Here is a 57,671-nt window from a genome sequence, read left to right on the forward strand (position 1 = left end):
TGCCTACTTCACTTCTAAAATCCCCTTTAGAGTTGCTCCTTGGAAATTTCATGGGCTTCCGGGCGCGATGTTAGCCATAGCAACGGATGATGAAAATATAAAAATAGAAGCGCAAAGCATTAAATTTGAACGCTTTAGTGGTACAATCGGGAATCCTTATTTCAAAGTTGAAAACACCATCACTTGGCAAATTTTTGTAGATTTGGCTATTAAGAATTGGCAAGATTTTAAAAACCGAGTAACTAGCCAAGCACAATCTTTGAGTAACAGTCAAAGATTGTCTATGGGTATGCCAAAGATTAGCCCAAGTCTAAGAATGGAAATAATTATTGAACAAAATGGCAATAATTGAATCATTTTAAACCATACTTACAAAAAGTATGCATAAATCACGTAATCTCTATTTTTTAGTATTCTTTTTCCTATTCAGTACCATTGCCATAGCCCAGAAGGAAATTATGGTTACTGGTACGATTACAAATGAACAGAATCACCCGGTGCCTTATATTGATGTAGTTCTAAAATCTATTGACAGTTTAAATTTAGTGATAGGTTTCTCTGTTACCGATAATTTTGGAAGATTTAAAATAATAGTTCAAACCAAAAGTGACAGGCTTCTATTAGAAACTTCATCTTTAGTTCATGAAACTGCTATTAAACCTATTATTATAAATAAAAACAACCTGTTTTTAAATGAAAACTTTCAACTAAAAAATCGGGTTGAGGAACTTCAGGAGTATGAGATTACAGCGACCCCTAGAGTAATAATAAGAAACGATACCACAATATTCAATCTTGAAAAATTAACGAATGGAACAGAGCGAGTTGTAGAAGAAATTCTAAAAAAACTACCAGGAGTTGTAATAGATGAAAGCGGAAGATTGAAGTTTAAAGGAAAAGATGTGGAAAGGGTTCTTATAGACGGTGACAACCTATTTGATGGAAACTACACAATAGGTACAAAAAGGATAAATGCCAGCTTTATAAAAGGTATTGAGGCCATCGAAAATTTTGAAGAGAATTCTTTATTGCAAGGGCTAAGTGAAAATGACCAAGTTGCATTAAACCTTAAATTTGGTGAAGGGGTATCACTTTCGGGAGATGCCGAATTGTCTTATGCCAACGGTAATCGACTTTCCTCAAATACAACTGCTATTATGGTCTCCAAACCACTTAAAGGATTTGGAATTGCATCTTTTAACTCAATAGGTAATGACCTAGAAAATACGAATTTTGATGCTACGGAATTTATTGATAGGTTGAGAGAGCAACATTCTAATGGGCTAGACGCACCAAGCTTTATTGGTCACAACAATGGTTTATTTCCTGACAATAATAGTATTTCCAATAATGAGTACTTCGGCAGTTTGAACCTCCTTCCTAAACTATCAGACACTGAAACTTTACGCTTGAATTTAGATGCACTTTCTGACCAATCTCTTGAACAAAGAACTTCACTAACTCTAATTGGAAATGATACTAATAATCCCCTCCGAATCGAAGAAAAAAATAAAAATTTAATCAAACCACTATATTTTAATTCAAGTGCTTATTTTCAAAAATTTAGTTCCCCTTCAAATTCCTGGTCCACTAATATAAAAATATCCAAACTAAAGAATGAAAAACAATTATTGGGTATTCGCAACGAACAAGAGCAAGAAGAAAATTCGATTTTCAAAGAACTGTTTCTGTCAAACAATACAATTTATACACATCGTATCGATGAAAAACGTGCAATCAAAATAGAGGGTTTAGCGATTTTAAGTGAAAAATCAGAATACTTGACCCTTTTCTCAGGAATTGATTTTAATTCTTATACCCCTATTGCAGATACGAATAACGAACAGAATGTGCATTCCAAAAAGAAGCAGGTACAATTTTTAACAAATTACTATCAAAAAATTAGAGAAAATGATAAGTTGAATTTAAAAATGAAGATAATAAATTTTAAAAATAGTTTAATAAGTACGTTAACCAGTACTGATGAAAGCGTAGCCTTTGAAAATATTATAGACTATGAGGTTTTTGTACCTGAAATTACAGCTGACTATATTTTTAAACAAGCAAACATCAGTTTAAGACCAATTCTAACGGCAAAATTATATTCCTACAACTACTTTGATGAAATGATTTCAAGTAATCGAAATAATTCAAAATTACTTTTAGATGCTTCAATACGAAGTAAATATGAACTAAATAAAAGAAATAGCCTTACAACAAGCTTTGAACATTTAAACGAAATTCCTAATGAAGAAATTCTTTACACCAATTTTATTTTACGTTCTAATCGCATTATTGAAAAAAGTGAATTGAACTTTCAAAATCTAACTTCGGATGCCTTAGGTCTTTTTTACAACTATAATAATTTAATCAAGGATACAAATCTTAGTTTAAGTTTTATCTATAAAAAAGACCACAACACCTATCTTTCATCAAATAACATTAATAATTATATAAATATAGTGACCAACATTGGACAAGGTAACGTATCAGAAAATCGGATATGGAATCTTAGCTTTCTCAAATATATAAGTGTATTACGTTCAACAATTCGTTTTAACTCTTCTTACAATAATTCTAATTATATAAATTTTCTTAATAGTTCTGAGATGCGTTATAACAAAATGGAGTTATTAAATACCAACTTAGCCATTGGGACATCTTTTATAGGCAAATTCTTATTTGGAAATAATTTAACTTATACTCAAACAAAATTTTCAAGACCCAACTTTCAAGGATTTATAAACCAAGGAATAATGAATAAATTTGATATCACTTATGTACCAAACGATAATTTAAGGATAGACACCTATATAAATTATATAATTCCAAACCTTAATAATAGCCAAAACAATACTTTGACATTTAACAGTTCAATTACCTATCAAAATAACAAAAAGACAATTTCATATATTTTGGAGGGTAGAAATTTATTGAATCAAAGTCAGATTGGTAACATTAAAAATACTGACTTTTCTACAACGATTACATCTGAATCATTGTTCGATAGACTTATTTTATTTGCGGTTAATTTTAAATATTGAAACCGTTTTACACATACTTTATTTAACCGCTCCGATTGCGAATTAGTTATTTCCCTTTTCTAATCTAGAGGTATCTAAAAAGTCAGAAATTGTAATCTTCGGATCGCCATAAAGCTTAGTTTTAGTATTTCCTCTTGAGCTTAATTGAAAATTACCTAAAGCTCTAATTTCAGCATTAGGTGAGTCTTCTGTAACCAAAAGAACATCGCTTGTCTGTAACTCAGATGCTTTCAATGAACTGTTTCCATATAATTTAGCCATTAAGAAGTCAGCAGTGCCTTCAACCTTAGCTGAAGCATTTTCATACATATATATACTGTTGTTGGCACCTGTAGTATATAGTTTTACATCAATCCTATCCTTTAAAATAACGTTTAGAGAATCGCTAGCCAAATTAAAATCGCCAGAACTAATTTCCTCCATAGTGATATCAATAATGTCAGCGGTAGCATTTAATTCTAATCTAGAAGTACCAGAAGTATGAACCTTTAAACGGTCAGTTGAAATGACATCTTTCATACTAATCTTTCCATTTAACATCGTTACAGCGGTTAATTCTTGAAAGAAAATAGTGATATTAAGCTTTTTTTTAGAAGTGATGTTATAGAAGGATGATATTTTTAAAATACCATTTTCTACTTTAAACTTGAGAACATCTACTAAATTATCATCTAATTCTAGTGCGTAACCCTCTTGAGAAGATTTCTGAAGTACGATATCTAAATCATCTAAAAGTTCTATAGCTGTATAAGGTTCTAAATCCTCTCTAACTTCTATTACATTTTTATTACCCTTAATTTTTGGCTTACGTTGTGAATACATTTGAAAGGAAATAACCGAAATAATCAACAGAAGGGCAAAGTTTTTCATAATCATTATTTTAATTTAAAAAATGAAGATATTGCTTTTTATATAAAAAAAACAACTTAGCATTATCTTAATAAGTTAGCCAAAAAAAAAACCCAACTAATTCTAGTTGGGCTTTTTAATAATGAATATTTTAATGATTCATTTCCTCTTCATCTTCCTGTAAAGGAATATTTTGAGGAACGAAATCCTGACCTGGAATTATATACTCTCCATTTTCATCAACTTTACTATAATCGTACGCCCATCTATGAACTTCAGGAATTGCACCATCCCAGTTACCATGAATATGTTTCTGTTCTGCAGTCCATTCCAATGTATTAGATTTCCAAGGATTTTTTGGCCCAACCTTACCGTAGAATATACTATAGATAAAGTTTGCCACGAAAACCAATTGTGCTACAGCTGCTATGATTGCAAATACTGTCATTAATACTTGTATATCTGTTAACTCATCGAACATTGGAAATGCTGTATTCTCATAATATCTTCTTGGCACCCCTGCCATACCAACAAAATGCATTGGGAAAAATACGCCGTAAGCACAGATTGCTGTTACCCAAAAGTGAACATAACCTAAGTTCTTATTCATCATTTTCCCTTCAAACATTTTAGGGAACCAATGATATACACCTGCAAATAAACCATATAACGCTGAAATACCCATTACCAAGTGAAAGTGAGCAATTACAAAATAGGTGTCATGAACATTTATATCTAAAGTACTATCTCCTAATATAATACCGGTTAAACCTCCACTAATAAAAGTAGATACCAAACCGATTGAGAATAACATAGCAGGGTTAAGTTGCAAATTACCCTTCCATAAAGTTGTTATATAGTTAAATGCCTTTACCGCAGATGGTATTGCAATCAGTAATGTTGTAAAAGTAAATACAGATCCCAAGAATGGATTCATACCCGAGATAAACATATGGTGTCCCCAAACTATTGTTGAAAGAAATGCGATAGCTAATATTGAAGCTACCATTGCACGGTAACCAAAAATAGGTTTACGTGCATTTGTTGACATAACCTCTGAGGTAATACCTAAAGCAGGTAATAATACAATGTATACCTCTGGGTGACCTAAGAACCAAAATAAATGCTCGTATAATACCGGAGAACCTCCTTGATAATGAAGAACCTCTCCTTGTATAAATATATCTGAAAGGAAAAATGAAGTTCCAAAACTTCTATCCATTATCAACAACAAAGCGGCAGATAATAAAACAGGGAAAGAAACCACACCAATAATAGCTGTTACAAAGAAAGCCCAAATTGTCAAAGGTAATCTAGTCATAGACATTCCTTTAGTTCTAAGGTTAATTACAGTAACTATGTAGTTCAAAGAACCCAATAAAGAGGAAGCAATGAAAATCGCCATTGAAACTAGCCAAAGCGTCATACCCATACCTGAACCAGGTTGAGCCATTGGCAATGCACTTAGAGGAGGATAAATTGTCCATCCTGCAGCTGCAGGACCAGCCTCAACAAATAATGAAATTACCATTATAACACTGGCTACAAAGAATAACCAGAATGAAACCATATTAAGGAAACCAGATGCCATATCTCGAGCACCAATTTGAAGAGGAATAAGTAGATTACTAAATGTACCACTTAAACCAGCAGTAAGTACAAAAAACACCATTATAGTACCATGCATTGTAACCAAGGCCAAATATACATCAGCATCCATAACACCACCTGGGGCCCATTTACCAAGAAGAGTTTCGAAAATAGCGAAAGACTCTCCTGGCCAAGCTAATTGCATTCTAAACAATATTGACATTGCAATACCAATAAAACCCATAACCAAAACACCAACAATTAGGTATTGTTTAGCAATCATTTTATGGTCTTGACTAAAGATATACTTTGTTACAAAAGTTTCTTTATGATGATGATGTCCATGATCGTCATGTGCGTGATCATCTACATGTGCATGTGCTGTTGCTGACATAATCGTAATCTTTATTTTATTAATTTCTTATTATAGCCTTTTTCTATACGAGTACTATTGAATTACTCGCCTACTGGTGCTGAATCTACCGTACTAAATGTGGGTTGAGAATCATCTTTCATAACTGTTTCCGCAAAGGTTGATTGACCTTTCATCCACTCATTATAATCTTCCTCTGATTCTACTATAATCTTCATTTGCATGTTGTAATGAGACTTTCCGCAAATTTTATTACAAAGCAAAATATAATCAAACTCCCATGGGTCAAGAACTTCTTCTCCATTGGCAGATTTTTCTGCGCGTATTTTGTTTGTTCTTATTACTTTATCAACAACATCTGGATTTAATCTCATCTCTTCAGTTGTGAAAATCGGAGTAAAAGAAAATTCTGTTATCATACCAGGAACACAGTTCATTTGCGCTCTAAAGTGAGGCATATAAGCAGAATGTAAAACGTCTTGTGAACGCATTTTAAAGTTCACCTTTCTCCCTACTGGTAAGTGAAGTTCCTTTACAATAACATCATCGTGAGCATATGAATCTGCTTCATCTAAACCCAGAACATTAGCTTTATCAATATCTATCATTCTTACATTAGCACCACCTAAAACATTATCATTGCCACCATATCTAGCTGTCCAGTTAAATTGTTGGGCATAAAGTTCCACAATTAATGGATCATCTTCATCATTGACATCCATTATAGCTGTCCAAGTATACAGACCCCATAAAATAAGACCTGCCAAAACTATAACGGGTATAATGGTCCAGATAAATTCTAAACGGTCGTTATCTGCATAAAACAATGCCTTTTGCCCCTTTTTTCCACTATACTTATATCCAAAATAGTGTAATAGCGCTTGTGTGATGGTTTGAACAATAAAAATGATTACCATCGATACCAACATTAAATAATCATATTCCTCACCGTGGGCCGATCCAGCTTCAGGTAATAAGAATTTTCCATATTTCCAAAAACTGAAAATGGTTATTCCATATATAAAGACTAAGAATGCGAATAACATGTAACCGTTATTCTTATTGTCGCTATCTGTAGCTATTTGATCCTGAGTAGTTTTAAGCTGTGATAATTCAAATATTTTAGTCAACTGCCAAATGGCAATCGCTACAAGAACAAGAACAGCTAAAGTTAAAAATGTCGTCATCGTATATATAAATGTTATACTTTACTTATTTATTAATAATGAAAGTGTCTGCTTTCCTCAATAAACGGGTTTCTCTTAGGTTGCAATGGAGCAGTTGAAAGCGCTCTAAAAATCCAAAATATAAATAACCCTGCAAAAAATAATACGGAACCAATTTCAGGAATCCCAATATACCAGTTCTTACCAACGGTAGATGGCATAATAGCATTGAATATATCCATATAATGTCCTGCAAGAATCACTATACCTGTCAATAAAACAAACCAATTAATTCTTTTAAAATCACTATTCATCAATAAAAGTACAGGAAACAAAAAGTTCATAGCTACCATACCAAAGAAAGGCAATTTATAGTCGGCAATTCTTGTGATATAATATGTTACCTCTTCTGGAATATTAGAGTACCAGATCAACATAAATTGTGAAAACCATAGATATGTCCAGAAAATACTGATACCGAACATAAATTTTGCTAAATCATGAATATGACTATTATTAACGTCTGGTAAATGACCTTTTGATTTTAAGTAAATAGTAACCATTGCAATAACCGTAATACCAGATACGAACATACTAGCAAAAATGTACCAACCAAAGAGTGTACTAAACCAATGTGGTTCAACACTCATAATCCAATCCCAAGACATAATCGATTCTGATATTAAATAAAATACCAAGAAACCGGCAGAAATTCTAAAGTTCAATTTAAAATTAGAGTTATCGTCGGACTCATCTTGACGTAGTGACAATTTTCTAGAATACTCTCTATATCCTATCCAACCTGCTAAAAATATTGCCGCTCTAATTAAGAAAAAAGTAGGGTTCAAATATCCTGATTTACCTTGCAATAAAGCATCATGCGCTACTACATCAGCATCCATCCAGATGAATAAGTGATTCATATGTAATACTGAAAGCAAAAGAATAACAAAAACAATAATACCCCCAGGAACCAAATAAGATGTTATCCCTTCCATAACTCTAAAGAGTAATGGTGACCAACCTGCTTGTGCAGCACGTTGAATAGCATAAAACGCTAAAACACCTAACGATATCATCATAAAAAAGAAAGCAGCTACGTATAATGCAGCCCAAGGCCTATTTTTTAATTGATCTAATAAATGTTGATCATGAGAAGAATCATGTTCTTCACCATGGGTATCAGCAGCAACATGATCATTTTCTTTTGATACATGTTCAGCTTCAATTTCGTGAGCATCACCATGACCACTGTCATGACTTGCCACCATGTCCTTTGCCTCTGCTATAGTTCCAGGAGCCATAACAAATCCACCTATGATTCCTAATGCACCTACAATCATTAGAACAATGGAAGCTATTTTAAGTCTATTTGAAAACGTATACATAGTATTGTTTACCTATTATTTGGTTAAATCTTGTTTCAATTGCATTACATACTCCGATACTTGCCACATCTCTTCTGTATTCATTTGAGACGCATAAGAACCCATTGAATTTAATCCATAATGGATTGTGTAATATGTAGAACCTACTGTTAGATTCCTAACTGGATCAGCATAACTTGGAACACCCAATATCTTTTCACGCTTTACCAAGGTTCCTTTACCATCACCTTTATCACCGTGACAAATTGCACAATAAATTGTATACAACTGACCTCCTTTAGCTAAATTCTCATTAACATTAATAGAATCTAATGGACTACTTTGCAATCTAGCTAATTCCTTACCCTCAGGAGAGTTTTCAATTTCGTAAGGCAACCAACCTCTATTGATTGTATTGGCAGGAGGTAACAAGGCCTCTGATTGATTCGGCAAGAAACCTGCCTCACCATAAGTCTCATAACCAACGGATTCGTACATATTAGGCATATATTGATAATTACGTGACTTATCGTTTTGACAAGATGTAACCAATACGGCTAAAGCAAATAGTATTGCTATTTTCTTAAAACTGTTCATATTTAATGACTGCTTTTTTCTGACACATTAATTTCAACAGCTCCTGTATCCATTAATAGATCTTTTAATTCCTGTTCATTATCATGGATCTCAATCTCCATTAAAAAATGGTCATCTGTTGTTCTTACATCAGGATTTTCCGCTTCTTTAAAAGGCCATAATCTACTTCTCAAATAGAAGGTAATAACCATTAAATGAGCTGCAAAAAATACCGTTAATTCAAACATAATTGGCACAAATGCCGGCATGTTCTCGATATAACTAAAGCTAGGTTTGCCACCAATATCTTGGGGCCAATCTTCTATCATGATGTAATTCATCATTAACACTGCCACTGTAAGACCAACACAACCATATATAAAAGCAGTTATTGCCAATCTTGTTGGTGCTAATCCCATAGCTTTATCCAATCCATGTACTGGAAAAGGACAATATACCTCTTCAATATGATGCTTAGCTGCCTTTACCTTTTTAACGGCAAGCATTAGCACATCGTCATCATCGTAAAAAGCATGTATAACTTTAGATGCCATAATTATCTTTTGTTATTTAATAAAATTGCTGCCTGTCCTGCCCAGTCGTCACGTTGCGCTCTACCTGGAAAAGACCCTGTAATTGAATCTAACAAATTGTATTCACTTTCCGTCATTCTAGCTACTTGTGCAAATGTGTAAATTCCAATATCGTTTAACGTAGCTTCCATTTGAGGACCAATACCTTTTACTTTCTTTAAATCATCAGCTTGCTCTATTGCAGCATCGAAAGTACCAACAGCACTTAATAATTCTGATATTCCAACTTTGTTGTCTACAGGTGGATTAACCTCACCTATTATAACATCATCAGTAATCGTTTCTTTTACTATTGTATTTGCAGTTGATATTTGATATAAAGGTTTACCAGCATCCCTTAGTTTTTTATACTTTTCACCAGAAGACTTCAATATAGATTTTACTTCTGCCTGAGCAATAACAGGGAATGTTCTTGCATATAAAAGAAATAAAACAAAGAAGAACCCAATTGTCCCAATAAAAATACCAATATCTACAAATGTTGGAGAGAACATTGTCCAAGACGATGGCAAGTAATCTCTATGCAAAGACGTTACGATAATCACAAATCTTTCGAACCACATTCCAATGTTTACAACAATAGAAATAAAGAAAGAGAACATGATACTAGTTCTAAGTTTCTTAAACCACATAAACTGTGGAGAGAATACATTACAGGTCATCATTGACCAGTATGCCCACCAGTAAGGACCAGTAGCTCTATTTAAGAATGCATATTGTTCGTATTCAACACCAGAATACCATGCCATGAACAACTCGGTAATGTAGGCACAACCTACAATAGAACCGGTAAGCATGATTACGATGTTCATTAATTCGATATGCTGAATAGTTATATAATTTTCTAAATGACACACCTTTCTCATTATAATCAATAATGTGTTCACCATTGCGAAACCTGAGAAAATAGCCCCAGCAACGAAATAAGGTGGAAAGATGGTTGTATGCCATCCAGGTATAACCGAGGTAGCAAAGTCAAAAGATACAATAGTATGAACAGATAATACTAATGGAGTCGCTAAACCAGCAAGCACCAAAGACACCTCCTCAAATCGTTGCCAATCTTTAGCACGCCCTGTCCATCCAAAACTTAATAAGCTATATATTTTTTTCTGAAAAGGCAGAACAGCTCTATCTCTAATCATTGCAAAATCCGGAAGCAATCCTGTCCACCAGAACACCAAAGAAACGGATAGATATGTTGAAATAGCAAATACATCCCAAAGTAATGGCGAATTAAAGTTTACCCATAATGAACCAAATTGATTTGGTATCGGCAATACCCAATATGCTAACCAAGGACGACCCATGTGTATAATAGGAAAAAGGCCTGCTTGAATAACAGAGAAAATTGTCATTGCCTCAGCAGAACGGTTAATGGCCATTCTCCATTTTTGACGGAATAATAAAAGAACCGCTGAAATTAACGTACCAGCATGACCAATACCTACCCACCAAACAAAGTTGGTAATGTCCCAAGCCCAGTTAACGGTTTTGTTAAGACCCCATGTACCGATACCGGTTGAGACCGTATAAATTATACAACCTACCCCCCAAAGAAATGCCACTAAGGCAATGGAAAAAACTATCCACCAATGCTTATTTGCTCTTCCCTCTACAGGAGCAGCAATATCAACTGTTACATCGTGGTAGCCTTTATCTCCAATTACAAGAGGTTTACGTATAGGTGCTTCGTAATGCGACGCCATAGACTTTTGTTATAATTACTTTCTACTATTGATTATGCTTCGTTGGTGTTTCTAACCTTAACATGGTAGAAAACATTTGGTTGAGTACCTACATGCTCCAATAAATGATACATGCGGTCACTCTCCTTTAATTCTGCCACTTTACTCTTCTCATCATTAACATCACCAAATACAATGGCTCCATTACTACAAGCTGAAGAACACGCAGTTTGAAACTCTCCATCTTCGATTACTCGTCCATCTCGTTTGGCATCTAAAATAGTCTTTTGTGTTTTTTGAATACACATTGAACATTTTTCAATCACCCCTCTAGAACGAACATTAACATCTGGGTTTAATACCATTTTACCCAAATCATTATTCATATGAAAATCAAACTCATCATTGTTATTATACAAGAACCAGTTAAATCTACGTACTTTATAAGGACAGTTGTTTGCACAATATCTTGTACCCACACATCGGTTATAAGCCATTTGATTCTGACCTTGTCTACCATGAGAAGTTGCCGCCACAGGACAAACAGTTTCACAAGGCGCATGATTACAATGCTGACACATTACAGGTTGAAAGGCAACTTGTGGATTTTCAGATGGATCCTCTAATTCACCAAAACCACTTAATGATCCTTTATCGCCAGTTAAGCCATCAAATTCATCTTTCTTCGTATCATCTTGTTCAAAAGTCTCTTCAGAAGAATAATATCTATCAATACGCAACCAATGCATATCTCTTGACTTTCTCACCTCTGCCTTACCAACAACCGGTACGTTATTTTCAGCATGACATGCAATAACACATGAACCACAACCCGTACATGCATTTAAATCGATAGACATATTGAAATGATGACCGATTTTACGATCAAAACTATCCCATAAATCAACCGATGTTGCAGGAACTTCTTGATGATCCAAAGAAACCATAGGAACTTCGTTCCATTCTGAATGATCCTTTGTATTGAATATTTCTAAAGTTGTTTCCTTTATAATATCCCCTCTACCCATAAGAGTTTTGTGTAATTGAATACAAGCAAACTCATGATTACCTGAAACTTTTTCTACACTTACAGATTGATTGGCACTAAAGCCTTCATACAACATAAAGGCATTTACACCCGTTTGCATATCCTTCTTCAATCCTATTTTTTTACCATAACCAAAAGAAAGACCCACAGAACCTTTCGCTTGACCAGGTTGAACAACTACAGGCACTTGGTCTAAACTTACACCATTAACAGTAAGCTTAACATAATTACCATCCATACCGCCATTAGCGACATTCACGTTCTCAACACCCAACTCAAGAGCATCAGCTTTTGAAATAGTCACATAATTATCCCAAGAAACTCTTGTTATTGGATCAGGGAATTCCTGAAGCCATGGATTACTAGCTTGCTGACCATCACCCATACCTACTTTTGAATACAAAGTAAGTTCCATTCCATCACTAGTTGTATTGACCAGACTATGAATTGCAGAAGCAATTGGCGCTAAACCTACCACTTCAGACACTTCTTCTGACGAAATAGAATTTAAAGTAGAACCAACGGCATCAACCATCATGGTTTCAGCGATAAAAACACCATCTTGCAATGCTTGATTCCAGTTTTCACCGTTCAATACATTATCAGTCCATGTTTGTTTTATATAATCATAATACGATTGATCACTTCCTAACAATTCTAATATTACTGTTTGAAACTGCTTCGTATCAAATAATTCTTTTATAGTAGGCTGCATTAAACTATAATGCCCCTTTTTAATCTGAATATCACCCCAAGACTCTAAATAGTGATTTGTTGCCGCAACATATTGCACAGCCTCAGTAGTTTCATTCCAATTTGTCGAAAAAGCAACAGTAAGATCAACCTTAGAAAGTCCTTCTTTAAAATCTGCTGAATTCGGTAAAGAATATACTGGGTTTACACCATCAATCATTAACGCTCCAATTCTTCCTGCTTTCATATCAGCAATTAAAGAATTCACAGCCTTAACATTACCTTTTCTAATATATTTAGGTGCAGTTACATCAAAAGCTTTACTTGACAACATTTCATTAATTGCCAAAACAACAGCCTGTGCATTAACATCATCTAAACCAGTTACTACAACAGCATCTGATCCAGCATTTTTAATTTCAGCAGCCAACATATCAACCGCGGCATCATATTCTGAAGTATTACCACCTACAGCAGTACCGTTTAATTTTCCGTACAACTTAGCCAATACCACTTTTTGAGCACTTGGCTTCATAGCTATACGCTTGTCGGCATTAGCACCGGTTAAAGACATATTAGCTTCTAACTGCACATGCCTAGACATTTTCCCTTTCTTAGGAACACGACCTCTAGAATAACCCGAATCGTAACCTCCACCTTGCCAATCTGAAAGAAAATCAGCACCGAAAGAAACAATTAAACCTGCTTTCTCGAAATCATAATCCGCCAAGGCACGCTCACTATATTTATGTTCAAATGCAGTTAAAGCAGCATCCTCAGAAATAGGATCATAAGTAACATGAACTACATTTTCATTCGTCAACATCAAGTCAGCCAACAAACGATCCGTAGATGGACTTGCATAGGTTTGAGTCAACAGAGCAATCTTCTTTGAAGAACCCTTAAGTCCGCCCATTTTAGATTTAATCGTAGCATTTAGCACATCCCATTCAACTGGCTCACCATTTGCAACTGGACCTTGCAATCTAGTACTATCATACAAAGAAAGTACAGAACCTTGAACTCTTGCATTAGCAGAACCACCAACTTTAGCCAAAGTATTATTCTCAACTTTGATTGGTCGACCTTCCCTTGTTTTTATTAAAATACTCGCAAAGTCAAAACCATTGGCAATTGTAGTTGCATAATAATTAGCAACACCTGGAACTATATTTTCTGGAAGCACAACATAAGGTATCGATTTAATAACCGGACCTTCACAGGCAGCCAAAGAAGCCGCAGCTGTACTAAAACCAACATACTTCAAGAAATCCCTACGATTTGTATTTGTGGAAGACAAAGTTTCCTTGTCACCCAAGAAATCATCAACAGGAATCTGCTCTACAAATTCGTTCTGCTTTAGCGCCTCAACAATGGAATCGTTAGGATTTAACTCCGCTTCGTTTTTCCAATATTTTTTGTTTGATGCCATACGTATTATCTGTAATTAGCTTCTTTAATTTATTATTAATAATGACACTTTCCACATTCTAGACCACCCAATTGAGCAGCTGTCAAATTATCTACACCATACTTCTTAGAAAGTTCAGCATGAATTTTTTCGTAATACCCATTACCCTCGACCTTAACATTAGTTTCTCGGTGACAATCTACACACCAACCCATTGTTAATGGAGAATATTGATACATTATTTCCATTTCTTCAACAGGACCGTGACATGTTTGACATTCAACACCAGCAACAGAAACATGCTGTGAGTGATTAAAATATGCAAAATCTGGAAGGTTGTGAATACGAACCCACTCTACAGGCTGACTTACGCCAGTGTATTTTTGACTCTCTTCATCCCAACCGACAGCTTTATATAATTTCTTAATTTCCCCTGTATAAAACTCATTCGTATAACCATTTGCAATATCCTCCTTAGAAGGACCTTCTGGATTACCTGCATATTCATAAATAGACTTATGACAATTCATACAAACATTCAAAGAAGGAATTCCTGAATGTTTAGAAACTCTCGCAGAAGAGTGACAATACTTACATTCAATCTTATTATCCCCAGCATGAATCTTATGAGAATAATGTATAGGTTGAATTGGAGCATAACCTTGATCAACACCCACCTGCATCATCCATCCGTAAGCAAAATAAGCACTACCCAACAAAAGGAATATTGCGGTTACCAATACTAAAAATTGATTTTTAGCGAAGGCTTTCCAAATCGGAGTCCTTTTTTCAGCATTCTCCTTTTCGATGACAATACCATTAGCTTGAGCTATACGTTGCAATGTTTTATTTACCAGCAACAACATAATTACAAGAAGTCCAAAAACCAACACTAAAGCACCTAAGATAATTTCACTAGACACACCTGATGAATTCGCAGACCCTGAAGAGCTAGACTGAACATCACCACCAGCAACAGTAGCGGGTGCAGGCGCCGGAGCCGCAGTATACGCTAAAATATCATCAATATCACTATTGGACAAAGTTGGAAAAGCAGTCATTGCAGCCTGATTATATTCAGCATACAACTTATTGGCATAAGCATCACCAGACTTAATTACACCTGGACTATTTTTTATCCAACTATATAACCAATCTTTTTCTAATCCCTCATCTTCATTCAACCTACTTTCTACATTTGCTAATGCAGGTCCAGTCATTTTACGATTCAACGCATGACAGGCAGCACAGTTCTGATTAAACAAAGACTTACCCTTAACAGCGTCACCACCAACAGCCACAGCTTCTGTCGCTGTCGCATCGACAGCAACCTCCTGTGCAGTTAATGAACTTGCAAAAAGTAAAAATACAATTAGGGATAATCCTAAAATTTTAGAAAACTGATTTCGGTATGGAACCTTTTTCATATATCGAATATTTCTATCGGAATCTTGGCATGATTTTGGTCATAGATGAAACCTATTAATATCCATCAAATGCCTAAATCGGAGACAAAAATACGACATAGACTTTATTTGGAAAATGTTAATGTATTTATAATTTATAATTTAGAAATATTCTAAATAAACTCTGATTTATTTGTTTGATCCTTAATAAATTACTTTTGTAATGATTCAAAATAAAACTACAAATAGGCTATGAAAATACTAAGTACAGTAGTGTTTTTTACATGTTTTACTCATTTTAGCTTTTCACAAAGCGCCAAAGTAAACATTCAACAAGATGAAAAAATCGACCAATTGCTTGAGATATATAAATCTTCATTAAGCAATAATGAATACTACAGAATACAAGTTGGCTTTGGAGACTACGAGAAAGCACAGCGCATAAAAGCAAATATTGAGGAAGATTTTCCTGATCTACCTTCAAAAATAGATTTTGACTCACCTACTTATAGAGTACGTGTTGGTCGATTCACATCAAAACTAGATGCCGAAAGAAAGTTCAATGAGGTACGTATTAAATATCCCGATGCGATGTTATTAAAACCAAAAAAATCGACCAATTAGGTCGATTTTTTTTGAATCTTATTTAAACCAGCTTAACTGATTTTTAATAAATTCTTATTTAGACTTCAACTTCTTCTTAACAGCAACTTCTTGGAATGCCTCTACAATATCACCTTCTACAATGTCATTATAGTTTTTAACCTGAAGTCCACAATCGTATCCTTTAGCTACCTCTCTAACATCGTCCTTAAATCGTTTTAAAGAAGATAGTGTACCAGTGTATATAACCACACCATCACGTATTAATCGGATATTAGAATTTCTAAAGATTTTTCCACTAGTAACCATACAACCAGCAATAGTACCAATCTTAGAAATCTTGAATGTCTCTCTAATTTCAGCAGTACCAGAAATCTCTTCTTTCATCACCGGAGATAACATACCTTCCATGGCGTCTTTAAGATCGTTAATAGCTGCATATATTATAGAATACATACGGATGTCTATTTCCTCTTTCTCAGCAATTGCCTTAGCATTACCCATTGGCCTAACATTAAAGCCAATAATTACCGCATCTGAAGCAGAAGCCAATAATACGTCTGACTCCGTAATAGGTCCAACCGCCTTATGTATAATATTTACTTGGATTTCATCTGTAGACAATTTTTGGAATGAATCAGTCAATGCTTCAACAGAACCATCAACATCACCTTTAAGAATAATGTTAAGTTCTTTAAACTCACCTAAGGCGATTCTTCTTCCAATTTCATCAAGTGTTATATGACGTTGTGTTCTTACCGATTGCTCTCGCTGTAATTGCGATCTTCGAGAAGCAATTTGCTTAGCCTCACGTTCATCTTCTAAAACATAAAACTTATCTCCAGCTTGTGAAGCACCATCAAGACCTAATATAGATATTGGTCGAGAAGGACCTACTTCTGTAACAGATTTACCTCTTTCATCCTGCATCGCCTTAATCTTGCCACTTGTGGTACCAGCTAAAACATAATCACCTATTTTAAGAGTACCCGACTGAACCAAAACCGTAGACACATAACCCTTACCTTTATCTAAAAAAGCCTCTACAACCGTACCAGATGCACGTTTATCAGGATTTGCCTTTAACTCTAAGATTTCAGCTTCAAGTAATACTTTTTCTAATAATTCTTTAACACCTAAACCTGTTTTTGCAGAGATATCATGAGATTGAATTTTACCACCCCAATCCTCTACCAACAAATTCATTTGCGCTAAACCCTCCTTAATCTTATCAGGGTTAGAAGTTGATTTATCAATTTTATTTATTGCAAAAACGATGGGAACACCAGCCGCTTGCGCATGACTAATAGCTTCTTTCGTTTGTGGCATAATGTCATCATCGGCAGCAACTACAATAATAGCAATATCAGTAACTTGAGCACCTCTAGCACGCATAGCTGTAAATGCTTCGTGGCCTGGTGTGTCTAAGAAAGCTATTCGCTCCCCATTTTCCAAAGTAACCCCATAAGCACCAATATGCTGAGTAATACCTCCACTTTCACCTGCAATAACATTCTCTTTACGAATATAATCCAATAAAGAAGTTTTACCGTGATCAACATGACCCATTACAGTTACGATTGGAGCCCTTGGTTTTAAATCTTCAGGAGCATCAGCAACTTCAACTATACTTTCCTCAATATCAGCTGTTACAAAATCAACTTCATAACCGAACTCTTCAGCTACAATAGACAAGGTTTCAGCATCTAAACGTTGATTCATTGTCACCATTATACCCAAGGACATACAAGCCGAAATAATTTCGGTGGTAGAAACACCCATCATAGTAGCAACCTCAGTTGCAGTAACGAACTCGGTAACCTTCAGTACTTTGTTCTCTAATTCTTGTTGTTCAAGATCCTTCTCCGTTTGCTCACGGTGCAGATCTCTTTTACTTCTTCTATATTTAGCACCTTTACCCTTTTTAGACTTACCTTGAAGTTTTTCTAAGGTTTCCCGTACCTGTTTTTGTACATCTTCTTCCGTAGGCTCTACTTTTACTACAGGTGTAAATCGACCTCTCCCTTTATTACGGTCTGCTGTATTTGGAGCTGTTCTTGTTTGACCTGGTCCAGAAGGATTCTTTGTTACAATTCTTCTTCTTCTCTTTTTACGATCAACACTTGCTTTATCAGCAGGCTTTCTTTCCTCTTTCTTTTTCTTTGGCTTTTCGAATTTGCTAAGATCAATTTTCTCACCTGCAATTTTCGGTCCGGTAAGCTTTTGATATTGAGTCTCTATTGTTTTTGGTTCATCAGATTCTGCCACAACCTCTACCTTAGGTTCTTTTGGAGCCTCTTTTTTAACCTCTACCTTTTTAGCAATCTCAACTTTAGGCTCTTCAACTTTAAGCTCTTCCTTCTTAACTTCAACTTTTGGAACAACTGGAACTTCTTTAGGCTTTTCTTCTACAACCTTAGGGCTTTCTTTGACCTCTACCTTTGCTTCAATCTTTTCCTCTACTTTTGGCTCTTCTTTAGCAGGCTCTTCTTTAGCAGGCTCTTCCTTTTTCTTCTTTGGATTAAGGTCAATTTTACCTACCATTTTAGGGCCAGCAAGTTCAACCTTACCAACTAAAGTACTCTGTTCAGTCTCGATATTTCTACGCTCACGTGCCAAACGACGATCCTCTTGCTCTTTTTCCAATTGAACACGAATTGCCTCTTTCTCCTTACGCTTTTCCTCTCCGACTTCCTTAGATGCAACCTTTTTGCTCTTATCCGTTTGGAACTCGTCAAGCAATACTTGATAAACATCGTCGGAAATTTTTGTGGTAGGCCTCGCTTCCACATCATGTCCTTTCCCATTAAGAAAGTCCACTGCCCTGTCCAAGGAAATATTAAGTTCACGAAGAACTTTATTAAGCCTTATTTTTGCATTGTCTGCCATAAATACTGATTCCCGTTCTTTTATTTAAGTGCTAATATATAGCTAATCTTCTAATTCTTCTTTTAGGATTCGCACAACTTCTAAAATAGTTTCCTCTTCTAAATCAGTACGTTTCACTAAATCTGCAACATCTTGCTCCAAGACACTGCGAGCCGTATCCATTCCTATCTTCTTGAATTCTTCAATAATCCAAGCATCGATTTCATCAGAGAACTCTGTCAATTCAACATCTTCCTCTACCCCTTCACGGAACACATCAATCTCATAACCGGTCAACTGACCTGCTAATCTAATATTATGACCTCCTCTACCTATAGCCTTCGAAACCTCCTCTGGCTTCAAGTAAACTTGAGCAGTCTTTTTCTCTTCGTTTAATTTAACAGATGAAACTCTCGCAGGACTCAAAGCTCTAGTAACCAATAATTGAGGGTTAGCCGTCCAATTAATAACATCTATATTCTCATTACCCAATTCACGAACAATACCGTGAATTCTAGAACCTTTCATACCTACACAAGCACCTACTGGATCGATACGATCATCATAAGAGTCCACAGCAACTTTTGCCTTTTCACCAGGAATACGAACAACTTTCTTTACTGTAATTAAACCATCAAAAACCTCTGGTATTTCTTGGAAGAATAATTGCTCCAAAAATTTAGGTGAACTTCTCGACATTATAATTGTAGGTTTTGCCCCTTTCAATTCAACGCTTTCGATTACTCCTCTAACGTTATCTCCTTTACGGAAAAAGTCAGATGGTATCTGTCTATCTTTAGGAAGAATAATTTCATTTCCTTCATCATCTAATAAAATTATTGCCTTATGACGAATATGATGAACTTCTGCAGTATAGATCTCACCCTCTAAATCCTTAAAGTGTTTATAAATAGTTGTATTGTCATGCTCATGGATTTTTGAAATAAGATTTTGACGTAATGCCAATATGGCTCTTCTTCCCAAGTCAATTAATTTCACCTCTTCCGATACATCTTCACCAACTTCAAAATCTGGCTCTATTTTACGAGCTGCAGATAATGAAATTTCCTCATTTGGCTCTTCAACCTCACCATCGTTAACCACTATACGGTTACGCCAAATTTCCAAATCCCCTTTATCTGGATTAATAATGATATCAAAGTTATCATCTGAACCAAACTTCTTCTTTAGTGCATTTCTGAAAACATCTTCCAAAATGGCCATCAACGTTACCCTGTCTATGAACTTATCGTCCTTAAACTCCGAGAAAGATTCAATTAACGCAATATTTTCCATTGGTAATTACAATTAAAATTTTAATACAACTTTTGCTTTAATAATATCTGAAAAATTTACTTCTTCTTTTTTCTGAACAGTCACCTTTCCTTTACCAATAGGCTTAGGTTCTCTTACCTTCCACTCCAAAACTATAGAGTCATCATTCACGGAGGTTAAAATACCTTCAAATTTTTGATCCTTCGTTTGAACATCAAGCTTCCTTCCAACATTCTTTAAATATTGACGGGGAATTACCAATGGGGCGGAAGCACCTGCAGAAGCAACTTCAAGTGAAAAATCATACTCGTCTCGATCTAAATTATGCTCGATAGCCCTGCTAATTTTCACACAGTCACTTACCGTAACACCATAATCTCCGTCTATTACAACGTGAATACTATTTTCAGCACCCATTGTAAAATCAATCAAAAACAGGGATGTGTCTTCTTCAAGACCTTGCTCCAATAATTCTTTTACTTTTTCCTTTAGCATAAATAATAAGTAATAAAAGAGGGGACTAATGTCCCCTCATGAATACTTTTATATCCTTTCAGATTGCAAATATACAATAAATTTAATTTCCTACAATACCGTTTCACTTGCTAATTCGTTCAGAACTAAAACAATCAAATAAAAAACAACCAATTAAAAAGGAAGCAAGGTTAGATTTTATATTATTTTTAGCTGAATGTCAACCAAAACATAACCAAGTGGAAATTCTATCCTCATATAATCTAATCATTGGCGCATCTCTTATTGTTGTATTGTCATTCTTATTTAATGGTATTTCAAAAAAAACCAATATACCTGCCGTTTTAATGCTAATTGTTTTAGGTATTCTTATAAAAATAGGTCTAGGATTTTTCATTCCTGAAATACCACATTTTAAAGGTTCCTTGGAAATATTAGGAACAGTAGGCTTAATTATGATTGTACTTGAAGCTGCCTTAGAGCTAGAATTGAAGAAAGAAAAATTATGGCCTATTCTTAGATCCATGGCAATCGCTTTAATTGGCTTGATTGCTTCGGCCTACATTGCAGCACTAATTCTATATCAGCTCATCCCTAACATGACCATGCAATCCGCTTTGCTTTATGCTACACCACTTTCCATTCTTTCAAGCGCTATAATTATACCTAGTGTTGGCGGACTTACAGAAGCTAAAAAAGAATTTCATATTTATGAAAGTACATTTTCTGACATCATGGGTATTATGATGTTCTATTTCTTAGCAGGTAAACTAAATCCTGCAGAAGATGCAGGTGTTGCCGGTTTTGCAGGAAATTTAATCTTAACCATCGTAATTGCAATTGTCGCGAGCTATGCCATCATATTAATATTTCAACGTATTAAAAGTCAAGCAAAACAATTTTTACTCATATCGATATTACTGTTGCTTTACGCAATTGGAAAAAAAATGCACTTATCCTCTTTGATTATAATTCTCGTATTCGGTTTAATTGTAAAGAATGTAAACCTATTTTTCCCTGGGAAGACAAAAATTTTCTTGGAATCTGAACGAATGCAACAAATATATCATGAATTGCATATAATAACATTAGAAACCGCATTTGTTGTTCGCACCTTCTTTTTTGTCATATTCGGAATCACAATTGTACTTGCAACCCTATTAAGCGTTAATGTAGCAATAGTCAGTTTACTCATTATTGCCTCCATATACGCCATACGCTTTATTGTTCTAATAATCTTTATTGGAAAAGACATACTGCCCCAACTATTTATTGCCCCTAGAGGATTAATAACTGTATTACTTTTTTATGCTATACCACTGGAAGCTCAAATAGAAGGATTTGAATCGGGAATATTGTTATTTGTGATTATCGCAACCAGCTTAGTCATGACCTGGGCTATGATTCGTGACAAACGTAAAATGGGAACCATACTAGACGAAATAGACAAAGAAATATTGGGACGTAATTTAGCGGAAGATGTATTACGTGATTCTGAAATGGATTTGTCTAACAATCATAGTATTGAAAAAACACAGCAAGCTTCAAAAGAAGACCCTATTTAACATAAAATCAACCTAAAATAGGGGTGTTTGATTTTAATTTTAAAATCTTATTGAGGACCAAACGACGCATGAACCTCTACCTGATCGCTTTGAGCTTCCAGCTGGTTATTGCTTAGACTATCTACTTCTTTTCTAAAACGAAGAATCATAAGCGTATCTAATTGCTGATCGATACTGTCTCGCAAAACCCTCCAGTTAGTGGAATTCATTTTTTTATTGTATTCCATGATTTTATTGAACCTATCTAAATTATAACGGTTCGCTTTCCATGCATGTGCAGTACTTTCTTCATGCTTCAAATCCTGCAAGTAAAATCCAATACCAAATCCAAGCAACACAATAATCAGTAAAATTTTTAAAACTTTTGGAGAAAGATTCATAGGCCAAGATTATTTAGGACACTAAATTATGACAAAACAACATCGAAATGGATTCTTTTCCGATGAATTACTAACGTTATTAGTTTAAATGTACAAAAATACGGACATATAAAAAGTCATTTCTTCACATAAGCAACGATAGCGCAATTCAATCTTAATGCATACTTAGGCTAGTAAAAACAAAAATCCCGACATCAAATGATATCAGGATTTTCTTTGTTCTCATTAGTTGGCCCACAAGGACTCGAACCTTGAATGACGGTACCAAAAACCGAAGTGTTACCATTACACCATGGGCCAATACCTTCTAAGAGGGTGCAAATTTAAAACAAAGTTTGGTTTCACCAAACATTTTTTAATGTAAAAATTAAAAAATAATGCTTTCACCCTGTTAAAGGTTTATGAAAATAGTGCAAACTTATCTATATAAATTAGTAAATTCGCCACTTAGGTTTAACCCAAGCTTCATGTTTTCAAAGAACTACCACAAGTGGGACACCATATTAGGTTGGTCCGTATTTTTTATAGCCCTTATAACATACTATATCACCGTAGAACCCACCAATAGTTTTTGGGATGCTGGCGAGTATATAGCTACAGCTGCAAAGCTTCAGGTAGGACACCCACCAGGGGCTCCTTTGCTACAAATGATAGGTGCATTTTTCGCTATGTTCGCCTTCGAACCAAGTAAAATTGCCATGATGGTTAATTTAGTTTCAGGTGTCTCCAGTGCATTTACCATTTTATTTATGTTCTGGACAATCACCAACCTTACCAGAAAACTCATCGATAAAGATGGTCCGTTTACAAATAGTAAAGCAATAGCTGTTTTCGGCAGTGCATTAGTAGGCTCTCTAGCCTTTACCTATTCAGACAGCTTTTGGTTCAACGCGGTGGAAACAGAGGTTTATGCAACGGCAAGTTTCATTATGGCCTTATTATTATGGTTAGGCCTTAAATGGACTGATAATTTAGATGACCCACGTGGTAACCGATGGATTATTTTAATCTCATTTGTTGTAGGTCTTACTTTCGGTATTCAGTTCATGGGCTTCTTGGCCATACCCTCAATAGGTCTATTGTATTATTTTAAAACCTATAAAAACACAACAGTTAAAAATTTCTTATTAGCCAATATCATTGTAATAGCAATTTTAATGTTGGTTTATAAATTTTCCCTAACCTATATACTTCAGTTTTTTGGGTGGGGAGAAGTATTTTTTATCAATAGCATTGGACTACCCTTCAATTCGGGGTCAATTATTATTGGTTTATTATTCATTGCTACTTTCTATTTTGGCTTGAATTATACTCGTAAGAATAATTTTAGAACCGGAAACACCATCGTTTTATGTATGATGTTTTTATTCTTAGGGTTTTCTTCATGGTTAATGCTCCCAATTAGAGCGAATGCCAAGGTAGTTATCAATGAGAATAATCCAGAAGATGCGCGAGCACTTTTAGCGTATTACAATAGAGAGCAATACCCGGGTGTTGACAGTCCGGTTTATGGCACATATTACTCAGATATGTTTGCACCGGCTGGCGAAAACCAAGATGGCAAACCTAAATATGAAAAAGATTATACGCTAGGTAAATATATTGTTGTAAACAAATTTAAAGATGCGGTTCAAGGCCCTAATCCAAAACATCAAGGCCTATTACCAAGAATGTGGAGCTCACAGAATGCAGAAAATTATATGCGTTATTTTGGGGCTTTAGATTTTAGAATCACACAACCAAATCAAGAATTAGGACAAGCTGCCGAACAGATTAAAATAGGTTTTGCAAATGGTGAAATAGGTGCAGATCAATACATTAGTTTCTTAAAACGTTTTGACGAATACATTGAAGTACAACCACCGACAGTTTGGGACAACATTAAATACATGGTTGAATTTCAATTCAATTACATGTATCTACGTTATTTTATGTGGAACTTTGTAGGAAAGCAGAATGATGTTCAAGGTCGTTACAACGATAATGGAAATTGGTTAAGCGGCATAAATTTTTTAGATAGCTGGCGCTTAGGCAGTCAAGATAATTTACCGAGCGATATTAAGAATAACCCTGGTCGAAATACGTACTTCTTTTTGCCGCTTTTATTAGGTATAATCGGTATTGTTTTTCAAGTCTCAAAAGATAAAAAGCAATTTTGGGTATTATTGATTTTCTTCCTGTTTACAGGTTTAGCCATTCAATTTTATACTAATCCAGGTATTTTTCAACCTCGTGAACGTGATTATTCTTTAGTTGGTTCTTTCTATGTTTTTGCACTATGGATAGGTTTGGGAGTATACGGGCTATACGACAGTTTTAAAGATTGGGTAACACCGAAAATATTAGCTCCTATTGTAGTTGTTGTTTCCCTGCTAGCAGTACCAACTGTAATGGCTCTACAAAACTGGGATGACCATGATAGATCTAATCGTTTTACTGCGAACTCCTCTGCAAAAGCATATCTGGATTCTTGTCAAGAAGATGCTGGAGCTATACTTTTCACCATTGGTGATAACGATACCTTCCCCATTTGGTATGCTCAAGAAATAGAACATTATAGGACCGATGTACGTGTTGTATGTACAAGCCTTTTTGAAACTGACTGGTACGTTGACCAAATGAAGGTTGCTGCCTACGAAAGTGCTCCAATCCCTTCTCAAATTTCACATGAAAAATATAGATGGGGTTCACGAGATGTGCTTTATCACCAAGGTATTACTGAAAATAGATGGCCAATTAAAGATTTCATAAATTGGATCGACAGTGACAAGCCTAGAACAAAATTGAAATATCTTTTTGAGCAAAACGGTGCTGATTTAAGTCAATACCCAGAGGATACTCAAAATATGGTATACTACCCAACCAATAAAATAAGAGTTCCTGTTAACAAACAAAATGTATTAAGTAGTGGTCTTGTTAAAGAAAAGGATGCAGATTTAATCGTTGATTTTATAGATATTGATCTACCTGGCGCTATTACCAAAAAAAGTATGATGATGTTGGATATTTTAGCCAACAATGATTGGAAAAGACCATTGTATTTTTCAGGTGGAAGTTTTGATGATGCAGAATATCTATGGATGAAAGATTACCTGCAATTAGATGGTTTGGCGTACAAATTAGTTCCTATTCGTACCGAACGCCCGAATGCGTTTGAATTAGGTCGCATCGATACCGATTTAATGTATGATATTGTTAAGAAATGGGATTGGGGCAATGCAGGTGGCGATATTTACCATGACACTCAAACACGTATACAAAGTGTGTCTTTTAGAGGAAATTTAGCTCGATTGATGGAAGCATTGATCAAAGAAAATAAAATGGACAAGGCAAAAGATATCATCGAAATATCATTAACAAACATGCCTGTTGAAAAATTCGGATATTATACGCTTATAGAACCATTTATCGATGGATACTATAAAGTTGGTGAAAGTCAAAAAGCGCGTGAGCTTTTCGAAACATTGAAGAAGAAGTATCAAGAACGATTAGATTATTATGCCTCAGTAAGTTTAGATGAACAATATAGTAGTATCGATGACATTATTGCCGATATGGAAGCTTATAGACGCAATATAGATACAATCATCGCCAATGATTCTGAAGACATAGCCGAGAAAGAGACGTTAATATTTAACGAGTACATCGATAAATTCCAACATTTCTATAAAGACGAGGATGATATGGTGTTACCAGAGGGTCAATTAGAATCTGACCCAGATATGATAGATACACTACCGGTTTCAGATACGATACAACCTGACAATGTAAATACCAACGAAACACAAGACAAAGTCGGTATTACGGTACAAAAATACGCTTTGGGCGAAAGCCCAAGGCTATATAGCTAATCGAAATTATTTAAGAAATTTAAACGTACTCTTTAAGAATACCGATAAGGGTATTGGCATCTTGCTCGCCACTTTGGCGCCATACCATTTCTCCTTTTTTGTAGATCATTAAGGTTGGCAAACCTTTAACACGCAAAGCTTGAGAAAGCTCTTTATTTTTATCCACATCAATTTTAATAACCTTACCTCTATCACCTAAAGCTGCGGCAACATCTCTCAATACAGGATGCATTGCGGTAGACTGCTCATTCCACTCTGCATAAAAATCGAGAAGAACCGGTACTTGTAAATCTATAAGCTCACCAAATTTGGACATATAAAATGCTTTACTATGTTAACCAAATGTAATAAAAATTGTTAAAATACTACCCTAGCTAACACATTTGTAGACCTCTAAAAGGGTTAAAATCATGTTAATGCCTTTTTTCGCAATGTAATGACGGTAATTTCTGGCCATATTCCCACTCTTCCTGGATATCCCAAAAAACCAAAACCTCTATTTACATTAATAAATTGCCCCATTTCTTTATAAATACCCGCCCAATAAGGATATCGCCATTTTACAGGACTCCATTTGATCCATCCTGGTATTTCAATACCAAACTGCATTCCATGGGTATGTCCACTTAAAGTTAAATGGTAATGATATGAATCTTTAATCACTTCCATCTCCCAGTGAGATGGATCATGACTCATTAGTATCTTAAAATCATTCTCATTTATTTGAGAAGCTGCTTTTTTTAAATCTCCGGCCTTTTTAAATCCTCCCTTGCCCCAATTCTCAACCCCTACCAATGCAATTTTATCAATCCCTTTCTTTAAATATCGATGTTCATTAAGCAACAAATCAAAACCCATTTCTTTTTGCAACACTTTAAGGTCTTCTAAATTCTGACTTTTAAGTTCCTCCGTTTCCCATGGTATATAATCCCCGTAATCATGGTTACCTAGAACAGAAAACTTACCATCTTTAGCCTCTAAAGTTGAGAATAAATCTGCCCATGGAAGCATTTCTGAAGTCATATTATTCACCATATCACCTGTAAACAAAAGCACATCGCTCTTTTGCCTATTTATTAGATTTACACCGTACTCAATCATTTTTCTATCATCAAAACTACCGCTATGAATATCAGAAATTTGAGTAATTTGATAACCATCAAAACCATCGGGAAGATCATCAAATTCTAAAGTATATTTTAAAACCTTGAAGTTGTATTTACCTTTATACATTCCGTAAAGCAACGCACCAAAAGGAACTGATGCCAAACCAAGTGCTATTAAACTCAAAAATCGCCTACGAGCCGGCAATCCAAATTCTTTTTTCACCCCATAAATTTTATGATAAATTCCGGAAGTGATTCTATACAAATCTTCAGAAAATAAAAAGATAATGGTAATGATATTGAACGTAAGTATTGTCAATAAAAACCCAAACGCATAACTTTTAGGCACATTTAAAACTCTACTGGTGTCATCACCTACCGTAAACTGATATATAAAATTGACCATTACCGCCAACGAAACAATAATGTATAAATAAGACCACCATGACTGCTTAGCAATTGTTTTTAAGGCCTGTATTACGTAAAAGCCCAGTGCTATATAAACCAAGATGAAAATAATCCAACGTGTCATAGATTCTTTTTTACAAAGATATCGGTATAACGACTTTATAAGCGCTCATTTGCATTTTATTTAACCTTAATCATCACTGCCTTTATCTTCTCTAACTGAGTAACCGCAACATGGTCATCACTTAGAAAATCACTTGTGTTCATTGAAATCAGTGGGGCTTTTGACAAAGTTTGAGTCATTGTCGTACCAGATAAATGAACTGCATTAAAACCCACATTCCTAAAAAGTTCAACATTACCTGCATTTATTCCTGAACCGGGCATTATTTGAATATCAGAATTATACTGATTTAAATCAGATAATAAATCAATTCCTAAGGGCGCAGACCTTTGCTGACCAGAAGACAAAATATAATCTATCTGTAAATCATTTAATTGCTTAAGCGTTTTAAATGGATCTTTGACCCAATCAAATGCCCTATGAAATGTAAACTTTAAATCACCTGATGCAGTCTTCAACTTAATGGTTCGTTCGACATCCAAAGAAAAATCTTTTAAAAGCACTCCAGAAACGATTCCTTCAAATCCTAGCTCCTTGCATAGCGCTATATCGGTCAACATAATCTCAAACTCCGTATCCGAATACGTAAAATCACCACTTCTTGGGCGAATCAATACATGTACAGGAATACTCACCTGCTTTCTTACCGCTTTCAACAAGCCGTAAGATGGGGTTAAGCCCCCTACCGCCAACTCAGAACACAACTCAATGCGGTCTGCTCCAGCACGTTCAGCGACCAAGGCAGATTCTAACGAATTAGCACATACTTCTACTAGCATATTCTTATATTTAGGCTTGTTAAAAGTAAAGAACCCAACGCATGAAAAGAAGAAAGTTCCTTAGAAATTCAAGCACGGCGGCTGCAGGAATAATATCAGCTCCTTTATTAGCATCCTATACTGAAAAAACAACTTCGAAAAAAACAACTTCTACCGGTATTATACCTATCGCTATTTGCACATGGGATTTCGGGAACGCGACCGCCAAAGCATGGGAAGTTCTAAAAAATGGCGGCAGTTCATTAGACGCCGTTCACCAAGGCGTTATGATCGAAGAAAATGATTTAAAGAATAGTACCGTTGGTAATGGCGGTAGACCTGACCGTGATGGCAATGTCACTTTAGATGCTTGCATTATGGATAAAGATGGAAATTGTGGTGCTGTTTTAGCCATGCAAAATATTGCAAATCCAATATCCGTGGCTAGAAAAGTTATGGAAGAAACACCCCATGTTATGCTTGCCGGAAAGGGAGCAGAACAATTCGCGTACGAGCAAGGTTTTAAGAAAACAGACTTATTGACCGCAGAATCAAAAGAAGCTTGGTTAAAATGGAAAGAAACCTCACAATACCAACCTATAATAAATATAGAAAATCATGACACTATAGGCATGTTGGCAATTGATGATCAAGGAGATATCTCTGGAGCCTGCACTACTAGTGGTATGGCCTACAAAATGGCCGGAAGAGTTGGAGATTCTCCAATCATAGGTGCAGGATTATTTGTTGATAATGAAGTTGGCGGGGCAACCGCTACAGGTGTTGGTGAAGAAGTTGTTAGAACTGTTGGTAGTTTTCTAATTGTAGAATTAATGCGACAAGGTAAATCACCTCAAGAAGCTTGCGAAGAAGGAGTTAAACGAATTATTGCAAAAAACAAGGACAAGCAAGATTTTCAAATCGGCTTTATTGCCATCAATAAAAAAGGTGAAATAGGTGGCTATTGTATTCACCCAGGGTTCTCCTATAGGACATATACCAAAGATGGTCATATTAATAATCTATCAGATAGTTATTTTAAAAGTTAAAATAGTTTGGCTTAGAAATATTTTAATATCCAACCGAAAAAGTAATATTTAGGTAAGTTTCCCTTTCAATTTGTACTTTTAAACCCTCACTTTTAATATTCAAAAATGGCAGATCAAAAAAGACTCTTCTTGCTAGACGCATATGCATTGATATTTCGTGGCTATTATGCCTTGATAAAAAATCCTAGAATCAACTCTAAAGGCATGGATACGTCTGCCATAATGGGATTCATGAATTCTTTGCTCGATGTAATTAGAAGAGAGAAGCCAGACCATTTGGCTGTTTGTTTTGATAAAGGTGGAAGTGTAGAGCGTACAGAAATGTATGAAGACTATAAAGCGAATCGTGATGCAACGCCCGATGCCATTCGTATAGCGGTACCTTATATTCAGAATATTCTAGAAGCGATGCATATACCAAGTGTTGTATTAGAAGGTTGGGAGGCAGATGATATTATAGGAACCTTATCTAAACAAGCGGAAAAAGAAGATTATAAAGTATTTATGGTTACGCCTGATAAGGATTTCGGACAATTGGTTTCTGAAAATATATTCATGTACCGTCCTGCTCGAATGGGTAATGGTATCGAGATATGGGGAATTCCAGAAATTCAAAAACGTTTTGGTGTAGAGCGCCCAGAACAGGTTATAGATTACCTAGGTATGATGGGTGATGCCAGTGATAATATTCCAGGTCTACCAGGTGTAGGTGATAAAACTGCCAAAAAATTTATTGCCGAGTTCGGTAGTATGGAAAATCTTTTAGCGAATACAGACAAGCTGAAAGGAAAAATGAAGGAAAAGATTGAAGAAAACAAAGAATTGGGCATCCTTTCGAAAAAATTGGCGACTATCTGTATTGATTGTGACGTAACCTTTAATGCATCAGATTACGAACTCTCCACCCCTAACTTTGAAAAGGTTCAAGAAATTTTTGAAGAACTAGAGTTTAGAAGATTAAAAGACCAGTTTCTAAAACTATTTTCTAATGAAACCGAAGAAACTGTTACACAAGAGGCAGATACAACCACAGGTTACCATCAAGAACAAAATGCAGGATCAGGCCAATTTTCGCTTTTTGGAAGTACTGATGATTCCCCCGCAACTATTAAAGACTACTCAAGCAGACGATCAATTGCAGATGTTCCTCATGTTTACCAAAGCGTTGCCTCTGGTATGGCTATGAAGCTGTTCATTCAAAATTTGATGAAACAAACATCTGTTTGTTTTGATACAGAAACTACAGGATTGGATCCTTTAACTGCAGAATTAGTAGGAATTGCTTTTTCTTGGGAGGCCACTAAAGGATTTTATATCCCTTTCCCAGAAGATAAAGAAGAAGCACAATCACTAATAGAAGAATTGCGACCCTTCTTTGAATCTGAAGAAATTGAAAAAATAGGTCAGAACCTTAAATATGATATCAAGGTTTTAGATAAATATAATGTTGATGTTAAAGGTCCTTTATTCGATACTATGTTGGCACATTACCTGATCAATCCTGATATGCGTCATAACATGGATGTTTTGGCAGAAACCTACCTTAACTACACTCCTATTTCCATTACTGAACTTATCGGAAAAAAAGGTAAGAACCAGTTGAATATGCGAGAAGTTCCAGTAGACAAACAAACGGAATATGCAGTAGAAGATGCCGATATTACTTTTCAATTGGCACAACATTTTAGGCCAGAACTAAAAGAAGCCAATACAGAAAAATTATTCCTAGAAATTGAAATACCTTTATTGCGTGTATTGGCCGACATGGAATTGGAAGGCATCAATCTAGATGAAGAATTTCTAAATTCACTTTCTTCAGATTTAAATAATGATATCGCTGCCCTTGAAAAGAATATTTATGAGGAAGCTGGATCCGAATTCAATATAGGCTCCCCTAAGCAGCTGGGAGAAATCTTATTCGACAAGCTAAAATTGGTAGACAAGCCTAAAAAGACAAAAACAGGTCAATATTCAACAGCAGAAGATGTATTATCCTATTTAGCAAAAGACCATGAAATTATTCAAAATGTTTTAGATTATAGAGGCTTAGCTAAATTAAAAAGCACCTATGTAGATGCATTACCTGAACAAGTTGAACCATTAACGGGACGTGTACATACAGATTATATGCAAACAGTTGCCGCTACAGGTCGTTTAAGCAGCAATAATCCTAATTTACAGAACATTCCAATTCGTACAGAGCGTGGTCGTCAAGTTCGCAAGGCATTTATACCAAGAGATGAGAATTACACTTTATTAGCTGCAGATTATTCCCAAATAGAACTTAGAATCATTGCTGCTTTAAGCGAAGAAACCACCATGATAGAGGCTTTTAAAAATGGAGAAGATATTCATGCATCAACCGCATCAAAAGTATTTAATGTTCCTTTAGAAGAAGTGACCCGTGAACAACGAAGCAATGCTAAAACAGTCAATTTTGGAATCATTTACGGAGTATCTGCATTTGGTCTTAGCAATCAAACAGATTTATCCAGATCAGAAGCAAAAGAGCTTATCGACACGTATTACAAGACCTACCCAAAACTACGTAACTACATGAGTGAACAAGTAGATTTTGCTCGTGAAAATGGTTATGTACAAACTGTTTTAGGCCGAAGAAGATACCTTAAAGATATAAATGGCAGCAATGCCATTGTTAGAGGTGCAGCTGAACGAAACGCAGTAAACGCTCCAATTCAAGGTAGTGCTGCAGACATTATAAAAATAGCCATGATCAACATTCATAGAAAGCTTGAGGAAGGTAATTACAAATCTAAAATGCTTTTACAGGTACATGATGAATTGGTATTCGATGTTTACAACCCTGAGTTAGAAGAATTAAAAACTTTGATTAAGTCTGAAATGGAAAATGCCTACAAATTAGATGTTCCTTTAGATGTTGAAGTGGGTGTTGGAGAAAATTGGTTGGTAGCGCATTAAATTGGTTGCCAATAGTTATTTTGAGAATTGGAGTGTTGCTGATTCTATTTCATATTATGTATAATATATATATAAATGATGGTTTCAAAAGACAGTAAAAGCCATTCATCTACCAGTGAATTAACTTTCGGCTTTTAACGCATATAAGTGATAGTTGTGTTAAATATTATATAATACTAGATGAAAAGTATTTCGTCGGCGTTAAACTATAGTGTACTTCAATAATGATGTATGCTATTTTTTATGAAACGTTTTTATATCCTTTTTAACCCTGGTGGTACTTTGCAGTGCGCAAATACATGCACAATCAGGTGAAAATGAAATAAAAGTCTTTCCTAATCCAGTAACCAATGTTATAAATGTTTTAGGTCTAAATAACTCACCTAATGCATCCATAATCATAACAGACATTTACGGTACCCAGGTTATTTTGCATAATTGGGAAATCAAAAATAATGCACTAAATATTCCTGTATTTAAATTAGAGAAAGATGTTTATTTAATAACCATTCAAACGGAACACCAAAATATACAGCGTAAGTTTTTTAAGGAATAAAATATCTACTATTGAAAAACAAAATTATAGGTCAATGCAAATAGTGGACTATTTAAAATAGAAAGTTCATAAGACCCTAAAGGACTGCCTAAAAAAACATCGGCATCTACTCCTTGCTGCCTTTGAGAATAGTAAATATTAAACGGATTTCTTCTACTATAAACATTATAAACAGTAAAGGTCCAATCTCCAACCCATCTCTTATTTACTTTTTCACCATACTTGATATTCCAAGAGAAATCTAATCTATGGTAAGGTCGAAGTCTTGCATTGTTACGTTCAATAAAAATTGGAACATCGATATTTTCCAATTTAAAAACACTATTTGCAACGGTGTAAGGTCTTCCTGTTTGGCCTGTGAAATTAAAACTCCATGTATTATACTTATCCCCTTCAAAATTTATAGTGGAATTTACCACGTGTGGTCTATCAAAATCTGAGGCATACCAATTATTATTATTTATTCGATCTCCAAGATTTTCATTATCGGATCTTAACAAGCTTCTAGACCATGTATAGTTTAACCAGCCATTTACTTTTCCGCTAGATTTTTTTATACTAAATTCAACACCATAAGCCTTACCCTGACCCTGAATGACATCTCGTTCTAAAAACTCTTCAAGAAAAAAATCTGCCCCGGGCTTAAAGGTCAAGTTATTTTTAGAATCACGATAATACCCTTCTAAACCTAATTCAACAGTATTATCCGCAAAATTTTTATAAATTCCTAATCCATAAGTGTCACTTATTTGGGGTTTTATATTAGAATCAGAAGTCTTCCACCTAGAAGTAGGTAAAGGCGTTGTTGAGTTATAGACATTTTGAAGATATTGATTTAGTCTGGCATAACTTGCCTTAATCGAGGTAGTTTCGTTAAATTTTATATTTGCTCCTAATCTTGGTTCCAATCCATTATAAGTCTTCACTCCTGCACCCTTTTCAAAATCAGTAACACCTAATAACAAACCTGTTGTTTGGTCTAATTGCGCTTGTTTATAAGGACCTACAAGTACATAATGACTAAATCTTAAACCTGCTGAAATAGCCACATTGGTTACTGGCTTAAAATTAACATTACCATAGCCAGCAAATTCATAGCTATTTTCTTCATCCAAAGATACAGCTACCACACTATTACCATTACCTGGGCGTAATTCACCTGGCTTAATCTGATACTTATTTGCCTGAACCCCTACATAGTAATCTAAATTAGTCTTAATTTCCTTAGAAAACTCGGAAGCAAAACTCAGATAGTTAATTTTCGATTCAAATACAATTTCATTTGGATTGTCAACTTCAGGAAATATAGTTTTGGGCGAATAATCACTCATTACTAAGAATGTTCTTAGATTACTTTGATCGTTAAAAGAATGCCTCCAATTCAGCGTACCATTTAGAGTTTTAAAATCATACTGATTATTTTTCGCATTGATATTCTGTATTTGGGTAATCAAATCCAATTGATAAAAATCTTTACTATAAAATCCAGTAAAGGTTATTTGATCATCTTCTGTTGGGAGATATAATAATTTTAAAGTACTGTCATAAAATTTAGCCTTGGTATCCTTTAACCGTTCTGAAACCAAAGGCAATAAAAAATCTGTAAGGCCGGCCCGTCCTCCAAAGGTCATCATTAGCTTATCTTTAATAATAGGTGTTTCAATATTCAATCGACTTGAAACAATACCTAATCCTCCACTCAATTTAAATTTGTCTACATATGGATTTTTCACCTTTATGTCTAATACCGAGGTTATTCTACCACCGAAACGTGCAGGGATATTAGCTCTATACAAGTCAACACTTGAAATAACATCTGGAGTAAATACTGAAAAAAGACCAAAAAGATGGGTTGGATTAAAGACAGGTGCATTATCTAATAATAATAAATTTTGATCCAAAGCACCACCCCTAACAGATAAACCATTACTTACTTCACCTGCGTTATTAACCCCTGCCAAAAGGGTCATACTTCTCAGAACATCTGCCTCGCCAAGACCCGATGGTATTTTTTTCAATTCTTGCGTTTGTAATTGCAACGCTCCCATTTGGGGTAATTCCAAATTATCATTAATACGCTTGGCTCGCACAACAACTTCAGAAAGTTGTTCTTGCTCTTCGATCAATTCAATTTTAATATTCTTCCTCGAATTTAAATTAACACTGACCGTCTCAGTTTTAAAACCGATATAATTAATATGAACCGAATAGGAATTTTGAGGAAGATTAATAGAGAAAATTCCATTATTATTTGTGATACCCCCACATGAACATTGATCAATTATAATTTCCGCACTCTCCAATGGCTGCTGTGTTAACTCATCCTTAACCTCTAGAACCAAAAGATATTCTTGAGCTTCCATTGTATATGAGCATAAAACCGCAAACACTAAACCCAAAATAAGATTTATGGCTTTCCTTGAAAAAGAATATTTATCTTGATTTAATTTATCCATGCTTCAGGCTGTATCGCTGTTCTAAATCTTCCTTCATTACAAGGAGCTTCAATGGTTGCAGGGGGTGGGTAAGGAGACATAAATGTTGGTTCAATGCTCAATGGCATTTGAGTTTCCAATGAATTCTCCGGAATATTACCTCTTTCAATAAAAATATCAGTACTTGAAGTTGCGGCAGCTGTGAATCTGCCAAATACAAAATCATCTGGATCGTTTGGGTTGTAAATATTACCTATTAAAGCTGCTGGTGGTGGTGCATTGAACCCACTATTATTATCGACCAAATCCTTTAAGACTTTATAATAATCAAATGCATCTGGAGTCAACGATAACTGTTGAATTTCAACTACAATATTTTCTTTTGTATACAGTGGTACATTGGCAACAATTAAATCCGTTGTAGTTTTTCCATTTGAAAATTTATCATCAAATAAAGATATACTTTCAGGATATCTTACTTTCCAGCAATCTGTATCACAGGTGTAATTGAAATAATCTGGTGTAGATATACTGGTAGGGCCGCATAATCCATCACGGAAAATACCATCAAAACAAACCTGGCAAACAAGTAAATTTTCATAAGATTTGAATGTCCAGTAATAATAATTTTCTTCATTAACCGGATCATTAAAAGAAATTGAAATGGCATGGCCAGGTTCAAAAGAGCCTGTTCCATCATTATATTGCAATTCAGGGTTATAGGTAGCCTTAATATTTGAAATAGGAACGGACTCCAATACGGTTTCAGGTTGGGAACGGTATTGTCTGCCGTCTTCTAAGACAACGTCAATTTCCCATTGCTCACCCACATTAGCCATAAATTCAATTGAAGGTACATAAGCTCCTTCCAATTCTACTAATTCTACGACTTGTCCAGTCAATGAATTTACAAATGAGACATATGCACCATTTTCGAATTTTGTCTTATTTATTCCAAATTCATTTACCGATTTATTGATTATCACATATGAGCCTCCTTTTACAGTAGTAGCTATACCTTCTATGAAAACCAACCCTTCTTTAAACTCAAACTCAGGTTCAACCGGATCAATACAATTCGTAAATAAAAACGGGGATACTAATAAAAGGAATTTGACAATTATTTTATTCATTGAAATATTCAATAATGTACTATATGGTTTTTAAAGATAGTATTAATTATCAAATACAGTTCTTTTATAAAAAAAACCTCACAAATAATTGCGAGGGCTTAAATCTAGAATAAAAAAATTATCTTTTTACAAAAATCATTTGTCCGTCATCTGAAAAGTTCGGAATTTCCAAATCAGCAGCATCAACAGTCATAATATCTCCATCAATAGAAACATTAATGATTAAAACTTCGCCGTCACTTTTAGTAGTCGTCACAATAGTACCATCAAAAGTATACGTACTTGATTCGATGTCAGAATCAGTTGGACATGGAATATCCAAACCCGAACCAGTCGCATTTACTTCTACGTAGTTTGCTGAATTAGAAGCACTAGCCGTTAAATCTTCGTTAAATGTCAAGGTAACAACATAACAATCTTTATCCGTTAAAAGATCAAGAATTCCTTTTGCGAATTTTGTATTATCCGATGCTGTAGCATCATCAATTACAAGCTCAGTGGCGTCCCAAGATCCTAAAATAGCAGTGCTAGCAACTTTCGTTTCTACTTCGCTATTATTTTTGTCCGAACTACAAGAAATAAGCACTAGAGCAATCCCTAAAAAGAATAAAATATGTTTATACATCATCGTTTAATTTGTTTATCAACATTTTTAAAACGAAATTATTCACATATTATTTTAAAACCAAAAATCTCTTATAAAACAAAACGATAGGTAGCCTTTATTAGAAATGTATTATCCTTCTTTTGCCCAAGAATTTGGGCATCCAAATTATTACCTAAAATTTCACAAAGATTTGCGGACCCTACAACACCTTGCGACCAAACCAAAATACTTCTGAACCTGGAATATACTCCCATCTTAAAACAAGAATTGACCTAAACTGACCAAACGAAAAATCTGGATTTTCTATTTCATAATCAACTACACTATCTATATCTTCATCTATCAAATAAATAGCCCCAATATCTGTACTGCTAATATGTTCATTAGAGAACATTGTTACTCGTTCATTAAGGTTCTCTGCTATCGGTTTATTTACATAATTAAAGTCGGTATATGTGCCCCTAGAAATAAAAGACGGTCCATAATATTGAATTGACAGATTCGGATTTAAACTGTAGTTGAATCGAATGGAAGTGCTCAACGTGTGTTGATCAATATTACCCGTAATATATCTTGGGGATCCTTTAAAATTTTTCAAAGCTACATATTGCGTTTTATTGGGATTCTCTTCATATTCTGATGAGACGGAAAGATTAAAAGCATCAAAAGGTTGGTAGTATAACCGTAAACCATAACGCTCTAAAGAGAAGTTATTTTCAGCCGCCCGACTATTAACGTAGCCTAATGTAAAACTTACCTTTTTTCTATTTTCAGAACCAAAAAAGAAATTTCCGAAAAAATCTTTAAAGTATCTTTTTGAGAATTAGTTGTCGTTATAGACAAAATAAATAATAGGCTCAGGTAAAGATTTTTAATCATGATAATACGTTCCTTTGTTGATTGATGATGATAGTAAATGACCTAAAAAAAATAGCTACTTGTTACAAATTTGGCATTAAATCAAATAAGTTTAACAGTATTATAAGTGCTTTAAAGACTTCTGAAATTACATTTATAATAAAAATGTGAAAAATAAAGAAACAAGTATTTGCAATTCAAGTTAATAATCGTAGATTTGCAGCCCCTTTGACGGGATTGATTAAAATAATAGTTAAAAATAGCAGTAGTGGATACATTAAGTTATAAGACCGTTTCGGCCAACAGAACAACTGTAAACAAAGAGTGGTTGTTGGTAGATGCCGAAGGAGAGACATTAGGACGCATGGCTTCAAAAGTCGCCTATTTGTTAAGAGGAAAGCATAAGCCAAGTTTCACCCCTCATGTTGATTGTGGTGATAATGTTGTTATTATCAATGCAGAGAAAATTGTTCTTTCAGGAAATAAATGGTCTGATAAAACGTATTTAAGATACACAGGCTACCCAGGTGGTCAACGTTCTACTAGCGTAAAACAATTATTGGATAAAAATCCAGAAGGTATTCTTGAAAAAGCAATAAAAGGGATGTTGCCTAAAAATAGATTAGGTGCAGAACTTTTCAGAAACCTTAAAGTATACGCAGGTACTGAGCATGGCCAAGAAGCACAGAAACCAACTGTTGTTAATTTAAAAGACATTAAATAAGATGGAAGTAATTCATAAAATTGGTCGTAGAAAGACCGCTGTAGCTAGAGTATATCTTTCTGATGGAAATGGAGACATCACTATCAACAACAAAGATTTAAGTGTATACTTTCCAACTGCAACACTTCAATATAAAGTAAAGCAACCTTTTACATTAACTGAGAGTTTAGATACCTATAACGTAAAAGTAAATGTTTACGGTGGTGGTATTACGGGTCAAGCAGAAGCCATTCGCCTTGCTCTTTCAAGAGCAATGTGTGAGATTGATGCTGAAAACAGAACAATCTTGAAGCCAGAAGGTTTATTGACAAGAGACCCAAGAATGGTTGAACGTAAGAAATTCGGTCAAAAGAAAGCGCGTAAGAAATTCCAATTCTCGAAACGTTAATTCGAATCACAAAAATACCAGGCACCCTTTTTGGGTGCCTATTTTATATATTTTATCACACTGGTAAATCCAGATTATTAACAAGTTCATTGAAAGTCCTTTATGGACAATTAAAAATCCTTTAATCATTTATAATTAAAGGTAAATTAGTTTAGCATCTAAATGGTGAAGGCTTTTGCACAGTTGCAAATACCACTTTACCATTGCTAATTCATAAGAACGTAAACTAAATTTAAAATGGCGAGAGTCGACGTAAAACAATTATTAGAAGCAGGTGTGCATTTTGGCCACCTAACAAGAAAGTGGAATCCAAACATGGCTCCTTACATCTACATGGAGCGTAACGGTATTCACGTTATTAATCTTTACAAAACAGTTGCAAAATTAGACGAGACCAATGAGGCTCTTAGTAAAATTGCAGCATCAGGTAGAAAAATACTTTTCGTAGCTACCAAAAAACAGGCAAAAGACATCGTTGCTGAAAAAGCAGCAAAAGTAAACATGCCTTACATCACTGAAAGATGGCCAGGTGGTATGTTGACTAATTTCGTTACTATTCGTAAAGCTGTAAAGAAAATGGCTTCTATCGATCGTATGAAAAAGGATGGTACATTCTTGACTCTATCTAAAAAAGAAAGACTTCAAGTAGATCGTTTACGTGCAAAATTAGAAAAGAACTTAGGTTCAATTTCTGAAATGACACGTTTACCAGGTGCATTGTTCATCGTTGATACAATGAGAGAGCACATTGCTGTTAAAGAAGCTCAAAAATTGAACATTCCTATTTTCGCTATGGTTGACACCAACTGCGACCCAAGAGATGTAGATTATTTAATACCTTCTAATGATGATGCCTCTAAATCTATCGACATCATTATGACAGAAGTTACCAATGCAATTGCCGAAGGTCTTGCTGAACGTAAGAACGAAAAAGGAGATGCTGAAGGTAAATCTGAGAAAAAAGAAAAAGCCACAAAGAAAAAAGAAGCAACTGAGAAACCAGCTGCCCCAAAAACAGAAGCTAAGCCAGAACCAGTTGCCACTAAAAAAGCAAAAGTTGAGGCAGACGACTTAACTAAAGTTGAAGGTATCGGACCAAAAGCTGCTGAAGCTTTAGTTGCTGCAGGTATTGTTACTTATGCCGATCTTTCTAAAGGTGATGCTGAAAAAATAAAAGAAATCTTAACCGAAGCAAGTTCAAGAATGGCTCATTTAGACCCTACTTCTTGGCCAAAGCAGGCTAAAATGGCCGCTGATGGCAAATGGGACGAGCTTAAAGAATGGCAAGACAACACTAAAGGTGGTGTAGAATAAGTATCTACATTTTTTTATATAAATAAATTAAGAATAACCCCCTAAAAAGGGCACACTAAAAGTAAAAGAAATGGCAAAGATTACAGCCGCAGAAGTTAATAGATTAAGAAAAACGACTGGTGCAGGAATGATGGATTGCAAAACAGCTTTAGTAGAAGCTGAAGGTGATTTTGAAACCGCAATTGAAATTCTTCGTAAAAAAGGTCAAAAAGTAGCAGCTAAGAGAGCCGATAGAGATTCTTCTGAAGGTGCTGCTATCGCTAAAGTAAATGATGATCACACTAGTGGCGTTATCATTTCACTTAACTGCGAAACAGATTTTGTAGCTAAAAACGAAACATTTGTAACGTTAGCAACAGAATTAGCAGATTTAGCAATCAATTTTGATTCGAAAGATGCATTCTTAGCTGCTGATTATAAAGGCATGACTGTTCAAGAAAAACTTATTGAACAAACAGGCGTTATAGGTGAGAAAATTGAAATCGGAGGTTTTGAAACTTTAAATGCTCCTTTCGTTGGTTCATACATTCATGCAGGAAATAAAATTGCTGTTCTTACAGGTCTTTCGGCTGCGGTTGATGGTGCAGAAGAAGTTGCAAAAGATGTTTCTATGCAGGCTGCAGCAATGAACCCTGTTGCATTAAATGAAGAAGGTGTTGATCAATCTGTAATCGATAAAGAAATCGAAATTGCAAAAGATCAATTACGCCAAGAAGGTAAGCCAGAAGAAATGCTTGACAATATCGCAAAAGGTAAATTAAAGCGTTTCTTTAAAGACAACACCTTGGTTAATCAAGATTTCATCAAAGACAGCAAACAAAGTGTTTCTCAATACGTAAAATCAGTTGATTCTAAATTAGAAGTAACAGGATTTAAAAGAGTTGCATTAGGTTAATTACAATACAACTAACTCAATAAAAAACCGTCTTACTATTAAAGGTAGACGGTTTTTTTATTCACCCTAACTTCATCCTCTGTTTATTAAATCTACAAGCAATAACAATTGACCTGAGCAAACATGATTTAATTTTTTAGCCATGCACTGCGCAAAGATATTTCATTCTCAGTCGCATCTTTTTTAGAGGTTATTTTATTGACAACCTTCATTGGCGAACCAACAGGACCTTCCATAGAAATAATCTCACCATTTCTTTCTGCAGTAATTTTAATAACCTTTTCAGGAGTCCAGCTAAAACTTTCCTCTATAATAGACCTAAACGACTCAATAGTAATTTCCTCACCATTAATTACTTGTAAAACATCACCACCTTTTAATTCTAAATCTTTGAAAAAAGAGTTTAATTTTATTCCTTCTCTTATAAATATTACGCTATCACTCTCTATATCGACATCAATATACGGTACTTGACCATCAAAAAAATATCCTGTTTGCTGTTCCACATCCAAAATACTTAAACCAACCATATTCAAGTAAAAATCATAATCTATTGGAATATCACCGATTACATGATTTTTAAAAAATGTATCCACCTCAGGATATGTCATTTCTAAGATCTCCTTAAACAAAGCGTCATCATCGAAAGGCACATTAACTCCGTATTTCTTAGACAACTCCTTTAACAACCAAAGCACACCTTTTTCTCCATTACTTTTCTCACGCAACAATAAATCTAATGACATATTTATTAAAGCTCCCTTCTCATATACGTTAGCATAATTCACTTCATAAGGCTCCTCTAAAATATTCTCGCTCATAATAGTAAAAGACATATTATCATCATAGAATTTAGAGTTATCAATCTTCATTAGCATTCTATCATAAAACTCGTCTTCTGAAATTAAACCCTGTTGAACTTGAAACAAATTAGCAAAGTACTCGGTGGTACCCTCATACATCCACAAATGCTTGGACATTTTTGGATTATTAAAATCAAAATATTGTATCTCTTTAGAATGAACGGATAAAGGTGTTACAATGTGAAAAAATTCGTGTGAAACTACATCGACCATTGCCTGCTCCAATCTTTCCATTGGCATAGCCTCTGGCAAAATAACAACAGTGGATGTATGATGCTCTAAAGCTCCAAAACCTTGAGCATCTGGCACGTTAACATCAGAAAGATATAATAAAATGTTATATTCCTTTGTACTATCAACATCACCTAAAAAAATTTTCTGAGCGCCCATCATAGAAACCATTCTATCTTTTAAATCGCTTGCCTTGTACACATTATTTGGAGAGTACAGACTTAACGTAACTGTTATTCCATTTATCTCAAAAATTTCGGTATTAGGTTTGGCATACATTATAGGATTATCTATCACCTCAAAATATCGTTTGGCTATAAAACGATCCCAAAGTGGATCAGGCTTTCTATTCGACTCCTCAGAAAGTGTAGTTGTTGCTATTAAATCTCCTGGCTTATTTACTAAAATGGAATAAGGCACTTCTTTAAATCCATCAAAATAACCAACAAATCCGTGTAGATTAAGCATAAAATTACTTCCAGCAGAAATGTTAGTACCTGCAGGGGAAAATACGGCGTCAGCTACTTCATTTTCAGTATCGTATGTATCATTTACCAAATACTCAACCTTATCAAGTTGAACCCCATTCAAAATACGCCACGAATTCTCATCAAGCTTAACCACATCAAGCTGATTGCCTTTATAATCCAGTGCCTTAAAATCTTGAATATACTTCCCGTAATTATCAGAACTATACGTACCTGGTACGGTTTTAGGTATTCTAAACAGTACTGTTTCAGTTGTAAAAGCCACAGGGTCCATTTCAACCCGAACCCGATCATCAACAACATTGACCAAATCTATCGTTGTTAAAATTGGACGAACATTATCCGATAATAATGATTTACCCGTTCCACAGGCATTAAATAGCACAACTAGAGCAAAGGCTATTATTATTTTTCTCATAATCAATAACTGATTTTCTTGTTAATTTAAGGATGATAAAGATATATAATCTATGATATACCATTCTTAAAGAATTATGTTTTGCTTCCACAAAATATTGATCACACCCATCAAATATTTTCATTATTTTTGATGGCAAATAAAAAGTTAAGATGCACTACAAAAGAATTCTTCTGAAATTAAGTGGCGAAGCCCTAATGGGTGAAAAGCAATATGGAATTGACTCCAACAGGCTTAACGAATATGCAGAAGAGATTAAAGAAGTAGTAGAAAAAGGAATAGAAGTAGCTATCGTTATCGGTGGAGGTAATATTTTCCGAGGATTAGCAGGAGCTGCGACTGGTATGGACCGTGTACAAGGTGATCATATGGGTATGTTAGCAACAGTTATAAATGGCCTGGCCCTTCAAAGCGCATTAGAAATGTGTGGTGTTCAAACCAGATTACAGTCTGCAATAAAAATTAATGAAGTAGCTGAACCTTTCATTAGAAGGCGAGCAATGAGACATCTTGAAAAAGGAAGAGTAGTTATTTTCGGTGGCGGAACCGGCAACCCTTATTTTACAACAGATTCCGCAGCAGTATTAAGAGCAATTGAAATAGAGGCTGATGTAATACTTAAAGGTACTCGTGTGGACGGTATATACACATCAGACCCAGAGAAAGATAAAAACGCAACTAAATTTGACACGATATCTTTCAACGATGTCCTTAAAAAAGGATTGAAAGTTATGGATACGACCGCTTTCACATTAAGTCAAGAAAATGAATTACCAATCGTGGTTTTTGATATGAACAAAAAAGGAAACTTGCTAAAAATTGTTGACGGCCAAAATATTGGCACGACAGTCAACATCTAATTTTTGGTACAGTTTATGTTTAGAGAAAGTAATATTATTGTTTTATGAACGAAGAAGTACAATTTGTTTTAGACGCGACAAAAGAAGGAATGGATGCCGCTATGGCACACTTAGAGCGTGAATTTTTAAAAATTAGAGCTGGTAAAGCTAGCCCTGCCATGTTATCATCAATACTAGTTGATTATTATGGCTCGCAAACTCCTTTATCACAAGTAGCCAATGTCAACACTCCCGATGGACGAACCATTTCTGTACAACCATGGGAAAAAGGAATGCTTCAAGAGATTGAAAAAGCAATCATGAATGCCAACCTAGGCTTTAACCCTATGAACAATGGTGATTTAATTATTATAAATGTACCGCCACTTACAGAGGAAAGAAGAATACAACTTACAAAACAAGCTAAAGCTGAGGCAGAACACGCAAAAGTAGGTGTACGTAGCGCTAGACAAGATGCAAATAAAGAAATCAAAGATCTTGATATCTCAGAAGACCTTCAGAAGAATGCCACCGCAGATGTTCAAGATATAACCGACGCTTATACAAAAAAGATTGATGATTTTCTTGCTAAGAAAGAAGCTGAAATTATGAAAGTATAATTTAATACTAATTATATAAATGCTAAGCTACTTCAATTCGGTAGCTTTTTTCATTTATAGCTAATTTTAAACTTTTCCTTTTAGGAACAAATGCACCTAATGGTTACCTTTGATACCTGCAAAAACAGTTATGGTAGCTAAACTAACTAAGGGATTTTGGCCAAAAACGGCAAGCATTATTCTGAGAAACAGAATCCTAATCATTTTTCTCATTATTGGATTTACAATTTTCATGGCCATGCAGTGGCAATATATGCGATTTTCAAGTTCGCAAACCAATTTACTGCCGGATGACCATCCAGTAAACCAAGAATATCAAAATTTTCTTAGCAAGTTCGGCGAAGAAGGCAATGCCGTGGTATTTGCTCTACGCGATAGCGCTCTTTTTAATCCCGTCAATTTCAATAGATGGAATAAACTGAGCAAACAATTAGCAGCCTTTCCTGAAGTAGATTTTGTACTCTCTACAGACAATCTACAAGAGCTCATAAAAGATAATGAGAAGCAAGAATTTAAAATGCAGCCGTTAATTACTAGAGAACTAAATTCTCAAAATGAAATTGACAGCATTACCCATCATTTATTCAATGACCTGCCATTTTATGAAAATCTCCTTTACAATAAAGAAAGCAAAACAATAAGGACTATTATAAATTTAGATAAGGATATCGTTAACACTTCAGTAAGAAAGGACTTTATTCTTCAAGATTTGAATACGTTGGTTAAGAATTTTGAAAAAGAAACAAATTTAGATGTTCACATATCTGGCATGCCGTATGTAAGAACCATGAATTCCCAGAATATTATTGATGAAATCGGTAAATTTATTCTGGCAGCTCTGGGTGTTACTTCATTAATCTTTTTCTTTTTCTTTAGAAGCATAAGAGCAACAGTAATATCGATGTGTGTAGTTATAATTGGTGTAATGTGGGCCTTTGGTCTTCTGGGCTTACTACAATATGAAATTACCGTACTTACTGCCCTTATCCCGCCATTAATTATAGTTATTGGTATTCCCAACTGTATTTTCTTAATTAATAAATACCAACAAGAGGTTAAGAAACATGGTAATCAAGCATTATCATTACAGCGAGTTATTTCTAAAATCGGAAATGCTACTTTAATGACAAATATCACTACCGCCTCTGGGTTTGCCACTTTTATAATTACCGACAGTAAGCTTTTAAAAGAATTTGGTATTGTTGCTTCTATTAATATTATAGGCATATTTATTCTTTCATTACTTATCATACCTATTGTATATAGTTTTATGCCTTTGCCTAAAACAAAACATTTAAAACACTTAAATAAAAAGTGGATCGATGCTTTTGTAAGTTGGATGGAGCGCATAGTTAGGCATAGAAGAATATCCGTTTATATTGTTTCTATTGCCTTATTGGTTATTAGCATTATAGGTATTTATCAAATTAAAATCTCAGGAAGTCCGATTGAGGATATGCCTAAAAATGCAGAGTTTTTTAATGACATAAGATTTTTTGAAAAAGAGTTTAAAGGAATTATGCCCGTTGAAATAGTGGTAGATACTAAAACACCTAAGGGAGTTTTAAAACCAGCCACTCTTAAGCGAATGAATCAATTAGGAGAAGTTATTGAAGATATCCCAGAACTTTCCTCACCAGTTTCGGTGGTTAATTTAGTGAAGTATTCTAAACAGGCTTTTTATAATGGCCTGCCAAAATATTATCAATTACCGACAAGTCAAGAGAATACTTTCATCATGGACGTTGCTAGAAAATCTTCTAACAACAGTGACCTACTAAAAACATTTGTAGACAGTACCGGTCAAACTGCAAGGATAACGACCTTTATGCGAGATGTAAACACAACCCGCATGGAACAGATTGAAGCTCGCCTAATGGAACATATATACAAAATTTTCCCCGCCGAACGCTACAACGTTTATATGACAGGCAGTGCCCTATTATTCTTAAAGGGAACAAAGTACTTGGTTAAAAACCTAATATTGTCACTCGCATTGGCTATTGGCTTAATTGCATTATTTATGGCCTATCTTTTTAGGTCTTTTAGAATGATAATAATTTCGTTAATCCCAAATTTATTACCATTGGTCATTACGGCAGGTATAATGGGCTTTGTTGGAGTGCCTATAAAACCTTCTACAATTTTAGTATTCAGTATTGCATTCGGAATTTCAGTGGATGATACTATACACTTCCTCGCGAAGTACAGGCAAGAACTAACAGCCAACAATTGGCGAATTGAAAAATCGGTGTACAATGCCTTACGTGAAACTGGGGTAAGTATGTTCTATACATCGATAGTTTTGTTTTTCGGGTTTTCGGTCTTTGTAATTTCCAACTTCGGGGGTACGGTTGCCCTAGGATCTTTGGTTTCTGCAACACTGCTTCTTGCAATGCTTGCTAACCTAATTCTTCTACCTTCATTACTATTATCGTTAGAAAAAAGTATTGCCAACAAACAAACACTTAAAAAACCACAGATAGACATACTGCCGCAAGATGAAAGCAACAATTAATTGAAATTCATTTAAGCCATAGTTTTATATCATAACATAAGCCAATTATTTTTTAACAAAATCCTATCTTTGGCGTTTTAATTTTCAATTCAATAAGAATGCGTTCAGCGACTATAAAAGAACTTTTATCAAATAAAAAATTACTTCAGGAAATAACTATCAAAGGTTGGGTAAGAACCTTTAGAAGTAATAGGTTCATTGCTTTAAATGATGGCTCAACATTAAATACTATTCAATGTGTAGTAGATTTCGAAAATTTTGAAGAAGAACTATTAAAAAAAGTAAATACAGGAGCTGCATTAAAAATTACCGGTACGCTAGTAGAAAGCCAGGGTAAAGGACAATCAGTTGAAATTCAAGTTTCTGCTTTAGAAGTTTTAGGTATCGCCGACCCAGAGGAATACCCAATTCAGCCTAAAAAACACTCTTTAGAATTTTTAAGAGAAAAAGCACATTTAAGAATACGAACGAATACGTTTGCCGCAATAATGCGTGTTAGGTCTACCTTATCTTTCGCTATTCATAATTATTTTAGAGAAAACGGATTTAATTATTTTCACGCGCCAATAATTACCGGTTCAGATGCCGAAGGTGCAGGTGAAATGTTTAGAGTAACTACCTTAGACGAAAAAAATCCTCCATTAGCAGAAGACGGATCTGTAGATTATAAAGAAGACTTTTTCGGTAAAGAAACCAACCTAACCGTTTCGGGGCAATTGGAAGCTGAAGCTTATGCTATGGCCTTGGGCAAAGTATATACTTTCGGGCCAACGTTTAGAGCTGAAAATTCAAATACTTCTAGGCATTTGGCAGAATTCTGGATGATAGAACCAGAAATGGCTTTCTTTGATTTAGATGCGAATATGGATTTAGCTGAAGATTTCATAAAAAATGTTATCTCCTATGCTTTGACACATTGTCAAGAGGATTTAGAGTTTTTAGAAAAAAGATTGCTAGACGAAGAAAAAAGCAAACCACAAGCGCAGCGAAGTGACATGCCTTTAATAGAAAAATTAAAATTTGTCGTCGACAATAATTTTAAGCGCGTTAGCTACACCGAAGCAATCGATATTCTTAAAAATTGCAAGCCAAACAAGAAGAAGCAATTTAAATACCCAATTGAAGAATGGGGAACCGACCTACAAAGTGAGCATGAGCGTTACCTTGTTGAGAAACATTTTAACTGTCCGGTGATTTTATTTGATTATCCAGCAAAAATCAAGGCATTCTATATGCGTCTAAATGAAGACGGTAAAACTGTTAGAGCTATGGATATTTTATTCCCTGGTATTGGCGAAATAGTTGGAGGCTCGCAAAGAGAAGAACGCTTAGACGTTCTTAAAGAGAAAATCAAGGACCTAGGTATTGATGAAAAAGAACTTTGGTGGTATTTAGATTTGAGAAAATTTGGCACTGCTGAGCATAGTGGTTTCGGTCTTGGATTTGAACGATTGGTTCTATTCGCAACAGGCATGGGAAACATTAGAGATGTTATACCATTTCCAAGAACACCTCAGAATGCAGAATTCTAAGCGGATTTAGTTACTTTTACAAGTACTAGAAAAAAGTAATGCTGAAACAACACTTACAATTTAAACTTTCCCAAAAACTATCTCCTCAGCAAATTCAATTGATGAAGCTGATTCAACTGCCTACGCAGGCCTTTGAACAACGTTTGAAACAAGAATTAGAGGAAAATCCGGCTCTGGAAACAGGAAAGGAAGAAGTAGAAACAGCAACTGACGAGTACGATGATATTTATGAAGGTGATTCTGATAATGAAACCATCAATACAGAAGACATCAATATTGATGACTATTTAAGTGATGATGAAATACCCGATTATCGAACGAAAGCAAATAATTATAGTTCAGACGACGAAGAGAAAAGTGTGCCCTATGCAGCAGGTATTTCCTTCAATCAATATCTAATAAATCAATTAAATACCTTTTACTTAAGTGATGATGAATGGACCATTGCTGAATTTTTAGTAGGCAGTGTAGATGAAAGTGGGTATATCAGAAGACCAATTGTCGACATCATGGATGATTTGGCATTTACTCAAAACGTATACACTGATGTGCAGACCATAGAAAAAATTCTCGCCATCGTTCAAGACTTAGACCCACCAGGTGTAGGTGCCCGTTCTTTAGAAGAATGTTTAATTATTCAATTGGAACGTAAAGAACTTACTCCTAGCGTAGAATTGGCAATCGCTATTCTGAAAAAATCTTTTGAGCACTTTACCAAAAAGCACTATCAAAAATTAATTCAAAAGCATAATATTTCAGAGGCAGAATTAAAACAAGCCATAAGTGAAATTGAAAAATTGAACCCGAAACCAGGCGGCTCTTATTCTGGTAGCAATAGAATTGTGGAACATGTTGTACCTGATTTTGCCATTCGCATTGTTGAAGGTGAGTTAGAGTTAACCCTTAATGGCCGTAATGCACCCGAGTTGCATGTGTCAAGAGAATATAGCAACATGCTTAAAGGCTATAAAGAGGCTAAGGACAAGTCGAAATCTCAAAAAGACACAGTCATGTTCATTAAGCAGAAATTAGACGCTGCAAAATGGTTTATCGATGCAATACGACAACGTCAACAGACTTTGTTCATTACTATGAACTCTATTATGCACTATCAAAGTGAATATTTTTTAACAGGCGACGAACGAAACTTGCGCCCTATGATCTTAAAAGATATTGCTGACGAGATTGGAATGGATGTTTCCACAGTATCACGAGTTGCCAATAGTAAATATGTAGACACTCCTTACGGCACAAAATTGATAAAAGAATATTTCTCTGAATCGATGAAAAACGAACAAGGCGAAGACGTATCTACCAAAGAAATAAAGAAAATTCTAGAAACTGTAATACAAAACGAAGTAAAAAAGAAGCCATTAACCGATGATAAACTTGCAGCAATCTTAAAAGAAAAAGGATATCCAATTGCCCGAAGAACAGTTGCTAAATATAGAGAACAGCTTAATATACCTGTTGCCAGAATGAGAAAGGAAATTTAATGAAGGTTTTTTCTAATTTTATATCCTATCTACTTCATCCTCTTTTTATTCCTATCGGAGGTACAGTTGCTTATTTTCTTATTACCCCCAAATACACACCTTTAGAAATACAAAGTGCCAGTATATTACCTATATTCATAATGACGGTAATAATCCCCATTGTAACATTCTTTATTTTAAAAAATTTAAGTTTAGTTAATTCCATATTTTTAGAAACTGCAATAGAACGTAAATACCCACTTTACATTCAAGCTTGCATACTTCTTTTAATATTATATAAGGTGATACCTAACAATTATGTTAGCGAGCTATACTTTTACTTCACAGGCTTATTAGGAGCTACAGTAGCGTGTATATTATTGTTACTATTTAACTTTAAAACAAGTTTACATGCAGTTGGTGTAAGCAGCCTACTTATGTATCTTATTAACCTGAGTATACATTTCGAAATTAGTCTAATTATTGCAATTAGCATTTTCATACTATTTACAGGTGCTATTATAACCTCGAGACTTTATTTAAAAGCACATACTAGAATAGAACTTATTTTTGGTGTTTTTATCGGTCTTTTATCCCAGCTTTTAACTGTGCGATTCTGGTTATAGAATATAAAATATCAGTCCAATCCGAAGTGGTCGGTATTGTAGTACTTCTCCATTAACAGTTGCATCCCCATTAAAAAGGTCTGTTAATGCATAATAAGCATGTATATTGAAGGTATTATAACCAAAGCTTAAAGTAAGACCATATTGAAATTTTGATATGTCTGTATTATAAAATCCATCACTAGTTGTATCTGAAACAAATTTAGACCTAGCTCCTACAATATAAGCAGCTTTAATACCCATATAAATTCTCCAAAATTTGTATTCCTCCAGTGTTGAATTACGCCACCTAAATTCTAATGGAAATTCTATTAGGTGGCTTTCCAAATTACTTCTTTTAATCTTATCATCAATACTATATGTGATTACATCATTTGATATGTTAGCGACAAGGTTTGAATAATAACTATTAATAGCCAAACCAGCACCAAAACCAATAGCCTTTGTTCCTGATAGATTTAAGGGGATATCTTTAATAACACCAGCCTGTAGACCGTAAGATAAATTCCTCTGGCTAGAGCCTTCAGGTTGGTTTAATAGAAAGTTATATGATAAACCTAAATAAAACTGGTCTTCAAAATAACGCTGACTGCTTAAACTATCATTAGCATTCTGGCCAAAGAAAAAAAAAGGTAATAGAATAAATAGAAATACGAATCGCATCTAGTAAATTTAATCAAATAAAAAACGCCTCAAATAAATTTGAAGCGTTTTGAAAATTTGTATTCTACCAACTAACTATTGTAGATTATTAAAAGCATCTCCTTCATAGGTAGTATAATTTACCTTTAAAGCATTTACTTTTCTTAACTCTTGTTTTATATCGGATATTAATCCCATACTAGCATTCTTATCAACTTTTAAAGCTGTAGTCAATACATTTTGAAGTTCTTGAGGCTTTTTGGCCCTTTCCATCAATATATAATCTCCAACTTCAGAAGGACTAGCGAATTTATCATTTAATTGAATTTTTGGTTCAGTACCAAATGTTTTTTCGTATTCTTTAGTTGGCTTACCAACATAAATATAAATTACACGATCTTTCTTTTCCAATTTTTTAACTTCACTAGCATTTGGAAGCACGTTTTCCACTTTCAAAGAACTATCCTTCATAACGGTTACCGTCATAAAGAAAAACAAAAGCATAAATACAATGTCAGGAAGTGATGCGGTTGATACTGGTGGTAATGCCCCGTCTTTTTTCTTTGCAAATTTAGACATAGTTTTTATTTAAAATTTATTTATTCCGTTGAGGTTTCCGCTTCAGATAATTTCTGAGGGTATAAGCTTTGAATACGTGTTACCTTTTCTTTCAATTCATCCTTAACCGAATCATCAGTTTCAGGATTTAGATATTCAGCCTCCATTTCAACATAATCTTTACCGAACAGTCTCTTAGACTCTCTGTTACGAAGATCATTATAAGCACCTACCAATTCATTCTGAACTGTAATATAGGTGCTATATTTGGTTTCGCGATCATTCTTTAAAGAAATAATTGCTTTTGCTGGATTATCTGAAGATTCAGAAATACGCTTTCCCTTACAATAGCTACAATAATCTGGACTACCTTGAGGTGCTCCACCATTATCTAAAAACGCTATCGCTTTTTCGCGTAATTTACTTATTGGAAGAATTTCATCTTCCACCAACAATTGACCGTTACGGTTAATATTCACCGTAAATATGTTCTTTTGTTTAATAATTGGTGGTTCCTCTGTAGGTGGTTCCATAGGTGGAAGCATGCGATCCAATCCTGCATCTGTTTCAATGGTAGTTGTTACCAAGAAAAAAATAAGTAAAAGGAAAGCTATGTCCGCCATTGAACCAGCATTTACCTCTGGTGCTCCTGCTCTTCTAGCCATAATTATCTATTTTATTTACTAAACATATTTTTAACTGCTGGTAAGATTAAAGAAGCGACAGCTATTATTGTTAGGATAAAGAAAACATTTAATCCCATACCAATATTCTTAACCGTACCCTCATCTGACATGGCCATGAAATCCGGATCAACATCCGTCCCACTCGACATAACATAAGAAATACCTACTACCAGTAAAAAACCTCCAACAACAAACAAAGTCTTCTTTAAACCTTGTGGATTTGCAAATAAGTTTTTTAGCGTGAACACTAAACTTACAATTACGGCTATCCCTAAAAGGATATAGGTAATTATAAACATTGAATTCAAAGCACCACTTTGAGCAGCTTCAGCTGCCGGCATATCCGGACTTGGCAATAAATACCATAGTATAGCACTTAATACACCTATAGCAATTAATGCTATCTTAATAATTTTTTGCATAATTTTTAGGTATTAAAAGTGTTACTTATTTTTTGTGATCTACCAACATATCGATTAATGAAATCGACGAATCTTCCATATCGTTAACGATACTGTCAATTTTTGCAATAATATAATTGTAGAATATTTGAAGTATAATAGCCGTAATAAGACCAAATACTGTTGTTAATAATGCAACTTGAATATCACCTGCAATAAGAGATGCACTTAAGTTACCAACAGCAGCAATCTTTTGGAAGGCTTGAATCATACCTATTACCGTACCCATGAAACCAAGCATTGGTGCAACGGCAATAAACAATGACAACCAAGATACATTCTTCTCTAATTGTCCCATTTGAACTCCACCGTAAGCAACAACAGCTTTTTCAGCAGACTCTACACTTTCACCTGCTCTATCTAAACCTTGATAGTATATTGATGCAACAGGACCTTTAGTATTTCTACATACTTCTTTAGCAGCCTCTACACCACCTGACGCCAAAGCATCTTCAACTTGTTGTTTTAACTTTGCTGTATTTGTACTCGCCATGTTTAAATAGATAATTCTTTCAATAGCAACTGCCAAACCAAGAATCAAACATAAAAGAACGATACCCATAAAACCGGCACCACCAGTGATAAACATTTCTTTTAGAACTTGGGTAAATCCTTTCTCAGCTTCAGGAGCTCCTTCTTGAACTAGCATCGTTACCGCTGCCGCTTTTGCACTTACAATATTTGTACCTGCTACAAATGCCCCAGCGATTGCTAGGCTTGGGAATAATTTTTTCATTTTTTCAAACTTAAATTAGTTAGTTAATAGGGTTAAAGATAAAAAAAAAACAATATAAAAAAAGTAAAACTTATTAGCAGAGAGGAAGGGATTCGAACCCTCGATACCCTTTTGAGGTATACACACTTTCCAGGCGTGCGCCTTCGACCACTCGGCCACCTCTCTAATTTACCCTTTTTAAGGGTGGGCAAATAACAAAAAAAAAATTAGTTTAAGAAATTAAACTCATGTTAATTTTAAAGCATTTCGCCACGTAAAGAAGTCTCGAAAACAGTTTTAAATAAGTCATTAGAGACGCCACTACCTAATAGATACATTGCCTTTGTTATCGCAGCTTCGGTCGTAATGTCTTTACCATTAATAACTTGCATTTTCTTTAGTCTTGAACTAGTCTCATAATGACCCATCATAACTGCTCCGCCAGAACATTGGGTAACGTTAATAATATGAATGCCATTTTCTATAGCATTATTTAATCGCTCCAAAAACCACTCTTCCATTGGTGCATTTCCAGAACCGTATGTTTCCAAAACAAGTGCTTTTAAATTTTTCGCTCCCAAAATGGCATCGATAATATTTATGTTAATTCCTGGAAAAATTTTCAAAATAGCTACATTATCATCCATATTTCTATGAGATTTTAAGTTTAGCTTCCTCTTTTGCCTTAATAAATATTCATTAAAAACCGTCAAATGAACACCAGATTCAATAAGATGAGGATAATTCAAGGAGGCAAATGCTTGAAATTGCTCTGCATTTATTTTAGTTGTTCTATTGCCTCTATACAATTTATATTCAAAATAAAGCCCTACTTCTTGAATTACAGCTTTACCCTTATTTTTCAAAGCCGCTATTTGTATCGCGGTAATTAAATTCTCTTTCGCATCGGTTCTTAAATCACCAATCGGTAATTGCGAACCAGTTAATATCACAGGTTTTGCTAAATTCTCTAACAAAAAACTTAAAGCTGACGCTGTATAACTCATCGTGTCGCTCCCATGTAACACCACAAAACCATCATATTCATCATACTTTTCCGCAATGATATCAGAAATTGCAACCCAATGGGCAGGATTCATATTAGATGAATCTATAGGATGCTCAAAAGAATAACTAGATATCGTACAATCTAATTGATTTAGTTCGGGTATATTCTTCAATAACTGCGAAAAATCAAAAGCTTTTAAAGCCCCAGAACTATAATCCTTCATCATTCCGATGGTTCCACCTGTGTAAATCAACAAAATAGTACTCTTAGCTAAGCTCAAAATTTCTGTTTTATATAATTACTAAACCCCGAACACCTCTATCGAATTATTGGTCGTCACCAAAGCAACCTGTTCTTTAGGAATCTGATGTATATCGGCCAATTTCTCGAGAACATTAACAATATATGAACTTTCATTTCTTTTACCTCTATAAGGAGTAGGCGCCAAATAAGGTGAATCAGTTTCCAATACAATATGCTTTAAATCGATATCACTTAAAAAGGTATCGATTTTACCATTCTTAAAAGTCACAACACCTCCTATCCCCAACATCATGTTATAAGATATCGCCTTAAGTGCCTGATCATATGTGCCTGTAAAACAATGAAAAATCCCTTTTAAATCTACTCCCCTTTCTTCTTCCAAAATTTCAAAAACCTCATCAAACGCATCTCTACAGTGAATTACAATAGGAAGATTATATTTTTTTGCGAGCTGAATCTGAGATTTAAAGGCAATTTGTTGTTCTTTCAAATACTTTTTATCCCAATATAAATCTATTCCGATTTCGCCAATTGCATAAAACTTATGAGTAGACAACATTTCTTCAACATGAGAAAGCTCCTCTCTAAAATTCTCTTTCACATGCGTAGGATGCAAACCAGTCATTAAATATACATACTTCGGAAATTCTTTTTCTAAATCAAGCATACGTTGTGTGTATGTAGAATCAATGGCCGGTATAAAAAAACGCCCAACCCCTAAATCAATCGCTTTTTGAATAATAATACTTCTATCCTCATCGAATGCTTCGCTATACAAATGTGTATGTGTATCAGTAATCATCATGCCACAAAAATAGGCTTATCTTTGAAAAAAATGAGTAATGAGCTCCCTCAAAAAATTCTTAAAAAAGAAAAACTACGTCAATATTCCAATGGTTTTGACAGCTACAGACCACTTTGAAATTAAGGCCGAAATAAACTCTATTAAAGGTAGGTTTATTTTAGACACAGGTGCATCGAACACATGTATTGGTATGGATCGAATTGAACATTTCAGTCTTGTATCCCAAGAATCTAAAATAAAAGCTGCTGGAGCAGGAGCTACTAACATGGAAACTCTTATCTCAAAAAAAAACGTAATAGCCCTTCGTTCATGGCAATTCAAAAAACTTAAAATTGTTTTATTTGACCTCAAACATGTCAATGAAGCTTTGATTGCTCATAATGCTGAACCCGTAGACGGAATAATAGGCGCTGATATTCTAAAAAAATCAAAAGCAATAATTGACTACGACAACAAATGTCTCTATTTGAAAAACAAAAAGCGCTGAGAAATCTCAGCGCTTTTTGTTTTATCTATTATTTAAGAAATTTACATTTCTAAAGCCTTCTTAACATTATTATCCATCAATAAAGCCTCAGGGCTTTCCAGCGCTTCTTTTATAGCCACCAAGAAACCTACCGATTCCTTACCATCGATAATACGGTGATCATAAGAAACTGCCACGTACATTATTGGTGCAATTGCAATAGCACCATCACGTGCGATAGGTCGCTCTACAATATTATGCATACCTAAAATTGCGCTCTGTGGTGGATTAATAATTGGTGTCGATAACATTGAACCAAAAACACCACCATTAGTTATTG

The 57,671-nt window shown here is 34.8% G+C and carries 45 protein-coding genes, 2 tRNA genes and 1 pseudogene (2 of these 48 cut by a window edge); 17 read left to right on the forward strand and 31 right to left on the reverse strand.

Annotated elements, in window-relative coordinates; genetic code table 11:
- Together AACZ49_RS12880 and AACZ49_RS12885 are read left to right on the forward strand one after the other, a co-directional pair.
- Window positions 1-352: the 3' end of a GLPGLI family protein gene (locus AACZ49_RS12880; protein WP_339655558.1), read on the forward strand. 401 nt of this gene lie to the left of the window's left edge; 352 of the gene's 753 nt are visible here — the last part of the coding sequence; the start codon falls outside the window, past its left edge; its stop codon occupies window positions 350-352.
- Between the two features lie 28 nt (window positions 353-380).
- Complete coding sequence (locus tag AACZ49_RS12885; protein WP_339655560.1) at window positions 381-3,044, forward strand: hypothetical protein; 2,664 nt, start codon at window positions 381-383, stop codon at window positions 3,042-3,044.
- A gap of 42 nt (window positions 3,045-3,086) precedes the next feature.
- On the opposite strand, the gene AACZ49_RS12890 is transcribed toward AACZ49_RS12885, so the two are convergent.
- From AACZ49_RS12890 to AACZ49_RS12930, 9 genes are all read right to left on the reverse strand, one after another.
- Window positions 3,087-3,914 (reverse strand): DUF2807 domain-containing protein, encoded by an 828-nt coding sequence (locus AACZ49_RS12890; RefSeq protein ID WP_339655563.1) that lies wholly within the window; start codon window positions 3,912-3,914, stop codon window positions 3,087-3,089.
- A gap of 130 nt (window positions 3,915-4,044) precedes the next feature.
- Window positions 4,045-5,877 (reverse strand): cbb3-type cytochrome c oxidase subunit I, encoded by a 1,833-nt coding sequence (locus AACZ49_RS12895; RefSeq protein WP_339655565.1) that lies wholly within the window; start codon window positions 5,875-5,877, stop codon window positions 4,045-4,047.
- Window positions 5,878-5,939: 62 nt separating this feature from the next.
- On the reverse strand, window positions 5,940-7,043 hold the full coding sequence (locus AACZ49_RS12900) for a cytochrome c oxidase subunit II (RefSeq protein ID WP_339655567.1): 1,104 nt from the start codon (window positions 7,041-7,043) through the stop codon (window positions 5,940-5,942).
- Between the two features lie 32 nt (window positions 7,044-7,075).
- Window positions 7,076-8,410: a quinol:cytochrome C oxidoreductase gene (locus AACZ49_RS12905; protein WP_339655569.1), complete on the reverse strand. Its 1,335-nt coding sequence runs from the start codon at window positions 8,408-8,410 to the stop codon at window positions 7,076-7,078.
- Window positions 8,411-8,425: 15 nt separating this feature from the next.
- Window positions 8,426-8,986, reverse strand: coding sequence for a cytochrome c (locus tag AACZ49_RS12910; RefSeq protein WP_339655571.1), 561 nt, complete (start codon window positions 8,984-8,986; stop codon window positions 8,426-8,428).
- A 2-nt stretch (window positions 8,987-8,988) separates the two neighbouring features.
- On the reverse strand, window positions 8,989-9,519 hold the full coding sequence (locus tag AACZ49_RS12915; RefSeq protein ID WP_339655574.1) for a DUF3341 domain-containing protein: 531 nt from the start codon (window positions 9,517-9,519) through the stop codon (window positions 8,989-8,991).
- A gap of 2 nt (window positions 9,520-9,521) precedes the next feature.
- Window positions 9,522-11,267: an NrfD/PsrC family molybdoenzyme membrane anchor subunit gene (gene nrfD / locus AACZ49_RS12920; protein ID WP_339655577.1), complete on the reverse strand. Its 1,746-nt coding sequence runs from the start codon at window positions 11,265-11,267 to the stop codon at window positions 9,522-9,524.
- A 32-nt stretch (window positions 11,268-11,299) separates the two neighbouring features.
- Window positions 11,300-14,419: a TAT-variant-translocated molybdopterin oxidoreductase gene (locus AACZ49_RS12925; RefSeq protein ID WP_339655580.1), complete on the reverse strand. Its 3,120-nt coding sequence runs from the start codon at window positions 14,417-14,419 to the stop codon at window positions 11,300-11,302.
- Window positions 14,420-14,454: 35 nt separating this feature from the next.
- Window positions 14,455-15,825: a c-type cytochrome gene (locus AACZ49_RS12930; RefSeq protein WP_339655583.1), complete on the reverse strand. Its 1,371-nt coding sequence runs from the start codon at window positions 15,823-15,825 to the stop codon at window positions 14,455-14,457.
- Between the two features lie 231 nt (window positions 15,826-16,056).
- On the opposite strand from AACZ49_RS12930, the gene AACZ49_RS12935 reads away from it, so the two are divergent.
- Window positions 16,057-16,428: an SPOR domain-containing protein gene (locus AACZ49_RS12935; protein ID WP_339655586.1), complete on the forward strand. Its 372-nt coding sequence runs from the start codon at window positions 16,057-16,059 to the stop codon at window positions 16,426-16,428.
- Between the two features lie 54 nt (window positions 16,429-16,482).
- Here AACZ49_RS12935 and infB read toward each other — a convergent pair whose 3' ends face one another.
- Genes infB through rimP form a run of 3 tightly spaced genes read right to left on the reverse strand, consistent with a single transcriptional unit; the run spans window position 16,483 to window position 21,045 of the window.
- Window positions 16,483-19,296: a translation initiation factor IF-2 gene (gene infB, locus AACZ49_RS12940; RefSeq protein ID WP_339655589.1), complete on the reverse strand. Its 2,814-nt coding sequence runs from the start codon at window positions 19,294-19,296 to the stop codon at window positions 16,483-16,485.
- A 42-nt stretch (window positions 19,297-19,338) separates the two neighbouring features.
- The gene (nusA, locus tag AACZ49_RS12945) at window positions 19,339-20,571 is read right to left on the reverse strand and encodes a transcription termination factor NusA (protein WP_091623603.1); all 1,233 of its coding nucleotides are present in this window, start codon (window positions 20,569-20,571) and stop codon (window positions 19,339-19,341) included.
- Window positions 20,572-20,583: 12 nt separating this feature from the next.
- On the reverse strand, window positions 20,584-21,045 hold the full coding sequence (rimP, locus tag AACZ49_RS12950; RefSeq protein ID WP_339655594.1) for a ribosome assembly cofactor RimP: 462 nt from the start codon (window positions 21,043-21,045) through the stop codon (window positions 20,584-20,586).
- A gap of 218 nt (window positions 21,046-21,263) precedes the next feature.
- Here rimP and AACZ49_RS12955 point away from each other — a divergent pair, with 218 nt between their 5' ends.
- The gene (locus AACZ49_RS12955) at window positions 21,264-22,589 is read left to right on the forward strand and encodes a cation:proton antiporter (protein WP_339655596.1); all 1,326 of its coding nucleotides are present in this window, start codon (window positions 21,264-21,266) and stop codon (window positions 22,587-22,589) included.
- Window positions 22,590-22,636: 47 nt separating this feature from the next.
- Here the strand turns inward: AACZ49_RS12955 and AACZ49_RS12960 are convergent, their stop codons facing one another.
- Entirely contained in the window at window positions 22,637-22,969 is a 333-nt protein-coding gene (locus tag AACZ49_RS12960; RefSeq protein ID WP_339655598.1) for a hypothetical protein, read from the reverse strand.
- 229 nt (window positions 22,970-23,198) lie between these two features.
- Window positions 23,199-23,269 (reverse strand) — tRNA-Gln (locus tag AACZ49_RS12965).
- A 167-nt stretch (window positions 23,270-23,436) separates the two neighbouring features.
- Between AACZ49_RS12965 and AACZ49_RS12970 the strand changes: the two genes are divergently transcribed.
- Entirely contained in the window at window positions 23,437-26,820 is a 3,384-nt protein-coding gene (locus AACZ49_RS12970) for a DUF2723 domain-containing protein (RefSeq protein WP_339655601.1), read from the forward strand.
- A 19-nt stretch (window positions 26,821-26,839) separates the two neighbouring features.
- Here AACZ49_RS12970 and AACZ49_RS12975 read toward each other — a convergent pair whose 3' ends face one another.
- The 3 genes from AACZ49_RS12975 to AACZ49_RS12985 form a co-directional block, all read right to left on the reverse strand.
- A complete protein-coding gene (locus AACZ49_RS12975; protein WP_091623614.1) occupies window positions 26,840-27,136 on the reverse strand; it encodes a thioredoxin family protein in 297 nt (98 codons plus the stop codon).
- Window positions 27,137-27,228: 92 nt separating this feature from the next.
- The gene (locus AACZ49_RS12980; RefSeq protein WP_339655604.1) at window positions 27,229-28,458 is read right to left on the reverse strand and encodes a metallophosphoesterase; all 1,230 of its coding nucleotides are present in this window, start codon (window positions 28,456-28,458) and stop codon (window positions 27,229-27,231) included.
- Window positions 28,459-28,514: 56 nt separating this feature from the next.
- Complete coding sequence (locus tag AACZ49_RS12985; protein WP_339655607.1) at window positions 28,515-29,237, reverse strand: copper homeostasis protein CutC; 723 nt, start codon at window positions 29,235-29,237, stop codon at window positions 28,515-28,517.
- 41 nt (window positions 29,238-29,278) lie between these two features.
- On the opposite strand from AACZ49_RS12985, the gene AACZ49_RS12990 reads away from it, so the two are divergent.
- A complete protein-coding gene (locus tag AACZ49_RS12990) occupies window positions 29,279-30,265 on the forward strand; it encodes a N(4)-(beta-N-acetylglucosaminyl)-L-asparaginase (protein WP_339655610.1) in 987 nt (328 codons plus the stop codon).
- A 105-nt stretch (window positions 30,266-30,370) separates the two neighbouring features.
- Entirely contained in the window at window positions 30,371-33,205 is a 2,835-nt protein-coding gene (gene polA / locus AACZ49_RS12995) for a DNA polymerase I (protein ID WP_339655612.1), read from the forward strand.
- A 564-nt stretch (window positions 33,206-33,769) separates the two neighbouring features.
- Here the strand turns inward: polA and AACZ49_RS13000 are convergent.
- The 4 genes and pseudogenes from AACZ49_RS13000 to AACZ49_RS13015 form a co-directional block, all read right to left on the reverse strand.
- Window positions 33,770-36,217, reverse strand: coding sequence for a TonB-dependent receptor (locus tag AACZ49_RS13000; RefSeq protein ID WP_339655615.1), 2,448 nt, complete (start codon window positions 36,215-36,217; stop codon window positions 33,770-33,772).
- Window positions 36,205-37,329 carry a DUF4249 family protein gene (locus AACZ49_RS13005; RefSeq protein ID WP_339655618.1) on the reverse strand — a complete coding sequence of 375 codons (1,125 nt, stop codon included), beginning with the start codon at window positions 37,327-37,329 and terminating at the stop codon, window positions 36,205-36,207. Before AACZ49_RS13005 ends, AACZ49_RS13000 begins: the two co-directional genes overlap by 13 nt.
- A gap of 118 nt (window positions 37,330-37,447) precedes the next feature.
- A complete protein-coding gene (locus AACZ49_RS13010; RefSeq protein WP_339655621.1) occupies window positions 37,448-37,957 on the reverse strand; it encodes a hypothetical protein in 510 nt (169 codons plus the stop codon).
- A gap of 178 nt (window positions 37,958-38,135) precedes the next feature.
- Window positions 38,136-38,723: pseudogene (locus tag AACZ49_RS13015) on the reverse strand (DUF5916 domain-containing protein); the annotation flags it as partial.
- A 339-nt stretch (window positions 38,724-39,062) separates the two neighbouring features.
- On the opposite strand from AACZ49_RS13015, the gene rplM reads away from it, so the two are divergent.
- The 4 genes from rplM (at window position 39,063) to tsf (ending at window position 42,115) form a co-directional block, all read left to right on the forward strand.
- Complete coding sequence (rplM, locus tag AACZ49_RS13020) at window positions 39,063-39,518, forward strand: 50S ribosomal protein L13 (protein WP_091623643.1); 456 nt, start codon at window positions 39,063-39,065, stop codon at window positions 39,516-39,518.
- 1 nt (window position 39,519) lies between these two features.
- Complete coding sequence (gene rpsI, locus AACZ49_RS13025) at window positions 39,520-39,906, forward strand: 30S ribosomal protein S9 (RefSeq protein ID WP_027064994.1); 387 nt, start codon at window positions 39,520-39,522, stop codon at window positions 39,904-39,906.
- 237 nt (window positions 39,907-40,143) lie between these two features.
- Window positions 40,144-41,220, forward strand: coding sequence for a 30S ribosomal protein S2 (gene rpsB, locus AACZ49_RS13030; protein ID WP_339655627.1), 1,077 nt, complete (start codon window positions 40,144-40,146; stop codon window positions 41,218-41,220).
- 70 nt (window positions 41,221-41,290) lie between these two features.
- Window positions 41,291-42,115, forward strand: coding sequence for a translation elongation factor Ts (gene tsf / locus AACZ49_RS13035; protein WP_339655629.1), 825 nt, complete (start codon window positions 41,291-41,293; stop codon window positions 42,113-42,115).
- A gap of 128 nt (window positions 42,116-42,243) precedes the next feature.
- Here tsf and AACZ49_RS13040 read toward each other — a convergent pair whose 3' ends face one another.
- Window positions 42,244-44,115, reverse strand: coding sequence for a peptidase M61 (locus tag AACZ49_RS13040; protein WP_339655631.1), 1,872 nt, complete (start codon window positions 44,113-44,115; stop codon window positions 42,244-42,246).
- Window positions 44,116-44,267: 152 nt separating this feature from the next.
- Here AACZ49_RS13040 and pyrH point away from each other — a divergent pair, with 152 nt between their 5' ends.
- The 5 genes from pyrH to rpoN all read left to right on the forward strand — a co-directional run bounded on the left by pyrH (window position 44,268) and on the right by rpoN (window position 51,120).
- The gene (gene pyrH / locus AACZ49_RS13045; protein WP_339655633.1) at window positions 44,268-44,975 is read left to right on the forward strand and encodes a UMP kinase; all 708 of its coding nucleotides are present in this window, start codon (window positions 44,268-44,270) and stop codon (window positions 44,973-44,975) included.
- A 44-nt stretch (window positions 44,976-45,019) separates the two neighbouring features.
- Window positions 45,020-45,574: a ribosome recycling factor gene (gene frr / locus AACZ49_RS13050; RefSeq protein WP_339655635.1), complete on the forward strand. Its 555-nt coding sequence runs from the start codon at window positions 45,020-45,022 to the stop codon at window positions 45,572-45,574.
- Window positions 45,575-45,704: 130 nt separating this feature from the next.
- A complete protein-coding gene (locus AACZ49_RS13055; RefSeq protein WP_339655638.1) occupies window positions 45,705-48,092 on the forward strand; it encodes an efflux RND transporter permease subunit in 2,388 nt (795 codons plus the stop codon).
- Window positions 48,093-48,190: 98 nt separating this feature from the next.
- A complete protein-coding gene (asnS, locus tag AACZ49_RS13060) occupies window positions 48,191-49,624 on the forward strand; it encodes an asparagine--tRNA ligase (RefSeq protein WP_339655641.1) in 1,434 nt (477 codons plus the stop codon).
- Window positions 49,625-49,662: 38 nt separating this feature from the next.
- Entirely contained in the window at window positions 49,663-51,120 is a 1,458-nt protein-coding gene (rpoN, locus tag AACZ49_RS13065) for an RNA polymerase factor sigma-54 (RefSeq protein ID WP_339655644.1), read from the forward strand.
- Window positions 51,121-51,719: 599 nt separating this feature from the next.
- On the opposite strand, the gene AACZ49_RS13070 is transcribed toward rpoN, so the two are convergent.
- The 8 genes from AACZ49_RS13070 to AACZ49_RS13105 form a co-directional block, all read right to left on the reverse strand.
- Window positions 51,720-52,388, reverse strand: a complete 669-nt coding sequence (locus tag AACZ49_RS13070; protein ID WP_339655646.1) for a porin family protein — start codon at window positions 52,386-52,388, stop codon at window positions 51,720-51,722.
- Window positions 52,389-52,463: 75 nt separating this feature from the next.
- A complete protein-coding gene (locus tag AACZ49_RS13075) occupies window positions 52,464-52,946 on the reverse strand; it encodes a biopolymer transporter ExbD (RefSeq protein ID WP_339655648.1) in 483 nt (160 codons plus the stop codon).
- Window positions 52,947-52,966: 20 nt separating this feature from the next.
- Complete coding sequence (locus AACZ49_RS13080; RefSeq protein WP_339655650.1) at window positions 52,967-53,590, reverse strand: biopolymer transporter ExbD; 624 nt, start codon at window positions 53,588-53,590, stop codon at window positions 52,967-52,969.
- Window positions 53,591-53,601: 11 nt separating this feature from the next.
- On the reverse strand, window positions 53,602-54,033 hold the full coding sequence (locus tag AACZ49_RS13085; protein ID WP_339655653.1) for a hypothetical protein: 432 nt from the start codon (window positions 54,031-54,033) through the stop codon (window positions 53,602-53,604).
- A gap of 25 nt (window positions 54,034-54,058) precedes the next feature.
- Window positions 54,059-54,808, reverse strand: a complete 750-nt coding sequence (locus AACZ49_RS13090) for a MotA/TolQ/ExbB proton channel family protein (RefSeq protein WP_339655656.1) — start codon at window positions 54,806-54,808, stop codon at window positions 54,059-54,061.
- A gap of 77 nt (window positions 54,809-54,885) precedes the next feature.
- Window positions 54,886-54,973, reverse strand: a tRNA-Ser gene (locus AACZ49_RS13095).
- A gap of 71 nt (window positions 54,974-55,044) precedes the next feature.
- Window positions 55,045-56,076 (reverse strand): asparaginase, encoded by a 1,032-nt coding sequence (locus AACZ49_RS13100; RefSeq protein ID WP_339655659.1) that lies wholly within the window; start codon window positions 56,074-56,076, stop codon window positions 55,045-55,047.
- A 21-nt stretch (window positions 56,077-56,097) separates the two neighbouring features.
- On the reverse strand, window positions 56,098-56,865 hold the full coding sequence (locus tag AACZ49_RS13105) for a TatD family hydrolase (protein ID WP_339655662.1): 768 nt from the start codon (window positions 56,863-56,865) through the stop codon (window positions 56,098-56,100).
- Window positions 56,866-56,902: 37 nt separating this feature from the next.
- Here AACZ49_RS13105 and AACZ49_RS13110 point away from each other — a divergent pair, with 37 nt between their 5' ends.
- On the forward strand, window positions 56,903-57,352 hold the full coding sequence (locus tag AACZ49_RS13110; RefSeq protein ID WP_339655665.1) for a retropepsin-like aspartic protease: 450 nt from the start codon (window positions 56,903-56,905) through the stop codon (window positions 57,350-57,352).
- A 41-nt stretch (window positions 57,353-57,393) separates the two neighbouring features.
- On the opposite strand, the gene odhB is transcribed toward AACZ49_RS13110, so the two are convergent.
- Window positions 57,394-57,671: the 3' portion of a 2-oxoglutarate dehydrogenase complex dihydrolipoyllysine-residue succinyltransferase gene (gene odhB, locus AACZ49_RS13115; protein WP_339655667.1), read on the reverse strand. It continues 949 nt past the right edge of the window; only the last 278 of its 1,227 coding nucleotides appear in the window; its start codon lies beyond the right edge, outside the window; the stop codon is at window positions 57,394-57,396.

Origin of the sequence: uncultured Maribacter sp. (assembly GCF_963975365.1) — a bacterium.
In the GTDB taxonomy this organism is placed as follows: Bacteria; Bacteroidota; Bacteroidia; order Flavobacteriales; family Flavobacteriaceae; genus Maribacter.

Bases quoted from the DNA above. Each gene is read 5' to 3' on its own strand.
- AACZ49_RS12885 (WP_339655560.1), top strand. From the start codon at position 381: ATGCATAAATCACGTAATCTCTATTTTTTAGTATTCTTTTTCCTATTC.
- AACZ49_RS12890 (WP_339655563.1), bottom strand. From the start codon at position 3,914: ATGAAAAACTTTGCCCTTCTGTTGATTATTTCGGTTATTTCCTTTCAA.
- AACZ49_RS12895 (WP_339655565.1), bottom strand. From the start codon at position 5,877: ATGTCAGCAACAGCACATGCACATGTAGATGATCACGCACATGACGAT.
- AACZ49_RS12900 (WP_339655567.1), bottom strand. From the start codon at position 7,043: ATGACGACATTTTTAACTTTAGCTGTTCTTGTTCTTGTAGCGATTGCC.
- AACZ49_RS12905 (WP_339655569.1), bottom strand. From the start codon at position 8,410: ATGTATACGTTTTCAAATAGACTTAAAATAGCTTCCATTGTTCTAATG.
- AACZ49_RS12910 (WP_339655571.1), bottom strand. From the start codon at position 8,986: ATGAACAGTTTTAAGAAAATAGCAATACTATTTGCTTTAGCCGTATTG.
- AACZ49_RS12915 (WP_339655574.1), bottom strand. From the start codon at position 9,519: ATGGCATCTAAAGTTATACATGCTTTTTACGATGATGACGATGTGCTA.
- nrfD (WP_339655577.1), bottom strand. From the start codon at position 11,267: ATGGCGTCGCATTACGAAGCACCTATACGTAAACCTCTTGTAATTGGA.
- AACZ49_RS12925 (WP_339655580.1), bottom strand. From the start codon at position 14,419: ATGGCATCAAACAAAAAATATTGGAAAAACGAAGCGGAGTTAAATCCT.
- AACZ49_RS12930 (WP_339655583.1), bottom strand. From the start codon at position 15,825: ATGAAAAAGGTTCCATACCGAAATCAGTTTTCTAAAATTTTAGGATTA.
- AACZ49_RS12935 (WP_339655586.1), top strand. From the start codon at position 16,057: ATGAAAATACTAAGTACAGTAGTGTTTTTTACATGTTTTACTCATTTT.
- infB (WP_339655589.1), bottom strand. From the start codon at position 19,296: ATGGCAGACAATGCAAAAATAAGGCTTAATAAAGTTCTTCGTGAACTT.
- nusA (WP_091623603.1), bottom strand. From the start codon at position 20,571: ATGGAAAATATTGCGTTAATTGAATCTTTCTCGGAGTTTAAGGACGAT.
- rimP (WP_339655594.1), bottom strand. From the start codon at position 21,045: ATGCTAAAGGAAAAAGTAAAAGAATTATTGGAGCAAGGTCTTGAAGAA.
- AACZ49_RS12960 (WP_339655598.1), bottom strand. From the start codon at position 22,969: ATGAATCTTTCTCCAAAAGTTTTAAAAATTTTACTGATTATTGTGTTG.
- AACZ49_RS12970 (WP_339655601.1), top strand. From the start codon at position 23,437: ATGTTTTCAAAGAACTACCACAAGTGGGACACCATATTAGGTTGGTCC.
- AACZ49_RS12975 (WP_091623614.1), bottom strand. From the start codon at position 27,136: ATGTCCAAATTTGGTGAGCTTATAGATTTACAAGTACCGGTTCTTCTC.
- AACZ49_RS12980 (WP_339655604.1), bottom strand. From the start codon at position 28,458: ATGACACGTTGGATTATTTTCATCTTGGTTTATATAGCACTGGGCTTT.
- AACZ49_RS12985 (WP_339655607.1), bottom strand. From the start codon at position 29,237: ATGCTAGTAGAAGTATGTGCTAATTCGTTAGAATCTGCCTTGGTCGCT.
- AACZ49_RS12990 (WP_339655610.1), top strand. From the start codon at position 29,279: ATGAAAAGAAGAAAGTTCCTTAGAAATTCAAGCACGGCGGCTGCAGGA.
- polA (WP_339655612.1), top strand. From the start codon at position 30,371: ATGGCAGATCAAAAAAGACTCTTCTTGCTAGACGCATATGCATTGATA.
- AACZ49_RS13000 (WP_339655615.1), bottom strand. From the start codon at position 36,217: ATGGATAAATTAAATCAAGATAAATATTCTTTTTCAAGGAAAGCCATA.
- AACZ49_RS13005 (WP_339655618.1), bottom strand. From the start codon at position 37,329: ATGAATAAAATAATTGTCAAATTCCTTTTATTAGTATCCCCGTTTTTA.
- AACZ49_RS13010 (WP_339655621.1), bottom strand. From the start codon at position 37,957: ATGATGTATAAACATATTTTATTCTTTTTAGGGATTGCTCTAGTGCTT.
- rpsI (WP_027064994.1), top strand. From the start codon at position 39,520: ATGGAAGTAATTCATAAAATTGGTCGTAGAAAGACCGCTGTAGCTAGA.
- rpsB (WP_339655627.1), top strand. From the start codon at position 40,144: ATGGCGAGAGTCGACGTAAAACAATTATTAGAAGCAGGTGTGCATTTT.
- tsf (WP_339655629.1), top strand. From the start codon at position 41,291: ATGGCAAAGATTACAGCCGCAGAAGTTAATAGATTAAGAAAAACGACT.
- AACZ49_RS13040 (WP_339655631.1), bottom strand. From the start codon at position 44,115: ATGAGAAAAATAATAATAGCCTTTGCTCTAGTTGTGCTATTTAATGCC.
- pyrH (WP_339655633.1), top strand. From the start codon at position 44,268: ATGCACTACAAAAGAATTCTTCTGAAATTAAGTGGCGAAGCCCTAATG.
- frr (WP_339655635.1), top strand. From the start codon at position 45,020: ATGAACGAAGAAGTACAATTTGTTTTAGACGCGACAAAAGAAGGAATG.
- AACZ49_RS13055 (WP_339655638.1), top strand. From the start codon at position 45,705: ATGGTAGCTAAACTAACTAAGGGATTTTGGCCAAAAACGGCAAGCATT.
- asnS (WP_339655641.1), top strand. From the start codon at position 48,191: ATGCGTTCAGCGACTATAAAAGAACTTTTATCAAATAAAAAATTACTT.
- rpoN (WP_339655644.1), top strand. From the start codon at position 49,663: ATGCTGAAACAACACTTACAATTTAAACTTTCCCAAAAACTATCTCCT.
- AACZ49_RS13070 (WP_339655646.1), bottom strand. From the start codon at position 52,388: ATGCGATTCGTATTTCTATTTATTCTATTACCTTTTTTTTTCTTTGGC.
- AACZ49_RS13075 (WP_339655648.1), bottom strand. From the start codon at position 52,946: ATGTCTAAATTTGCAAAGAAAAAAGACGGGGCATTACCACCAGTATCA.
- AACZ49_RS13080 (WP_339655650.1), bottom strand. From the start codon at position 53,590: ATGGCTAGAAGAGCAGGAGCACCAGAGGTAAATGCTGGTTCAATGGCG.
- AACZ49_RS13085 (WP_339655653.1), bottom strand. From the start codon at position 54,033: ATGCAAAAAATTATTAAGATAGCATTAATTGCTATAGGTGTATTAAGT.
- AACZ49_RS13090 (WP_339655656.1), bottom strand. From the start codon at position 54,808: ATGAAAAAATTATTCCCAAGCCTAGCAATCGCTGGGGCATTTGTAGCA.
- AACZ49_RS13105 (WP_339655662.1), bottom strand. From the start codon at position 56,865: ATGATGATTACTGATACACATACACATTTGTATAGCGAAGCATTCGAT.
- AACZ49_RS13110 (WP_339655665.1), top strand. From the start codon at position 56,903: ATGAGCTCCCTCAAAAAATTCTTAAAAAAGAAAAACTACGTCAATATT.